The sequence below is a fragment of the Pseudofrankia coriaricola genome (genome assembly GCF_001854805.1).
GTDB lineage: Bacteria > Actinomycetota > Actinomycetes > Frankiales > Frankiaceae > Pseudofrankia.
In genome coordinates, this window is the sequence record NZ_MBLO01000039.1 from 1 (window position 1) to 49,836 (window position 49,836).

Here is a 49,836-nt window from a genome sequence, read left to right on the forward strand (position 1 = left end):
CAAGGCTCCGGCACGTTTGAAGTTTGACCGGCCTGTCGGGGATTGTCCGTTTGTGGTCTGGCTGGCTTGTCATGGGAAGCCGTGGAGGTCGAGTGCGGCGGTGGCGGTCTTGTGAGCGCGGCGGCCGGACGGTATGTAGCGGAAGCCGGCGCGGCGGATCGCGTTGATGACGGCACCTCGGAAGATCGCCAGGGTTGCCGGGGCGCGGCCGGTTCGGCTGGTACTGGCGTCTTCGCCGAAGGTCACGTCCCGGACGTAGTGCTGTTTGACCTCGATGTGCCAATGAGCGCGGGCGAGGTCGGCGAGCACAGCGGGTCCGGCCTGCTCACGGGTGGCGTCGGTGATCGCGTAGATGGTCTCGCGGGTCGGGGCTCTGCCCTTCTCCCTGCGCCGGCGTTGGATCCTGATCGCCTGGTCGGCGTACGGGAAGTCGAGATGGGCGACCGTGGCGACCTTGAGGGTCCGGGTCTCGTCCCGGCCGTGGCCGTGGTCCCGGGTGGTGTCGCTGGTCGGGATGTCGGCCCAGGGCAGGGCGGCCAGGAAGTCCTTCAGCGTCGGCTGGTTGCCCTTGATCACTGCAAGGTAGTGGGCGTTCTTCTCGGTGACCAGCCAGTCGAGATTGGCCCGCACCGTGTGCATCGCGTCGAACGTCAGGATCTTCCCCGCCAGGTCCAGGCCTTCGAGCAGAGGACGGAACGCGGTCGTCTCGTTGCTCTTGTTGTCGACCTCGCGCTGGCCGACGAGCAGGCCGTCGCCGTGGGTGGCGACCCCGAGCAGGTGGACCCGCCCGCCGTCCGCGCGTCTCGCGCCCCGGCTGGTCTTCCCGTCGAGCGCGTACGCCCCGGCCAGCGCCGGGCTGGCCGGGGTGGGCGGACCCACCGGGACGGCCGGCGCGGCCGGCTCCTCGACGACCGCCGCCGGGGCGGCGGGCGGGTCCAGCAGCGCCACGGCCAGGGCCTGGTCGTCGACCCCGGACAGGAACCGGCGGATCGTCGCCTCGTCCGGGAGCAGATGGCCGTCACGCGGGTTCCACGGCAGCCGGAGCCGTTCCCGCTCCTCATAGCTGGTGCCGCGCAGCCACTCGGCCACCGCGGCGATACGGTCATGCCCGGCCGCGGTCAGCGCGCACAACCAGATCGCGGCCAGGGTCGCCAACGGGTAGACCCGCCCTCGGGCGCAGCGATGGTCCGGCACCGCCGCCAGCCGCTCCCAGACTCCCTCGCGCGACACCCGGGCCAGCGCCGACTCCGGCAGGTAGATCTTCCCTGGTCTGGCCGTCCGCGTGCGCCCGGCGCTGCGATGCGGCAGGCGGATGGCGTCTAGGTCGAAGTAGTACCGCCGCGCCCGAACGAAGCAGTAGATCACCTCGTACGTCGTGCCCAGGCGGTCCCGCACGCTCGTCGGTAGCGGGTTGGTCTTGGCCCAGATGACCTTGTTGCGCAGCCGCCAGCCGTCGCCGACCAGGCCGAGCGCCACCCGTTCCGGCCCAAGCAGCAGGCTCTTGGTCGGCGTCCCGTCCCGGGGATGACGGGCGTACCCGTCGCCGAGGTTGAGCCACAGCACGCAGGTGGGCTTGAGTACCCTGGCTAGCTGGTTCATGATCGCGCGTAGTTCGGCGACCCAGCCAAGCACGCTTGACTCCAGGCCCAGCTGGCCTGGCATGCCGTAGTCACGGAGGCCGTAGTACGGCGGGCTGGTGATCACGCAGTCGATCGAGTCGTCCGGCAGCTCGGCGAGCCGCTGGCGTACGTCACCGACCAGGATGGCGCCGCGCCATGGTTCGAGCTGGTTTTGAAGATCCTTTCTGTGGGGGTCTGCGGTGCGGTTCATAGAGCTTGGTTCCTTGCCTATATGTAGTTGTGAGAGCGGCCAGGCGGTCGGAAGATCGGGAGTGCCCGGCTGGGGGAGTGGTGCCGCTAGCGGCTCTGGCCGATCGGTCGCGCTGGCCCCGCCGGGCGCGGCGTGTGCCGCCCGGCACCGGGCGGACGAATCACCCAAAGTGCGCGTTCCCGTACGAACGGATGAACATCATCACCGAGGGGTTCAACTTGTGTCCCCTCTGGGCCACCAGAGTCGTCAAGTTCGAACCGTGAGCTTGACGACTTGTGGATTCGGAAGTCGTTACGCCGCTCGGGTGAAGCCCGGGTGGCGTTTTGCTGTGCCCGTAAAAGCGCCCGGTGGTGTCGTGGGCGAGGTCGGTGATGGTTCTTTTCTGTCTGGTGGCGCTGGTGGCGCTGTCGCGCCGATCAAAATTGTCCCGCGTCTGTTAGGCCGACGCAGGAGGTCCGAGCCCCGCGTTCCGGCCGGAGGGACTCTTCCTGCCTTGGAAGGTCGATCTCGATGGTCCGCCGTCCGCGTTTCGTGTTAGCGATTCGCGAATCCCGGCCCTCTGGAGGTCTGCATCCTGGATCGCGCTGTCCCGCCGGCACGTTTTCGGGCGGGGAAGGGTGGATGGCGCGGTGTGTGGTGGGATGATCGCCGTATGGCCGACGGGGCGGGGAGGCCTTTTCTTTTTCAGGGCTGGGCCGCCGGGTCGCCCGCCGGCAGGCACCCATGGATCAGGCGATGGACTTTAGCCAGGTGTCCACGAGCACGTTGAACTCGGCGGGGCGTTCCTGGTGCAGCCAGTGGCCACATCCTTCCCAGGAGACGGCCTTGGAGCTGGCATCGGCGAACAGCGTCGTCTCCACGGACACACGGGAGGGGTCGGCGTAGAACGACAACACTGGACAGCGTCGCCGTCGCAGGTAGCGCTCCCCACTGGAGCGCATCGACGACACCTCGGACCCGGCAAACATGCCGGTGAATGTGTCGCGGAGAACGTGGCTGGGCATGCCGGCGACCCGGCGAAGGTGCCAGGCGCGAAGCGCGGGAACTGACGCCGGGGTATCGCTGGTACCCAACAGGCCTTGGACGAATGGCACAGGATCGCTGGCATCCATGATGGCCCTGAGGGCGGGGATGCCTTCGACGATTGCGTCAGCGACGAGATAGCCGGGATCGACGGCGACCAGCGCCTGGACCATCTCCGGATGTTCGACGGCGAGGGCGCTGACCACGAGAGCGCCCATCGAGTGGCCCACGGCGACAACCGGCGAGCATCCGAGATGCTTGAGGAGGCGAGCCACATCGTCCGCGAAGACCCGTGGCTCATAGCCGCCCTCGGGTGTGCTGGAGTGCCCATGCCCTCGGAGATCCAGGGCGATCACCCGATGCCTGGCCGCGAAGTGCGGCAGTTGCCAGGTCCAGTCGTGCGAATCACAGGTGTACCCGTGCACGAAGAGCATCGGCGGGCCGCCGGTCCCCTCGTCGGTGAAGAACAGCCGCACATCACCGAGGTCGGCGAATGCCACATCCACTCCTGTCCTCGAAGCTCGCGTCGACGCCGGCTCCCGTGCCGCGCGCCGGCGCGGTTCCTTCCGCACGTCAGCCAGGACGACCTTCACCCCGGGCGCTCCGAAGGTGTCGACCATGCCGAGGCCGTTGCCGCTCGCGGCGCGAGTCATGACCGCGACGCGCCCGCCGAGCTTCTCCATCGGTACCTGCCACCGACGTCAGCGCCGGTTCAGCATCCGCACGAGTCTCCAGTAAACGTATCCAATATGCAATAGTGGGAGGCCTGGAGAGCGGCTCGATCCGGCCATGGGCAGCCAGTCCCGCTCCTGCCCGGCTAACGGCCCAGGGGCTCGGCAGCCTCGTCGTCCCCTCGGGCGTGGGCGAGGTCGCCCAGGTTGTGGTTGATGCTCCGCTATCTCGGGCGTCTCCACCAGAAAGTCTCGCGCGGCGACATGTGGTCTTGAGGCGCAGACTGTGATAGGTGCCGCCAGCGCTGGAGTCTGATCGTGCCGGAGGGAGCGGATGGGCGTCGATGACGGAACGTCACGGACTTCGGCGCAGTCTGTCCAGGTTGTGCGTATTCATGACAGCGCCCGCACACGGGTCAGTCGGTTGTCGGGGCCGGGCGGCGGCTTCATCCTGAAGGAGCCGGTGGGGCCGGGTGCTGGGCAGCGGCTACGGCAGGAGTCAGCGATCCTCGACCGCTTGTCCGGCGTCGACGGTGTCGTGCAGCTGGCGCGGGAGGTGCACTACCCGGGGTCGATCCCGCTGACGGACGTCGGCGGCGTCGCGCTCGCGGACATCCCGACGCCCTTGGACCCCACGGAGCTGATCCGACTCGCGTTGCCGCTGGCCCGCGCGGTGGATGGCATGCACGGCCGCGGCGTCGTGCACCGGGACATCAACCCCGCCAACATCCTGGTCACAGGTTCCGAGCGTGCGCCGTATCTGATCGATTTCGCGTTGGCGACGACGTTCGCGGAGATCCGCACGGAATTCACGCATCACAGGGAAGTCGTCGGGACGCTTCCCTATCTGGCGCCGGAGCAGTCTGGTCGTACCGCCCGCCTGGTCGACCAGCGGGCCGACCTGTACGCGCTAGGCGCCACCCTGTACCACTTGGCCACCGGCGCGCCGCCCTTCGGCTCCGGGGATCCGCTCCGCCTCATCCACGACCACCTGGCCCGGGTACCGGCGGCGCCGGCCGAGGTCAACCCCGCCGTGCCGGCAGCGCTCTCGGCCATCATCATGCACCTGCTGGAGAAGGAGCCCGACGATCGGTACCAGACGGCCGCGGGGCTCAGCTATGACCTGAGGCGGCTGCGGGACGGCACGGTAGAGCCGTTCTCGGTTGGTACCCGCGATTTCCCCCCGCGGCTGCTGGCGCCGTCGCGACTGTTCGGCCGGGACGAGGAGATCGCCGCACTGCACTCCACGTTCACGCTCGCGCTGTCCAGGCGGTGCCGCGGTCTGCTGGTCACCGGGGCGCCCGGGGTGGGCAAGACCTCGCTTGTAGACGAGCTGCGCTCGATCGTGACGGGGAGCGACGGCTGGTTCGTCTCGGGCAAGTTCGACCAGTACCGTCGCGACCCCGACTCCGACGGCGTGTACCGGGCGTTCCGAGCGCTCGGGCGGCTCCTGCTGGCCGAACCCGAGAAGGAACTGGCTGACCTACGGGAGCGGATCCTGCGGGTGATCGGCCCCAATGCTGGCCTGGCGAGCGAGGTCGTGCCGGAGTTGGCGGCGCTGCTCGAACTTCCCCCAGACGTCGGCGACCCGCAGACGGTGCAGGCCCGGGCACAGCGGAACGCGGTGGACATCCTGCGAGTCATTGCGTCCCGCAAACGGCCGGTGGTGTTCGTCGTTGACGACCTGCAGTGGGCCCCCCGCGCACCGCTGGGCTTCGTCGACGAGGTGTTCAGCGACGACGAGCCCGCGGAGGGCCTGCTGTTGGTCGCTGTGTACCGGGAAGGCGACGTGGACACGACCCATCCGCTCGCTCCGATGCTGGCCCGGTGGCGGCGGCAGGAGGGAGTGGACTTCCTGCGACTGGACAATCTGCCCACGACGAGCCTCGCCGGCATGGTCGGCGAGATGCTGCACCTGGATCCGCCCAGGGCGGCCGAGCTGGCCGGACTCATCGCGCCGCGGACGGGGGGCAACGCGTACGAGACCGTCGAGCTGCTCAATGCGCTGCGGGTCGATGGCGCGCTGACTCTGACGGATCACGGGTGGTCGTGGGACGGCGCGGCGCTGCGCCAGCTCGACCAGGCGGATGTCGCCGGGCTTCTCACCGAGCGCGCCGAGGCGATGCCTGCGCCGACCCGGGCTCTTCTGGAGGCGATGGCATGTCTGGGAGGGTGGGTCGAGATCGATCTGCTGCGCGAGGCGACCGGCCGGTCCACGGGCGAGTTGGAGGAACTGTGCCTGCCCGCGCTGGACGGCGGGCTCCTGGTCGCGGAACCGGGTCCGTACGGCCACCACGCGCTGTGTTTCCGTCACGACCGGAACCGTGAGGACCTGCTGCGTCGCGTGAAGCCGGGGCGGCTGGACGAGCTCCGGTTGCGGTTGGCTCGGCGGCTCGCCGCGCGCCCGGAGCTGCGCGTGATCGCCGCCGAGCAGTACCTGCCGGTGATCGACGCGGTACGCGACCCAGTCGAGCGCCGCGGCGTGGTCGACCTGCTCCGCGGCGCCGCCGAGCGGGCGGGGCTGGTGAGCAACCACGCTCTGGTGGAGCGGCTTCTCGGCGCGGCGGTACGGCTGACCGATCCGGACGATACCGACTCGCTGATCGAGCTGTACACCGGCCGGCAGGCGGCGCTCTACAACCTGGGACGGCTGGACGAGGCGGACGAGGTCTACCAGGCCATCGACCGGCTCTGCACGGAACCGGCGCAGCGGATCGCCCCGACGCTCGTCCAGGTGAGCAGTCTGACCAACCAGCCCCGCCCCCGGGAGGCGGTCGCCCTCGGCGTCGGCCTGCTACGGCAGCTGGGCATCGCCGTGCCGACGGCGGAGACGATCGACGCGGACGTCGACCGCCGCCTGGACGAGCTGTGCCGATGGCTCGAGCGGGAATCCATCGCGGAACAGGTAAACCGCCAGGACATCACCGACCCGACGCTGCTGGGCGCCATGAAGCTGATCAACCGGCTGATGCCGGCCGCGTTCACCTGCGATCGTGCCACGATGGCCTGGCTGGTCCTGGAAGCGGTGCGGATGTGGGTCCAGCACGGCCCCGTCCGTAGCCTGCTCGAGCCCATCAGCGACCTCGTCTTCGTCACGGCCACGCTGCGCGGCGACTATGGCACCGGAGCCAGGGTGCTGGGGCAGGTCCTGGCGGCAAGCGCGACGCGCGACCACGAACCGGAGGCGTCACAGGCTGGCTTCGTTTACGCGCTCGCCGCGGGACCCTGGTTCGCACCGCTCGAGGACACGGTGCGCCGCGCCCAGACCGCCCGGGAGGGGCTGATCCGGGGCGGCGACCTACAGCACGCCTGCTACACCTACGTCGCGGTGGTCCAGCAGCTCTTCGAGTTCGCGCCGCAACTGGACACCGTGGTCGAGGAGATCGAGTCCGGCCTTGCGTTCGCCGTGCGCACCGGCAACGAGATCGTCCTCGGGATTCTCTCGGCCTACCGGTGGCTGATCCATCAGCTGCGGGGCGAGGGCGGGACGGACGCCCAGGCAACGCTTCTCGTGGAGGCAACCAGCAACGTCCCGCCGAACGCGGCGCAGACGCACATCATCCGTGCGCTGGCCGCGGCCGTGTTCGATGATCAGCTGGAACTGGAGCGGCGGAGCCAGGCGGCGACCGAGGCGCTTGCCTCCATCGAGGGGATGTATCCGACGGCGCTCGCTCATCTGCTACGCGGTATGGCGCTGGCCGGTCAGGCTCGGGCAGCCGCGCCGGACCAGCGTGGCGGCCCGCTGGCCGCGTTGGACGCGGAGGCCGACTGGTTGCGGCTACGCGCCGCGGACGCCCCGGCGAACTTCCGCCACCTGTTGCGCCTGGTCGAAGCCGAGCGGGCCTGGAGCGCCGGGGACCACCTGACCGCGGCCCGCGCTTTCGACGCGGCCCGGCGTGAGGTGTCCGCACGGCGCCGCCCCTGGCATCAGGCGTTCATCCTCGAACGCGCCGCCCGGTTCCACCTGGCCTACGGCATCGAACAGGCGGGGTGCGAGCTGCTCGTCCAGGCCCGCGACGCCTACCAGGCCTGGGGCGCGACCGCGAAAGTGAGCCAACTCGACTGGGCCTACCCGGCCCGGCGGTCCGCCTCCGCGGCGCCGCCCAACCTTGGGGACGTCCCGGTCGCCGCCGACGCGGGCACCCGCCGATCCAGCATCCCGACCGGCGCCCTCGACCTGCTCGGCATCCTCGCCGCCTCCCAGGCACTCAGCTCCGAGACCAGCATCGACGGCTTACGTACCCGCGTCGCCGACGTGCTGTCCGCCATGACCGGAGCCACCGACGTCCACCTGTTGCTGTGGAATGCGGAGCGGCGGCAGTGGTCGCCTTCCGCGCGCGCGACCCGTTCCGGGGCGGTGGGCGGCGACGAAGAGATGATCGCGCTGGGCGAGCCCTGCCTGCGGCGCCTGGTACCGCTGTCCGTCGTCCGCTACGTCGAACGTACCCACGAATCCCTTGTGGTCACCGACGCCACCCACGACGACCGGTTCGCCCGTGACCCGTACCTCGCCGACCTCAGCTGCTGCTCCCTGCTGGCGGTACCCATCTTCAACCGCGGGGCACTGCGTGCCCTCCTGCTCCTGGAGAACCGGCTCCTGTACGACGCGTTCTCCACCGATCGCCTCGACGGCGTCATGCTCATCGCCGGGCAGCTGGCTGTCTCCCTCGACAACTCACTGGTCTACGCGTCCCTGGAACACAAGGTCGCCGAACGCACCCGCCAACTGGCCATCGCCAACCGGCGCCTGAAGCAACTGTCCGTCACGGACCCGTTGACCGGGCTGGCCAACCGCCGCCAGCTCGAAGAGATCCTCACCAGCGAGTGGCAGCGCGCGCAGCGCTCCGGGCGGCCGCTCGCGATCGCGATGGTCGACGTGGACCACTTCAAGCTCTACAACGACCACTACGGACATGCCGCCGGCGACAAGTGCCTCCGGCGCGTCGCCGGCACGCTCGCTGACCAGACTCGCACCACCGACCTCGCCGCCCGCTACGGAGGGGAAGAGTTCGCGATCGTCATGCCCGACACCGACACGACGACAGCACACCACATCGCCGAACGACTCCGCGCCGCCATCGCCGCGTTCGCCGAACCACACCCGCTGGCGACCAACCACATCGTCACGGTCAGCGTCGGCGTGGCCGCGGCAGTGCCGCCGCCGAACAGCTTCGCCCAAAGCCTCGTCGAGACCGCCGACGCGGAGCTCTACCGCGCGAAACGCGCCGGCCGCAACCGGGTCCAGGCGACCGGTCCCACCTGCCCACCGAGCCGAGCCGGACATCCTTCCGGCGAGTAGCCCGGTCGGACGGGATCGATCGACCGCCGCCCCCGCCCCCACCACGGCCACGCATTGCACGATCATGTCCGACTGGACGCACCAGCCGTGGCCCAGGGCGTCGGTGCCCGACCACCTGTCCTCGGGACGGACTTGTATGTAATATCCGATCTCGCCACGGCCCTGGGTGCACCGGGGCGTCGACTGGAGGGTGGGACGCATATGACCGACCACGCGGCTGACGGGGTGCGGGTTGTCGTCATCACAGGGGCGGGGTCGGGGCTTGGCGCGGCGATGGCTGGTGTGTTCGCCGCGGCCGGAGATGCCGTCGCCTGCCTGGACATCGACGCCGATGGTGCCGAGGCGACCGCCAAGGCGGTCCGGGAGCTGGGTGGCGAGGCCATGTCGGGTCGGGTCGACCTCGCCGACCCGGCATCCCTGCAGGCTGCCGCGGAGGCGGTCCAGCGTCGTTTCGGCGGCTGCGACGTGTTGTGCGCCAACGTCGGCGTCCAGCAGTTCGGCGCGATCGACCATCTCAGCGCGCAGGACTGGCAATGGGTGCTGTCGGTGAACGTGCTGGGCACGGTCGCGACCGTGACCAGTTTCCTGCCGCTGCTGCGCGCCCGCTCCGGGCGTCGCCACATCGTCCTCACCGCTTCCTCCAGCGTGCTCAACCCCGGCGTCCGCCTCGGCGCCTATACCACCAGCAAGTACGCGGTGGTCGGCTTCGGCGAGACGCTGCGGATGGAACTCGAGCAGGAGGGGATCGGGGTGTCGATCCTGTTTCCGGCCGGCATGTCCACCCGTCACCTGGAAAGCAGCAGGCTGGCCCGACCAGCACAGCTGGGACCGTCCCTGCTGCGGAACGAGGACGTCGCGGCGATGCTCGCCAGCCGCGACATGGACGACAAGACGAACGTCGTCACGCCGGAGTTCGCGGTCCGCAACCTGCTGGACGATCTCGCGCGCAACGAGCCGTACATCGTGACACACGGTGGCTACCGGGATGCGTTGGTCCGGCGCCAGGAGGCGTTCGTCGCCGCGTATGACCGGATGGCCGGCTCGAACGATGTGACGGCGCCGGCCCGGTGAGCCAGGAGGAGTTACAGGAGGAGTTAGCTGTGGACGTCGGCACCCTCGTCGAGATCGAGAAGATCAAGCAGCTCAAGGCCCGTTACTTCCGGCTGCTGGACACCAAGAAGTGGGACGACTGGGCCGACGTCTTCACCCCGGACCTCAACCTCTGGGTCCAGGACGTTCCGGATGTCACCTACACCAGCCGGGATGAGTTCCTCGCCGCGATCGTCCCGATGCTCACCGACGCGGTCACCACCCATCACGGCCACATGCCGGAGATCGACGTCACCGGGTCGGACACCGCCCGCGGCATCTGGGCCATGTTCGACTACGTCCAGCTCGGCAGCCCGGACCGGCCGATCCGGCTCAAGGGCTACGGCCACTATCACGAGGAATACCGCAAGGGTTCGGACGGCCAGTGGCGGATCAGTTCGCTGCGGCTGCACCGGCTTCGTGTCGACTACAGCTGACGCGTGCGCCAAGGTCCGCGTGCCCGCGGCTTATCGGTCGCTGCCTTCGACCGACGTGCCAGTAGATGGTCGGGGCGCTCACGACAGCCGTGACGGCCGGGCTTCATCCATCCGCCGCGCTGTGGTCGAAGCGTTGCCGATTGTTGCGCTTGGAGCTGATCCGCCATTGCCCGTCCGGGCATTTCCGGTACGTCTCGATGTAGTGGCCGTAGCCTTTGATGCTCAGTCTGCCCTGAGGTCCGTCCAGCTGGACGTAGTCGAACATTGACCAGACGCCTTCGGCCTCGGTGTCGCCGAGCAACGTGATCTCTGGCATGTGGCCGTGATGGGTCGTCACGCCGTTGTCCAGCATGGGGATAGTGGATTCGAAGTACTCCTCGTTGAGCTGGAAGCGCTTCTCCCCTTCGATCGGGAGGTAGTGCTTGCAGTCCGCGGTGAACAGGTCGCGGAACGCGTCCCAGTCCTTCAGGTCAAGGTAGCGGAAGTACCGTGCCTTGAGCTGCTTGATCTGTTCGATGTCCCACAGCGCCTGCACGGAGGGTGGAACAGGCCGCTGGCCGACATCCGCGGCGGTCGCCAGAAGCCCGAGCTGCGTGCCCGCGGCGGCGGCGAGGGCCTTGGCGGTCGCGACGTCCTTGGTGATGTAACGGCCGGCCGCTTCCTGGAGGCGAGCCGACGAGCCGAGGGCGCGCACCGTGCCGAGGGCGTAGCTGTTTCCGCTGCAGTGGCTGATCGCGTCGAGAGCTCTGGCCGGGTCGAGCCCGAGTTCCCGAGCCACCCGTTCCGCCTCCGCCACCAGGCCGACGTTCGCCCCGAACAGCGCGTTGTTGACCAGCTTCACCCGTTGGCCGTCACCGAGTCCTCCGATGTGCAGGATCGGGCTGGCATAGGCGGCCAACACCGGCCGGACCGCCTCCAGAACGCGGGGCTCACCGCCGACCAGCAGCGTCACCCTGCTCGCCGCGGCGTCCGCCGGACCGCCGCTGAAGGCCGCGTCGAGGATCCGGATATCACGGGATCGCCCGGCTTCCGCGAGCGCGGGCGCGGTGTCGGGGCTACAGGTCGTGTGGATCACTATGACGGAGCCGGGACGCATCGAGGTGAGCAGCCCCTCGTCGCCGCCGCACACCTCACGTACCTGCTGGTCGGAGAAGACGCACACAACGACCACGTCGCTGGTGGCCGCCAGCGCGGCAATCGTCGGTACGCTGATCACCCCCGACGTCTCGATCTCGCGCGCCACCTCGGGCCGGCGGGCGTAGAACGACGCCTGGAAGCCTGCCTTGACAACTTGCTCCAGCATGGGCCGGCCCATGCTTCCGACGCCTAAGAATCCGATCTTCATGCGGTGCTCCCGGGTCCGTCACCGGCGGCCGCCCATGCGTTCCGGTCGAGACCGAAACCGCCGTCAGTGGCTGCTGTGATCGTCCGTGCCAGTTCTGCTGTCATATCCAACCAATCGTCGGGCGACTGTCCTGTCGAACAAGAGCGCACTCAATGGGAGGCGCCGGCGGGTCCACGGTGGTCGCCGCGGACGATCTGGCGCGCGGCCGTCGTCGGCCGAACCTCCCAGGACATTCTGCGGCGCGGCCCTGCGGTGATACGGACGCGGGCACGCCCTCTTGGTCAGAGCCGGGTAATCCAGCCGCCGTCGACCAGGACGGTCTGGCCGGTGATCCAGTCGCCGGCCTTCGAGCACAGCAGGAGAAGGGTGCCGATCAGGTCCTCGGGCGGGCCGGACTTCTTGCCGGGGATGCCCGAGTAGAGAGCCTTCCGGAGGGGTGAGTCCTTCGGAAGGCTGACGTACCCGCTCTCGTTGTCGACGAGCCCGGGCGCGATCGCGTTGACGTTGATCCCACGCGAGCCGAGCTCGGAGGCGAGGTTCACGGTGAGGCCGTGCAGCGCGTACTTCGTGACGCTGTAGATCCCGCCGGCTATGAAGGCACCGGCGGACAGGCCGTTGACGATCCGGCCCCCGCCGCGGACTGTCATCGATTCGAGCACCGCCTGGGTACACAGAAGCGGTCCTCGCAGGTTGACGTCCACGACGCGGTCCCACTCGGGGACCGGCATGTTCGACAGGCCGTACGGGGGCAGGTCGGTCATGATCGCGGCGTTGTTGATGAGGATGTCGATCCCGCCGAAGGCCTCGACCGCGGCTGTCGCCATCGCCTGAGCCGACTGCGCCGAGGTGACGTCGACGTGCGCGGCGGCGACGCGGAATCCGCTGTCGGTCAGGGCCTTCGCGGTCGACGTGGCCGCGTCGAGGTCGAGGTCCGCGACGACGACGGACGCGCCGGCCTCACAGAGCGCGCGGGCATAGACGACGCCGATGCCGCCGGCGCCCCCGGTGATGATCGCGACCTTGCCCGTCAGGTCGAACAGCTCGGTGGGAGTCATGCCATCGACTAACGCATGCGCATCAGGGTTAAGTCAACTAGTGTCATCTCAAATGCACATGCGTTAGACAGGCAGGAGGAGGTCGGCATGACGATCGATCGCGCGGTCCCAGCGGTGCACCTGCACATCGGAGAGGAAGCGCGCCCGCACGGCACGGGTGGGGTGCATGATCACGTCTTCCCGGCGACGGGCGAGGTCCAGGGGCCGGTCCCGCTCGCGGGGCGCGACGACGTCGAGGCCGCGGTCGGCGCCGCGCGGGACGCGCTCGGCGCGTGGCGGGCCTGGAAGCCCGCGGACCGGGCAGCCGTCCTGCTGCGGCTCGCGGAGCTGATGAGGCGCGATGGTGACGAGCTGGCCCGGCTCGCGGTGCTCGACAACGCCATGACGCTCGGATCCGGCCAGCTCGCCGCCAGTGTCATGGCGCAGTACACCGCCTACTACGCGGGCTGGGCGGACAAGATCGAGGGTCGGGTGACCTCGGTCCCTGGACAGTCGCGTGAGCTCGCGTACACCGTCCCCGAGCCTTATGGCGTGGTTGCGATCATCATGACGTGGAACAGTCCGCTGTTCTCGGTCGGCATGAAGCTTGCGCCCGCGCTGGCCGCCGGGAACACGGTGGTCCTCAAGCCGTCGGAGCTCACGCCGTACGCATGCGAGCGGCTCATGGCACTGATCCGGGAGGCGGGCATCCCCGCGGGTGTCGTCAACCTGGTGCTCGGTGGCGCCGAGACAGGCGACGCGCTGGTCCGCCACCCGCTCGTGCAGAAGGTCAGTTTCACCGGCGGTCCGGCCACGGCCCGGAAGATCCTCGCGGCCTGCGCGGAATCGCTCAAGCCGGCCGTCCTTGAGCTCGGCGGCAAGTCCGCCAACATCGTCTTCCCGGACGCCGACCTCGACGCCGCCGCGATGATCAACAGCTACAGCGTCCACGGCACGCTCGCCGGCCAGGGCTGCGCGATCGCAACCCGCATGCTCGTGCACGAGGACATCTACGACCAGGTCGTCGACAAGGTCGTCGCGCTGGTGAGCGGGATGCGGTGCGGCGACCCGTTCGACCCAACGACGACGATCAGCCCCGTGATCACGAAGGCCGCGCAGGAACGCATCGTGGGGATGATCGAGCGCGCCCGGTCGGGGGGCGCGGGCAAGCTCCTGCTCGGCGGGGGTGTCCCGGGAGGCGACCTTGCTGGCGGCTTCTTCGTCGAGCCGACCGTCTTCGGTGAGGTGGATCCGGCCAGCGAGCTCGGTCAGGTCGAGGTCTTCGGTCCTGTGCTCTCCCTGATGCGCTTCGCCACGGAGGACCAGGCGGTCGCGATCGCGAACGCGACCGACTACGGACTCGCCTCCTACGTGTACACCCAGGACGTCGGCCGGATCAGCCGCCTGACGACGCAACTGCGTGCCGGGGGCGTCTACGTCAACGGTGCGCAGCCAGTCCTGGGATGCGAGCTGCCGTTCGGTGGGGTGGGCATCTCCGGCTACGGCCGCGAGGGTGGCATCGAGGGCCTGCTCGAGTTCGTCCGCACCAAAGCGGTGGCCATCGCATGACGATTCCGCTGAAGTTGGCCGGCGCAACCGCCGTCCTCACCGGAGCCGGCAGCGGCATCGGCCGCGCGAGTGCGCTGGAGTTCGCCCGCCGTGGTGCCCGTGTCGCCATCAGCGACCTCGATGCCGACCGCGCGGAGGCCGTCGCCGCCGAGGTCGAGGGCGCCGGCGGCGAGGCCGTCGCCATCCGTGCCGACGTCACCAGCGAGGACGATCTCGTCAGACTGCGCGAGACCGCGCTGACGTGGTTCGGGCGGGTCGACCTCGTCATGAACAACGCCGGGGTGCTCTCCATGGGCGCGCCGGAGTCCCTACCCGACGAGGCCTGGGAGCGTGTGCTCGACGTCAACCTGATGAGCATCGCCCGCGGTAACCGGGTGTTCCTGCCCCTGCTGATCGAGCAGGGCCGCGGCCACGTGGTGAACACCGCGTCGGCGTCGGGCCTGCTCGCCTATGGCTTCGACCGGCTGCCGTACGTCGCGAGCAAGCACGCGGTCGTCGGCGTGTCGGAGGCTCTCGCGTTGTATCTCGGTCCGCGGGGGGTGGGTGTCACCTGCCTCTGCCCATCAGGGGTGATCACCAACATGCCCGAGCAGTTCCGGGTCTACGGGGAGACCTCCACCAGGCCCCGCGCTCCTGAGCACGAGATCGTGACGGCGGAGCGGGTCGCCGGGCTGACCGCGGACGCGGTCACGCTGGGCCGGTTCCTCGTCACCACCGTGCCGGACGTCGAGGCCGAGCTCGTCGAGCGGGCGGGGGACATCGAGGCCTACCTGCGGGCGCGCATCACCGAGCAGACCGCATGACAGTCTCGACACGTGGCGGCCTCGTCGGCCCCGCCCGGCTTCTCACGAACGACGCCACCGTTCCCACCCGCCTGGTCACCCCCACCACGCCTGGTCTGTTCCAGGTGGCCGACGCCGCTCGCGCCGGCGCGAACGTCGTTCGTACCGACCGAGAGGACCGACCATGAGTCCCGACGAGCTCTACCGCACCGTCATGACCGTCGAGCCGCCGGCGGTCGAGACGCCGTTCGAGGCCGCGAGCCGGGAGTTCCTCTTCGGGCGCGTCTGGAACCGTCCCGGCCTGAGCATCCGCGACCGCAGGCTGGTGTCCCTTGCCTGCGTCGCGGCGGCGGACGCGCCCAAGCCGATCGACGACCATGTCTACGCGGCACTTCGCAGCGGCGACCTCACGATCGAGCAGATGAACGAGGTGACCCTGCACTTCGCGGTCTACTGCGGATGGCCGAAGGCCTCGCACCTGGAGATGACGGTCCGCACGCAGTGGCACCGGATCCACGCGGAGCGCGGCGAGCAGACGCCGCCGTGGCCGACGCGAACGCCGGAAGATCTCGGTCCCGCCGATCCCGGGCAACGGATTCTGGACGGTCAACAGGAGTTCGCCGACGTCAACGTCGTGCCGGCACCCCCGTCGGACTCCCCGTACTTCTATGCCGGCATCCTCAACTTCGTCTTCGGGCACGTGTGGCGCCGGCCCGATCTGTCACGCAGAGACCGGCGGCTTGTGACGATCCCGTGTGTCGGGCTGTCCGACTCGCCCGCGCCGATCCTCTCGCACGTGGGCTCCGCTCTAGAGTCTGGCGACGTGACCTACGACGAGATGCAGGAGATCTGCCTGCAGTTCAGCGCGTACTACGGCTTCGCCAAGGGCGAGGCGCTCCAGGACGCCGCTGAACGCTGGCGCATGGGCAAGGCGTGACCGGCCCATCCACCACCCCGCTCAGCGCGACGGCGCTGCAGCTCCTGACCACCGCCGAGCGGCTGTTCGCCGAGAACGGCATCGCCGGCGTGTCCCTGCGACAGATCGGCACCGCGGCGGGGTCGGCGAACAGCTCCGCCGTCAACTACCACTTCGGCACCAAGGACCGGCTGATAGAGGCAATCTTCGCCTACCGCCTCCCGCACCTTCTCGAACGACGCGCGCTGTTGAAGGAACGCGTCGACCCGGATGACCTGCGCGCCCGCCTCGAAGCCCACCTGCTGCCCGTCCTCGAACTCGCGGAATCACCAGGCAACTCCTACGTCTCCTTCGTCGAACAGCTACAGCGAGGCGCGGACTCCTGGCAGCTCTTCGCCACTCAGCCCGACATCCGCCAATCGCGGGAAGAGTTCCTCGCCGACGTCCGGCGGCTACTACCGGATGTCGGCGAACCAGCGCTGACAATCCGAGTCGGACAGGTGCAGAATCTCAGCCTCAACGCCGCGGCCGAACGGGAACGCGCCATCGACAGACGACAGAAAGTGATCCCGTTCGGCCTGTTCGTCACCACAACTCTCGACGGTTTCACCGGCTTCCTGACCGCACCGGTTTCCACCGAAACTCGACGATTCCTCGCCCGGCCACCCACAACGGTTGCTCCGGAACCCGCGCAGCAGACGACGCCTCACTAGACGACGTCAGGGTCGCGCCGCCCCGGTGTTCCCAGCTCCGCCGGAGCTGAGCGCGGTGCCCGCGCGTACAGCAGGATCACGGCGGAGCAAGGGGAATCCTGCTCACCTGACATCCCGGCAATCCGTTCTGGCCGATCTCGCCACGCAGTGGAACCGCCGGCGGCCCGGCCGCGTCCAAGCGCGCATGACACGAGCGTTTCGTTACGGCCGCCGTCCGTGCGGTCCACGACGGTCGATTTTCGCCACGATCACGCTGGTGGCGGTGGTGTCGGGAGTGGCGAGCTGCGGTGACAGTCCCAGCGGCGCGATTCGGTATCCCATGGGGCGGTCGGACCTCGTGCTCACCTGGGAGGAGGCCAATGGGCTCGCACCGGCCGGTTACAGCGGCGCCGGGGTGACGTCCACCTCGTTCCTCCAGTTGCCGTTGCTGCTCGTTTACGGGGACGGGACGGTCATTGGCTTCCGGAACGCACCGGCGGCCGGAACGCCGCCCATGTTGCCCCCTCTCTTCGTCCGCCAGCTGGATGCCGCGGGTATGCGGGAGCTGTTGGTCACGGCCGACCAGGATCGGCTGTTGCGGCGGCGGTCCTACCGGTCTGCGACCGCCGAGCAGACACCCGACGCGGGGCTGACCACCCTGACAATCTCGGCGAACGGACAGACGTACGTGCACCGGGCGTACGGCCGCACCATCGACTCGTCCGGCGCCCGCCGACAGCTCAACCGCTTCATCGAGCGGCTCACCGACCTCGATGCCCTGGCCAGCCCGGGTCACGTCACTCCGGCTGAGCTGTACCGGCCCAACTCCTACGCCGTCCGCGCGCAGCCAGTGGACGAGCGGGTGGGTGCCGACGACGGCACGGGGGAGGCCGCTGGGGGCGAATCCACGAATGTCGTCGTCTGGCCGACCGGCGCGGGTTCGCTCGCCGACGCCCAGCGGTGCCTTGTGGTTCGCGGCCCGGAGGTGGATCGGGTCCTCGCCGCCGCGACCTCCCGCACCCGGTTCCGGGATGGCGCGACCGTGTACCAGGCGACCGTCCGAGTCCTGCTGCCGGGCCTGAGCGGCTGCTGACCCGAACCGCCAGCACGCTGCGCGTCGTGGTCCAGCCAGTCAGCCCTCGGGCGCCGGCGCACCGTCGTCGGGCGCGCCGTCACTAGTCGGAATCTTCCTGCCCGGACGATGAATACGGCCAACATGACCAGGCAGCGAAGATCATAACGACGCTCGAGTGGCAAGGGTCGGCGCTAGCCTGCCCACGTTCCGGTCCTTTTCGATCAGGCCCGTCGCGGGGTTTGGTGTGGGACGGTGGCCAGCCGGTTCGTCTCGCCGGCGAGGATGTCGGCGAGCGCGGGCACCGCCGTCACGAACGGGGAGTGCGCGGTGTCCAGGGTGTGGACGGCATCGACCCGCGCGGCCTGGTGCATCCGGCGCTGGCATGCAATCGGGAGCGCGAGATCCCGCGTGGTCTCGACGTAGACCTTGCGGATCTGTCCCCATCGCTCGTCGGTGAGTGCTACGGGCTCGGCGGCCACGAGGGGCGATTCGGGTACCAGCAGTGCGCCGAGGCGGCCGTAGTCGGTCTCCGGGACGTCGGTGTAGAACGTCTCGCGGCCGAGCTCGACCGGTACATAACTGACGCGTCTTTCCTCGTCGAACCGCTGGCTGGTGATGACCAGCGAGTCGGCGAAGTCCTGGTGGCCGCCGATGTCGATCAGCGACTGGCCGTCTGCCGGGACGAACGCGGCCAGGTACACCAGGCAGCCGACCAGGTCGGGCACGATCTCGGCCGCCTGGGTGATGGTGACGCCGCCCATGCTGTGCCCGACCAGGATGACCGGCCCGCGGGCGGCGTGGATCCGTTCGACGACGGTCTCGACGAAGTCGGCGAGGGTCGCGGTGGCGGCCACGGCGGGATCGTCGCGGCCGGGGAGGTCGACGGCGTCCACCGCGTATCCACGTCGCCGTAGTTCCGCTGTCAGCGGCTGCCAGCTGGCGCCTCGGTGAAATGCGCCGTGTACCAGGAGTAAGCGGCCATCCGTGGCCTCTGAGCTCATCGTCGGCCTTTCGTCGTTCTCGCTGGTTCTTGCCGCTGCTGTTCGGCGTTGAGCGGTGTTCGGATGACGCCCGGCGGTCGATCAACGCCCCGTGCCCTGCCCGGCGCCGGTCACGGTCGGACGTCTTCTTCGTGGCGCCGCTGCCCGCGGGCGGCGGCGCCACGAACATTCGATATGACCCAGCGCCGGTGGGGCCTACGGCGCCTTTGCGATGACGCCGCAGGTCTCGGGAGGCGCGGTCCAGGTCTTGTCCACCAGGTGGGCGAGGGTTCCGCAGGGCGAGGACGCGATGTGGTTGAGCGGCCAGCGCGTTTCGGGCAGCGCTCCTGGGACGTAGTTGGTGTAGTTGTCGTTGAGTACTTTCAGGAAGCTGTCGACGGTGAGGTTACGCCCGACCTTCCGCAGCGCGCTGATGACCAGGTCCGCTGACCAGTAGCCGGCCATGACGGGCGTGCTGAGCGCGACCCCGGGGGCGTAGGTGGCGAAGTCCTTGACCATCTGCGCGATGGCGGGGACGTCGGTGGAGATACCGGGCTGCCACCCCACGATGGCGTAGGTGCCGTCAAGCTCGGCCACGCCGGCGAGGCGGGGGTCGTAGATCGGGGTGATGAGAAGGCCCTTGTAACCGGCCGCCTTGAGCGCGGAGACCATTTTGACGGAGTCGGCGAACTGGAGGACGGTGAACACGGCGGCCGGCGGCTTTCCCCCGTCCGCCGTCATGATCGCACTGACGATGGGGGTCGGATCGGTGAGGCCGGACAGGGGTATCGGTGTCTTCTGGTAGACGACCCTGAATCCGGCGGACTCGAAGCCCTGGCCGATGGTGATGTTGCCCTGGCGGGCGGCCTCGATGTCATTCCCGACCACGGCGATGGTCTTCGCGGCGCCGGCGGGCAGCAGCTTCGCGACGCCGACGGGTGAGCCGGTGTTGACCGTGCGCTGGGCTTTCGGCGCCGGTGTCTGGCAGCCAGTGATGCCGAAGCCGATGACGTTGCCGCAGAAGGCGGTGTTCGTTCCCCAGCCGAAGAACGGGACGACCTGCTTGCAGAACGTGTCCAGGAAGTTCGGCGCCGAGACGGCTACCGGGGCCACGGCGAACACCTGCTCCTGCTCGACGAGGGCACGCGCCTGTTCGCCGTCCCGAGCCGCGTCGGAGCCGTCGTCGCGGACTCCGACGAAGTCGATCTGGCGGCCCGCGACACCGCCTTCCGCGTTCGCCCGCGCGAAACGCGCCTTCGCGCCCGCGTCAATGTCGCCGAACGCCGCGCCAGCCGGGCTGGTCAAGGACGCCAGTCCGCCGATCTTGATTGAGGTGTCCGTGACACCACGGCTCGGGTTCGGCGCCGCCCCCTGGCAGGCGAGCGTCTTCGGATCGAGCGCCACGTTCGTCTGGCTCCAGCCGTGGTCGGGCCCCTCCTTGCTGAAAGCGGGGTCCGCCGAGACCACCCCGGAGCCACCAGATCCTCCGTCCACCCCACCACCACCGCCGCCACAGCCGGCGATCCCGACCAAGGAGACGATGGATAAGACAAGGGCCGTTCGAATTCCACGCTGCATGAGCTTCTCCTTCGAGACTTGATCCGCTCCATCCGGACGCGGCCGGAAAACCCGCGACTGGGCCGGGCGGAGACAGTTGTTGGTCGATCCGCCCTGGTCTCGGCCGTCCTCGTGACCAGGACGGCTCAGGAGACCTCCTTCAGGTACTCGTCACGCAGCTGGCCCTTGGCCAGCTTGCCGGTCGCCATCCGGGGCAGCTCGTCGCGGAAGCTGAACACCCGCGGGACCTTGTAGTGGGCGAGGTTGTCGCGCGCGTAGCGGTGCAGCTCGTCCGCGAGTTCCTCGTTCGCCTCGACGCCGGGCGCCGGCGCGACGACGGCCTGCACGAACTCGCCCATCTCGGCGTCGGGTAGGCCGAAGACGGCTACGTCGGCGACCTTCGGGTGCATCACGAGGCAGGCCTCGACCTCGGCCGGGTAGATGTTGACGCCACCGGAGATGATCATGAAGCTCTTGCGGTCGGTGAGATAGAGGTAGCCCTCGTCGTCGAGGCGGCCGATGTCGCCGACCGCCGTCCAGTTCGGGTGGTCGGGATGCCTGCTCGCCGCGGTCTTCTCGGGATCGCCGTGGTAGCTGAACGGGGCGTCGGGCTGCTCGAAGTAGAGCAGGCCGGGCTGGCCGGCGGGCAGCTCGGCGCCCTCGTCGTCGCAGACGTGGGCGATGCCGTTCAGCATTTGCCCGACCGAGCCGGGGTGCTTCAACCAGTCCGCCGCGCTGATGTAGGAGATTCCCGCGCCCTCGGTGCTGGCGTAGTACTCGTCGACGATGGGTCCGAGCCAGTCGATCACCTGGCGCTTGACGTCGGGCGGGCACGGCCCCGCCGAATGGATCAGTCGCCGCAGGCTCGACAGGTCGTGGCGCAGCCGTCGTTCCCCAGGCAGCTTGAGGACCCGGACCAGCATCGTGGGCACGACCTGCGTGTGGGTCACCCTTTCCCGCTCGATGACCTCGAGCAGACCCTCGGCGTCGAATTTCTCCATGAGCACGAGGGTGGCGCCGAGCTCGTGGACACCGGTCGACCACTGGATGCCTGCCGAGTGGTAAAGCGGCGTGGGACACAGGTAGATCGAGGTCTCGTCCATCCCGAACAGGTGCCGGGCCAGGATCGACGTGCCGACGTCCTTCGGGTCGTCGACGGTCCGGCCGCTCAGGGGCCGACGCACCCCCTTGGGCCGACCCGTCGTACCGGACGAGTAGAGCATCAGGCCGCCGCGCGGCTGCTCGTCGAGTGGCGTCGCGGGCTGGGCCGCCACCGCGTCGTCGTAGGGCTCGAAGCCGTCGGCGGCGCCGTCGACCACGAACCGGTGGACGCAGCCGGGCGCGGCGGCCACCGCGGCGACGGCCGTGGGCGCCAGGGCCCCGGTGGTAACGATCGCCTTGGCGCCGGCGTCGTTGAGGATGTATGCCGCCTCGGCCGGTGACAGGTGTCGGTTGATCGCCGTCAGGTACAGTCCGGACCGCCTCGCCGCCCAGACCACCTCCATGAAGCGCAGGTGGTTCTCCGCCAGCAGAGCCACGGCGTCGCCGGGCCGCAGACCGCGTTCCCGTAACAGCCGTGCCAGCCGGGTCGACCCGGCGTCGAGTTCGGCGTAGGTCATCCGGGCTCCAGAGCCCGCCATGATGACGGCCGGCTTGTCCGGTGAGGTGCGCGCGTGCGCACCGGGATAAACCATGTCAGCCCTCCAGCAGAGGCAAGTGGCGTTCCTTCGCGGTCGCGCCGCGCAGGACGGTGTGCGTTCGGCGGCGAGCCCGCGGCCGGCACCGCGCGAGCGCCGCCGGCCTCGGTGAGGCGGTCAGCGACACCGAGGCCGACCAGGCTGAGCCCGGTTACGCCCGCGTGGACAGGCCGCCGGCGCCGACGTCCGCGAGTGCTCAGCCAAGGTGCGTGACGCCGTGGTGACTGTGCCCGCCCGAGGCGGCGGACATGAACGCTTCGAGTTCGTCGATGACGTCCGGGGCCGCGGGGGCGTAGACGATCTCGGTGATGCCTGATTCGCCCGCTTCGTGGATGCGGGTGGCTACCGTCGCGGCGTCGCCGGTCCAACCGGTGCTGAGGATGGCGGGGCCGGCCGCGGCGACGGCGGGGTGGTCCCGCTCGGTGATGACCGTGATGTGGCCCTCGTGGACGGCGAGGTGGCGCTGCTCCGGCGGGCGTGCGGCCAGCATCGCGTCACGCCAGACCGTGCCCCCCGGAACCTGCTCGATCAGATCAGGAGACATGTCCCAGAGCCCGTGGAACGAGAGCGTCGCGAACCACGGGCCCGCGGCGCCGACCAGGCGTGGGGTGGTGTGGTCCTCGCCCGGGCGGACGATCGTCCCATGGGTCAGCAGTGCCGTCGGTCTCCCGGCGCGCTGATGTGGCTCCGGCACCATGGGGACGATGACGCCGGCGACGTCCAGCTCCTGGGCTGTCACGTGGCCTTTGGGCCCGCTGGGGGCCAGCCACAGGGGGGTGGTGATGGGGCGCGGCGGCGCCCAGCCGGCCGCGTGCATCATCTGGCAGGGCACGTCCTCGATCTCGACGACCTCGCCGGCCAGCAGGCCGCGCAGCTGGCGGACGTACGTTGCCACGTCCGCCCACTTCATCGCGGGCTTGCCCATCGCCTTGCGGCCGGTGAAGCCGGTGCCGAAGGCGGCGACCAGCCGGCCGGGCGCAAGGTCCTCGACGGATGCGATCGCCGACGCGGTCACCAGGGGATGACGCAGGCTCGGGATCGCGACACCTGTGCCGACGCCGATGCGCTGGGTGGCTTCGGCGATGCGCGCGAGCGCGATCCAGATGTCGCCGTAGAGCGCCGGCGAGTCATACACCCACACGCGGTGGTATCCCAGTTGTTCCGCCGCCCGCGCGTACTCGACGATTCTCGTGCTCGGAGGTAAGGCGAGGGAGATTTCCGGTCGAACCATGGCTGTCTCGACGTGCCTTTCTCGTTGGCTGGACCGGCCGGCGTGGACCGCTCGGTGATCCTGAGAACAACGGCCGCCGGGCATGCGAAGGAAGATCATTTTTGCATGCCCTTTGGCCCGTTAGGGCCGGCCCGCTCCTGGCACTTCCACCCGCAGTTGGACGATCGATCCGGTCGGCTCGGCCCGTCGGTCGCGCTTGAAGGTCACCGTGTTCATGCAGACGAACAGAGTCCGCCGGTCGTCGCCGCCGAGCACGCAGGCGAGCGGAATGTCCTCGAAGGGAATCTGCTGGTCGACGCCGCCCGGGCCGACGCGCAGGACGCGCCGGCCCCAGGGGTCGGCGACCCACACGTCGCCCCGCTCGTCCAGGCAGATCCCGTCGGGGGCCACCAGTGCGTCGCCGCTTTTCGGCGTCAAGGGGACGTGGGTCCGGTCGACGAGCTCGCCGTTTTTGACCGAGAACCGGGACAGCCGGCGGCCGGCGGACTCGGCCACGACCAGGGTGTCGCCGGTCGCGGTGACGGCCGCCCCGTTGGGGCACAGCATCTGGTCGGCGGCGACCGACACCTCGCCGTCCGGGGAGACACGGACCAGGACCGTGGGCTGCCCGGTCGGGGTGCCGCCTATCGGGAATCCCATCTGGGTGACGTAGGCCGTCCCGTCCGTGGCGACGATCATGTCGTTGATCCCGTGCGGGGCGAGGTGGGAGACGTCCGCGTGCGGGTGGGCGGTGCCGTCCTCGATCCGGTAGACGACGCTGTGTTCCATTCCGGCGACCAGCATGCGGCCGTCGGGCAGCCAGCCGATGCCGCCAGGGTCCTCGTCGTCGGGGAAACGGTGCACGGCGGTACGGCCGCCGGCGTTGTCGAACCGATAGACGGTGTGTGCCCACATGTCGGATAACCACAGCGCGCCGTCGTGCCAGCGAGGGCACTCGACAAACTCGAGGTCACGGGCAAAGAGCTCCATCTGGGACTCCCATTCAGGCTCCGGGCGCGGTGGGCGCGCGCTATGACAGCGGCACTAGGACAGACAGCGGCACTAGGACAGCAGGGGGTCTCGGGGCAGGCCGAGAATCCGTTCCGCGATCTGGTTCCGGGCGATCTCGGACGTGCCGCCAGCGATGGTGAGCGCACGGGTCGCCAACAGCGACCTTCCGGCGGTCCCACCGAAGCCGTCGTCGAGGGCGACGTCCTGGCCGGCGAACTCGGTCAGCAGGGTCGCGGCGCGCTGCCCGTTCTCGGCCGTGACGAGCTTGGTGACGTTGCCCTCGGGGCTGGGTCCGCTCCCGTCCAGGGCGCGGACCACTCGCCGCAGGTCAAGCAGCCGCGCGGCGATCGCCTCGGCGACGTGTTCACCCAACCGGGTCTCGGCTCCTGGCACCCGGTGCCCGTGCTGCCGGTACAGGGCGAACATCTGGTCGGCGGTGGTGCCACCGAGGTTACCGCTGAGGGTGATCCGTTCGTTGCCGAGCGTGGCGCGGGCGACGTTCCAGCCCTTGCCCGGTTCCCCCACCACGTCCGCGTCGGGGACGAACACGTCGGTGAGGACCACCTCGTTGAAGTAGTGGTCGCCGGTGAGATGGCGCAGCGGGCGCACCTGCACACCCTCGGCGGCCATGTCGACGGCCATCGTGGTGATACCGGCGTGCTTGCTCGCCGACGGGTCGGTACGCACGGTGGCAAGGCCGTACCGGCACCGGTGGGCGTCACTGGTCCAGACCTTCTGGCCGCTCAGCACCCAGCCGCCCTGGACCTGCTCGGCTCTGGTCCGCACGGCCGCGGCGTCGGACCCGGCGCCGGGCTCGCTGAACAACTGGCACCATTGCTCCTCGCCGTAGAGCGCGGGCCGGACCCAGCGCGCGACCTGGTCCTGGGTGCCGTGCTGAACAAGGGTCAGAACCACCCAACCGGTGATCATCAGGTTGGGGACCTTGAGGCCCGCGGCCCGGAACTCCTGCTCGATGACGAGCTGGAGGCCCGCGGAGGCGCCGAGCCCCCACGGACGCGGCCAGTGCGGCTGCAGGTAGCCGGTGTCGGCCAGCCGGCGGCGCCGCTCGTCATCGGGGAGCGCCGCCAGCTCGGCGGCGAGCGCCCGGATCTCGGGCCGCGCCGCCTCGGCCTGCGCGGGCAGGTCGAACGCGGGTGCCGTCCGGGAGACGCCCGCGCCGCCCAGACGGGTCACGTCCGCGGCGGCGGTCCCCGGCGGCACGATGGCCTTGCTGGTGATCGCCCGCCGGTAGAGCAGGTGGGCGTCGTGCTCCCAGGTGTAGCCAATTCCGCCGTGTACCTGGATGTTGAGTTCCGCGTTCCTGACGAAGGCCGGTACCGCGAGGGTGGCCGCCACGGCCGCGGACAGCTCGAACTCCTCGGCTGGTCCCGCCGCGGCGCGTGCCGCGTCCCACACCGCCGCGGTCGCGAGCTCGGCGGCGACCAGCATGTTCGCGAGGTGGTGCTTCACGGCCTGGAACGACCCGATGGTCCTGCCGAACTGTTCGCGCACCTTCGCGTAAGCCGCGGCGACCTCGACGCATTCGTGCGCGCCGCCGCTCGCCTCGGCCGCGACGAGTGTCCGCATGATCGCCTGGGCGTAGGCCAGTGCTCCCGGCAGCACGTCGCCTGGCGCCACCCGCGCCTCGGTGAGGCGGAGCCGGGCGGAGCGCCGCGACCGGTCCAACGATCCGAGGGCCTCGTCCGTCACGCCGGGGTCGGCCGTCGACACCACCACGAGGTCCTCGCCGACCGCGAGGAGCACGACGTCGGCGAGCGCGCCACCCGGGACGACACCGGACCGACCCGACATCCGTCCGTCGCCGTCCAGGCGCAGGTCCCCGCCGAGACCGACGGCGCCGACGGCCGTGCCCGCGGCGAGTCCTGGCAGCAGGCGGGCACGCGCCTCCGGTCCTCCCCTGGCCGCGATCACCGCCGACGCCAGGACCGTCGGGAGAATGGGCCCAGGCGCGACCGCCCTACCGGTCTCCTCGAGGATCACCACAAGCTCCGGCAGCCCGAAACCGCCGCCCCCGAACTCCTCCGGCAGATGCACCCCGAGCAGACCGAGATCGGCGAACTCCTTCCAGAAGCCCGGCAGATGTTCCTCGTCGGCGTCCAACAGGGCCCGGCCGGCCGCGCGTGCCTCGCGCGAGGACAGCAGTGATCGGGTAGTCCGGGCGAGCGCCCGGTGTTCCTCGCCGATTGCTATCCCCATGTCTCCTCCATCCGCTGACGGGCCAGTTCCGTGGGCAGGGGGGTCGGTCAGGCACGCGGCGGGCAACGCCGCCTGAGGTCGGCCCGCCGGCAAGGGTCCTGGGAGCTGCGCGCCCCGGCGCCAGGGAGCGGGATGGCCGGCCGCGTCGTCAACCTGTCGCCAGAGCCTGCGGCCGATGTTGACAGATCTCACCAAATGGCACAAGGTCCCAATTGGTACGTCGGTCCGGCAGGTGGGAGATGGTGGTGCTGGCCAACAGCGATCTGTACCTTCGGAGCACGCCGGAGGCGGGGCGGACCGTCCTGGCCGACACCCCTGCCCCGGGCGTCCGGTTGCTGACGCTCAACCGGCCGGAACGCCTCAACGCGATGTCCGGTGAGCTGGTCCGGGACCTGCACGCGGCGCTCGACGAGGTGGCGGCGGACGACGAGTGCCGCGTCGTCGTGCTGACCGGTGCTGGCCGGGGATTTTGCGCGGGGCTCGACCTGCACGAGCCGCCGAAGCCGAGCAAGGCAGGTTCCGGCCCGCAGACGGGGATGCGGGTCCAGCAGGCCATAGCGTCCCTGGTTCCCAAGCTGCGCAACCTGCGCCAGCCCGTGATCGCGGCGATCAACGGCCCGGCGTCCGGCGGTGGCTTCGCGCTGGCCCTCGCCAGCGACGTGCGGGTCGCCGCCACGTCGGCGAGGTTCAACGCCGCCTTTGTGCGCGTCGGGCTGTCGGGCTGCGACATCGGCGTCAGCTGGCTGCTCCCCCGGCTGATTGGGGCCAGCCGTTCCCACGAGCTGCTGCTCACCGGCCGTCTCGTCGACGCCGACGAGGCGCTCCGTATCGGTCTGGTCAACCGCGTCGTCGACGACGGCAAGGTGGTGGACGCGGCGCTGGAGACGGCCGCGCTGATCTGCGCCAACAGCCCCATGGGCGTATGGATGACCAAGGAGGTCAGCTGGAGCCAGCTGGAGGTCGGCAGCCTGCAGGCCGGCATTGACCTGGAGAACCGCACCCAGGTCCTCACGTCCTACACCCAGGACCGGCAGGAACAGGTCAGCGCGTTCCTGGGGCGACGTTCCCCGAACTACACCGATTCATGACGGCCGGGCCGACGTGACGCCCGATGTGAGAGTCTCCGGACCGATGGACGCGCCAAAAAGATCGCTTCGCGATCGGAAGAAGGAACGCACCTTCGAGCAGGTCGCCCGGACCGCGGTCAGGCTCGCCATGGAGCACGGTCTCGCGGCGGTCCGGGTCGAGGACATCTGCGAGCGAGCCGAGATCGGCCGGTCGACCTTCTTCCGCTATTTCGACTCGAAGGAGAGCTGCTTCGTCGCCGGCGTGCATCAGGGGCACCTCGAGACGGTCCTGGCCGCCATCGAGGCCCGCCCGGCGGACGAGGGACCGCTCACGGCGTTGTGCAACGCCTTCCTGGCGATCCAGGAGGACTGGCGCAGGCAGCGCGACGTCCTGATCCTCGACGCGCGGCTGCGGGCCGAGGTCCCGGCGGTGCGGGCGCACGCCAGCGCCAAACACCTGGACTGGGAAACCTCGATCGCGGCGGCGATCGCGCCGCGGTTCGCCACCCCGGACGTCGATCTCTTCCAGGCGCGCGTCATGGCCGGAAGCGTGCTGTGCGCCGTTCGGCTGGGGACGGAGAAGTGGCTCGCCGGGGAGGCGAACTATTCCCCGGCCGTGGAAATCGCGGCGGCCTTCACCGTTCTCCGCTCGTACGTGGCCGTCGAGGCCCCAGAGGCGGGCGAAACCGGAGAGGCGGGCGAGGCCGGCGGCGGTGAGCCGGGGAGTTCCGGCCACCGTTAGCTCTCTCGCCACGCTGGCCAGGAAAGCCTGACGCCTGAAGGAAGACAACATGAAGGTTGACGCGATCGTTCATGACGATCTGGCGTTGGTGGGGGAGCGGGCCCGGTTGGCGGAGGAGCTCGGGTTCGACGGGATGAACGTCGCCGAGGTCGCGCACGACCCATTCCCGCCACTGACGCTGGCCGCCGTGGCGACAGAGCGGATCAGGCTGGGTACCGGGATCGCCGTGGCGTTCGCGCGCAGCCCGATGACGCTCGCCGTGCTTGCCTCCGATCTGCAGCGGCTCTCGCGCGGCAGGTTCGTGCTGGGCATCGGCAGCCAGATCAAGCCGCACATCACCCGACGGTTCTCGATGCCATGGTCGCGTCCGGCGGCACGGATGCGGGAGTATGTCGCGGCCATGCGGGCGATCTGGGCGTCCTGGGCCATCGGCGAACCGCTGCGTTTCGAAGGCGAGTTCTACCAGCACACCCTGATGACGCCGATGTTCAGTCATGGCCCGTCCGAGTACGGGGACCCGGCGGTGTTCGTCGCCGCGGTCGGGCCGGCGATGACCGCGGTGGCCGGCGAGGTGGCCGACGGCCTGCTGGCGCATGCCTTCACCACCTCCGACTATCTGCGGGAGGTGACCCTGCGCCACCTGGAGCGGGGGCTGGCGGCCGCCGGCCGGACCCGGGCCGACCTCCAGGTCTCCGTCCCGGTTTTCGCGGTCACGGGCCGGGACGAGGCGGAGCTGGCGGCGAACCTGGGCGCGGTGCGCCATCAGCTCGCCTTCTACGGGTCCACCCCGGCCTACCGGCCCGTGCTGGAACACCACGGCTGGGGCGAGCTCGGCGACGAGCTGCATCTGCTGTCCAAACGGGGCGAGTGGGCGCGGATGGCGCAGGCAGTGCCCCGCGAGGTGGTGGAGGCGTTCGCGGTCGTCGCCGAGCCCGCCGCGCTCGCCGGCGAGATCGCCCGCCGCTGGAGCGGCCTGGTCGACCGGGTACAGATCGGTCTGCCAGACAACGACCCGGAGCGGATGGTGGCCAGCGCGGCCATGATCAAGGAGCTGGCCCAGAGGTAGCTCGTGCCCCTCGTGCCACCGACATTGCCCACGGGAGGACCATCATGACCACCGTCGAAGGCCGGCCATCAGTGCACCTGCCAGCGCGCGACATTCCCATCCCGTCGTCGGTCAGCCCCGAGGCGCGGGCAATCCTCGCCGCGCCACGGCAGGCGGAGGCCGGCTACCCGCCGCTCGGTGACGTGGCTGCCTGGAAGAAGATGATCGCCGGCCGGGATGAATCGCTGGCCGCGATGGTGGGCAGTCGGCCGGTCGACGCCGCGGTGACCGTCGAAGATGCCGACGTCGACGGCGTGCCGGTCTATGTGGTCACGCCTTCCGGCGCGCCCGACGGCCGGGTCTACCTGGACGTCCACGGCGGCGCGCTGATCGTCGGCGGTGGGGCGGTCTGCCGGGAGATGGCCGTGCGCACCGCGGCCCGGCTGGGCACGCGGGTCTGGGCGGTCGACTACCGGATGCCGCCCGACCACCCGTACCCGAGGCCGCTGGACGACTGCGTTTCCGTTTACCGGGCGCTGCTGGGGGACTACCGTCCCGAGCAGATCATCGTCGGTGGCGCGTCCGCCGGCGGCAACCTGGCGGCGGCGCTGCTGCTGCGGGCACGCGACGAGGGGCTGCCGCTGCCGGCCGCCGCGGTGCTGAACACCCCGGAGGTCGACCTCACCGAATCCGGCGACTCCTTCCAGACGAACCTGGGCCTCGACCCAGTGCTGCCGGGGAGCCTCATGCCGGTGAACCAGCTCTACGCCGCTGGCCACGACCTGGCCGCCCCCTACCTCTCCCCGCTGTTCGGCGACTTCGCCAAGGGCTTCCCGCCCACCCTGCTCACGACCGGCACCAGGGACCTGTTCCTGTCGAACACGGTGCGGATGCACCGCGCGCTGCGCGCCGCCGGTATCTCCGCCGAGTTGCACGTCATGGAGGCGGCCGGCCACGCCGGCTTCCTCGGCATGGCCCCGGAGGATGCCGATCTAAACCGTGAGGTCCGCCGCTTCGTCGACGCCCACTGGCCCGGCTGACGGCTCCCGGCCTCGGCTGAGCTGGCGCCGCGCGGTCGCACGGCGAGGTCAGCAGTACCCACCACGCCGACGCCGGACTTGCCGGCGAGACCGGTCCGCGCGGGATCGGGTAGCGGTTCGCATTGTGGTCACCCAAGTCCACAAGATTAAGTATATTCAAACCCCGCTACGGGAGCGGCGGGGGTTGTCGTCAGGGCGAGGTCGTACGCCGCCTTCCGACATTTCATGACTGGTCGCTCCGTCCGGAGCCGGTAATTGGGCAGGGTCGGCGTAAGCTCAGGTCGCTGGGAAGCAGCCGGCCTGCCGCGCGTCAGCGTCGTGGCTCTACGAGCCTCAGGCTCAGCCCGGGCACGTCGGTGATCTCCCTTGGAGAGGCACCCTATGTCCGCTGAGAATGGTTCCGCCTCCACGCCGTCCACGTCCGCGGGCGTGCTAGGTAGCCGGTACGGCACGTGCGATGGCAAGTCCGCGTTCGCCAGGGAGACCAGCCCTGGTAGCTGGCAGGTCAAGGTGCACGATCCCACCAGTCCGCGCGCGGGCCACGACGGTTGGGTGATGATCGGCTCCGGCTGGCCGACGTTGGCCGAGGCGGCCGCCGCTACCGGCCTGTCCTGAGCCCGCGCCGTGCCGCCCAACGACGGTGGCGGCGCGACGGTAGTGGGCGTGGCGGTCGGCCTATGACGCGTCTGGCTGTTCTGTCGGATATCCACGTCTGTCGGATATCCACGGCAACACCCGGGCGTTGGAGACCGTGCTGGCCGAGGTTGCCGACGTCGATCTGGTCCTCAATCTCGGGGACATTCTGTCCGGCGCGGTCGATCCTCGCGGGACGCTCGACCTGCTCGCGGACCGGCCGGACATTCTGACTATCCGCGGCAACCACGAACGTCAGATCCTCACGTTCTCGGCGGAGCGGATGAGTACCTCTGACCGTCATGCGGCGGATGTGCTCACCACGGCGGACCGGGCCTGGCTGGCGGGCTTGCCGGAGACGGTCGAGCCGGCGCCCGGGGTGTTCGCCTTCCACGCGAGCCCCGGTGAAGATCTGCGCTATCTCAACGAGACGGTCACCGCGGCTGGCCTGCGCCCGGCGACCGTCGCGGAGATCGTGGAACGTCTCGGCGACGCCTGACGATGACCCGCCTCGCCCGGCGTCGGTCATCCGGATCCGGATGACCGACCCTCCCGTTGGTCAACCAGATCCCCCGACGCTGACCGTCCAGCCCGCGGGCCTGATCGGGGCCGGGACCGTTGCCCGGCGGCTCGGTTGGAGCCCTCGGTACGAGATCCCGATACCGGCCGCGCGCCCAGACCTCGACGCCACTAGTTGCGAAGATATCGCAACAACGACATAGTGGCATGGTGACTGTGCTGGCAGGGCTTCGAAGTCCTCCCGCTAGTGATCCTGGGGACAACGGCCGCCGGGTGTGCGAAGGAAGATCATTTTCGCACACCCTTTGGCCCGCTAGCCGGAGGTATCCCGCCCGGCCCGCTCGGTGACCGCGGGTGCCTGGCCGCCAACAAGCTCCAGCAAGATCAGAAGACCGTCTCGCGGACAGGTCCCAGCGGGGCCGGGTTCTTCGCCGGTCCGCTCCTGAGAGCCGCGCACCCGCGCCTGCTCCCCGTAGCAAGGAGACACCACGTGGCTCAAGCAGCTCCCAGCGCCAGCGAGCCCTCCCTGTCGGCACGGCTGACACAGTTCCGGCAGAGCCTCAGCAGTGCGGACAAACGGTCCCTGGCCGGGATGACCGCCTTCATCGTCCTGCTCCACGTGCTGGGCTTCGTCGTGCTGCTCACCCTGGTCACCCCGCGCGACTACCACCTCGGTGGCGATCACCCGATCTTCACCGCCGGCGTCGGCGTCCTCGCCTACACCTTCGGGCTGCGGCACGCCTTCGACGCCGACCACATCGCCGCCGTCGACAACGCCACCCGCAAGCTCATCGCCGACAACGTCGCCAAGGAAGCCGCCGGCGCCGGCCGCCAGCGCAGGCCCCTCTCCGTCGGGTTCTGGTTCTCCCTCGGCCACTCGACCATCGTCTTCGTGCTCGCCTTCCTGCTCTCCGTCGGCGTCAAGTCCCTCGTCGGCCCCGTCGAGGACGACTCCTCAAGGCTGCACACCATCACAAGCGTCATCGGCCCGTCCGTCTCAGGCGTCTTCCTCTGGGTCCTCGGAATCCTCAACCTCGCCGCCCTGATCGGCATCATCAAGGTCTTCCGCGAGATGCGGAACGGGCGGTACGACGAACAGGAACTTGAGCGCCGCCTCGACTCTCGCGGCTTCATGAACCGTTTCCTCGGCGGGCTGACCAAGGCCGTCACCAAGCCCTGGAAAATCTACCCGATCGGCGTCCTGTTCGGACTCGGCTTCGACACCGCCACCGAGGTCGGCCTCCTCGTCCTCGCCGGCGGCTCCGCCGCGTTCAACCTGCCCTTCTACTCGATCCTGGTCCTGCCGATCCTGTTCGCCGCCGGCATGTGCCTCATGGACACCATCGACGGCGTCTTCATGAACGCCGCCTACGGCTGGGCGTTCGCCCGCCCCGTCCGCAAGGTCTTCTACAACCTGACGATCACCACGATCTCCGTGATCGTCGCCCTCGTCATCGGCACCATCGAACTCGTCGGCGTCCTCGCCGACCGGTTCACGATCGAGTCCGGACCGCTCGCCTGGATCGCCGGCATCAATCTCGACTACACCGGCTACGCCATCGTCGGGCTCTTCTTCGTCGCCTGGGGCGTAGCCCTGGCCATCTGGTATTTCGGCCGCGTCGAGGAACGCTGGTCCGCCAACCTGACCTCCGAGCCCGCCCCCTCGACCGAATCGGTCTGACCGCACCGCCGGGCCGTCGTGAGGAGGATCTCGCCTGCTCGCCTGACGGACGGCCTCGCCTGGCCAGGCCTGGCCGCCTGACGAACGGGCTGGCCTGGTCCGGCCCGCGAACACGTGGATGGCGGCCGGCCGCGGCGGGGCTCCGGGCTCCGGCGTGTCGGGGATCTGACCAGTTGATGCTGTCGGTGTCGCAGTTCATGATCTGGTGGGATTTTGGGAGCTATTGCTCCGGGGATTCCACCAGATCATGAGCGGTTCGCGCGTTTGAGTCCAAGGTGCGCGGCGCGGCGCAGACATCCGGCCGGTCGTACCGCATCAGGTGTGTGCTGACAGACTCCAGGTATGGAGTGGTCCTGGCTCACGGGCTCGTACCATGATCAGTTTGTCAGGACTGGCCGTCAGCCGTTGCTGCTTCTTCTCGTGGGTCTGGTCGGCGGGTTCCTGTTCATCAGAACCTCCGCCCGCCTCATCCGGGCGAATGTACGATGGTGGCCGGGAAACATCTCGGCCGGCGGAGTGCACGTGCACCATGAGTTCTTCGGTGTTCTCATGATGCTCACGGCCGGCACGATCAGCTTCGCTACCGGGGACGTCGACCCGTGGCGCGACATCCTTGCTCTCATCTTCGGGATCGGTGCCGGCCTCGTTCTCGATGAATTCGCTCTCCTGCTTCATCTGAAGGACGTCTACTGGACCAAGGAGGGCAGGTCCTCCGTTGATGCCGTGATCGTGGCCACGGCTCTGACCGGACTCCTCCTGGTACGTGCCGCACCCTTCGGCCTGGATGACATCAGTGACGACGAACGCTCCGCCCGCTGGACACTTGTGGCGGTTGTGCTGTTCAACCTCTCCCTTACCGTGCTGACCGCGATCAAGGGTAAACCCTGGGTGGCGATGGTCAGCGTCTTCGTGACCGTCGTCGGGATCTGGGGCGTCCTGCGGCTCGGCGCCCCCGGCAGCCCATGGGCGCGGCGCCGCTACGACCAGCGGAAGATGGCGCGAGCCAGGGAACGGGCCGCGCTCTGGGGCAGACGACGCGAGCGCGCGTTCTCGCTCATCGCCGGCGCCGACACCCGTGACTCCTCCTCGTAGCCAGGAACAGTCGCCGTAGCCAGGAACAGTCGCCCGGGCCCGGCGTCGACATCCGCCCGCGCTCGGCGGTGTGCCTCCCCCGCGGAGCCATGGCGGGCTAGTTTGGTCGTATGTCCACGAACCAGGGCATTCGGCCGGCTCGCAGCGGAGAACAGGCAACGACGCCGCCGGCCGGGAGGCGTCCGCGGCTGCCGGGCCGGGTGCGCGACGACGCCCGGTCGACCGTGTACTGGGGCGCGGCCCATGGGCTTCCCCGTGTCGCCGTGCGGACCGCGGCGCGGCGGGGGGACCTGCAGGGCAGACTGATCGTCGCGGGTGCCGGTGGGGGAGAGGTCTGGGACGCGGTCGAGCAGGTGCGCGCCGCCGGGCCGCTCTACCGCGGCCGGTTCGCGTTCCTGACCGTGGACCATGCCGTCACGCGGGAGGTTCTCGCCAGCGGTGACTTCCGGGCCGGCAGCCCGGTCAGGACCGGTGGCCTGCTCGGTGGCCTGATGGCCCGGACCGCGCCCGACCTGCTGCACCCCATGGAGCCGCCGTCGCTGCTGGTCACGGAACCACCCATGCATACCCGGCACCGCCAGCTGGTCAGCCGGGTGTTCACCGCGCGGGCGGTCCAGAACCTGCGGGCGCGCACCGAACAGATAGCGTCCGAGCTCCTCGACGGCCTCGTCACCGCCGAGCCCGTGGACCTTGTCGCCGCGTACTGCGCCCTGTTGCCGGTCACCGTGATTTCCGAGATTCTCGGGGTCCCGCCCGGTGAGCGGCCTCGAGTGCTGGCGCTGGGATCCGCCGTCGCGCCGAGCCTCGACTTCGGGCTGGGCTTCCGGCAGTTCCGGTCCGTCACCGCCGCCCTGCGTGACTTCGAGTCGTGGCTGACCGGGCACCTTGCCCGGCTGCGGCGTGAGCCGGGCGATGACCTGCTCAGCCAGCTCATCGTGGCCCGCGACCAGGACGGCGGGCTCGACGAGGGCGAGCTGAAGTCGATCGCCGGCCTGGTGCTCGCGGCCGGCTTCGAGACCACGGTGAACCTGCTCGGCAACGGCATCGCCCTGCTGAGCCGGTTCCCGGAGCAGCTCGGGCGGCTGCGCGGCCAGCCGGAGCTGTGGCCGGGCGCGGTCGAGGAGATCCTCCGGATCGATCCTCCGGTGCTCCTCACAGGGCGCATCAGCATCCGCGACCTCGACGTTCGCGGCGTCGCCGTTCCGGCGGGGTCCTACGTCGTGACCGTCCTCGCCGGCGCGAACCGGGACCCGAAGGTGTTCGCCGAGCCGGAGACGTTCGACGTCGCCCGCGCCAACGCCCGTGACCACGTCTCCTTCTCCGCCGGCCGGCACTTCTGCCTGGGAGCCTCGCTCGCCCGGATGGAGGGCGAGGTCGGTCTGCGCGCGTTTTTCGACCGGTACCCGGACGTGACGATGCTCCCGGGCGCCCGTCGCCGCGCCAACCGCGTCCTGCGCGGCTGGAGCCGCCTGCCCGCCCGCCTGTCCTGATCTCTCGCCCCCGGCGACCACCGCACTGGTCGAACGGTTCCTGGCCAGCTCCGCAGCCCATCTCGACGACGCGCAGGCAGGTGCCCTGGCAGCGCCGGTCACCCCCGCCGGCAACGACTTCGGACTAGCGGCGTCGGGCCGGGCTGGCCATGCCGGTGACCAGGTCCTGGCCGGGGATCCGGCCGCGGGCCCGGCGGTCCCGCCGGAAACACCGTCTACGGAACAGTCCGGCCTATGCCGACCCGGCGATCGCCACCCGCCGCGGTTTCGTGACCCGTCAGGCCGGCGGCCATTGGTCGACCGGGTTCGTCCGACTTGACACAATGTCGGTCCGTGTGCCCGATTCGGTCTGGGTGCTCGACTCGGTACGCCCGGTGCGGCATGGAGGTCCACGCATGAAGGTGCTGGCCAGCGGCCTACGGTTCCCCGAAGGGCCGATCGCGCTTGACGACGGCTCGGTGCTCGTGGTCGAGATCGAAGGCGGTGCGCTGACCCGCGTCGAGGCGGACGGCACGGTGTCGCCCATCCACTGCGGCGGCGGTCCCAACGGCGCGGCGCTCGGGCCCGACGGAGCCGTCTACGTCTGCAACAACGGCGGGCTGGCGTTCAAGACGGAGGACGGGATCCGGTTTCCCTACTGGATGGCCGAGGGCAACGAGGGCGGATACGTCCAGCGGGTCGACCTGTCCACGGGAGGCGTCGACGTCGTGTTCACGCACGTCGACGGCACGCCCATCGGCAATCTCAACGACGTCGTGTTCGACGAGCAGGGCTCGTGCTACATCGTCGACACCACCCGTGGCGTGCTGTACTACGCCGACCCCGTGGCGGGAACGATCGGGATCGCTGAAGAAGGGCTTGAGTATCCCAACGGGATGGGACTGTCGCCGGACGGCACGAAGCTCTACGCCTCGGAGACCTACTCGGGGCGGGTGCTCGCCTGGGATGTGAAGGCGCCCGGCACCCTCGGCGCCAGGACCGAGCTGTACTCCACCGGCGGCGAGCATCACTGGGACGGCTTGGCGGTCGACGGGGCCGGCAACGTCTGCGTCGCGAACCTGGAGAAGTCGGGGATCACGGCGATCAGCCCGAATGGAGAGGTTCTCCAGGAGTTTGTGACGTCTGAGCACGACCCGTACGTCACCAACATCTGCTTCGGCGGCCCGGATGGCGACACCGCGTTCATCTGCTCGGCAGGACGCGGCATTCTCTACTCGCTTCAGTGGCCCTGGCCAGGCCTTCGGCTCAACTTCGCGCGCTAGAGGGCCAAAGGGTGTGCGAAAATGATCTTCCTTCGCACACCCGGCGGCCGTTGTCCCCAGGATCACTGAGCGGCCGAACGACTGAGTGGCTGAGCGGCTGGGCGATGGAGCCCGGCGAGGCGGTCAGACGACGCCGTGCTCGCGGAGGCTGCGGGCACAGTCGAGGACGGCGTCGGCCGCCGGGCGCGGCTGCCAGCCCAGGAGCTCGTGAGCCTTGGCGGTGCTGTGCCGGCCGCGGCGGCCGAGCGCCGGGGCGATCTCGCGCAGCGCCGGGTCGCTGCGGGCCGCCAGCCGGACGGCGAAGTCGGGAACACCCTTGGTCGACACCCGCGCGGCCACGGGGCCGAGGTTGGAACGCAACAGCTCCGCCATCTCGCGCATCCAGATGAACTCTCCGGTTCCGAGGAAGCGCTGCCCGGCCGCCGCCGGGCGCTCCAGGGCGCGCAGGTGCAGGTCGACGAGGTCGCGGACGTCGACGACCTCGAGACCGATCCTGGGGACGCGGGGCATCGCGCCGCTGAGCATGCGGGCGATGATCCCGACCGAGCCGATCGTCGCGGGGGACAGGATCGGGCCGAAGACGGCGCCGGGCAGGACCGTGACGAGCTCCGGAGCCGTGGCCCGCGAGGCGGTGAAGCCCCAGGCCGCCTTCTCCGCGAGCGTCTTGGCGCGCCGGTAGGGGATCAGGGTGGGGTCGTCGGGGTCGGTCCACAGCGTCTCGTCGGTGACGCCCTCGGTCGTGTAGGACGACGGGCTGGCCGCGTTCGCCGCCGAGGTCATCACCACTCGGCGCACGCCGGCGTCCGCGGCGGCGCGCAGGACCCGCAGGGTGCCGCCGACCGCCGGGCGGATGAGCGACTCGGGGCCCGCGTCCGAGCTGATCCCCATCGGGGACGCGACGTGCAGGACGCGCTCGGCCCCGGCCATCGCCTCGGCCCAGCCGGCGTCCGCGGACAGATCGGCCGTGGCGAAGGTGAGGCGGCCGGCCGAGCCGGTGGCGGGGGCCGTGGCCTTGGCGACCTCGGCCGCCCGGCCGGGGTCACGCAGGGTCGCGCGGACGTCGTGGCCGCGGCGCAGAAGCTCGGCGATGACCCAGCCGCCGATGTAGCCGCTGCCGCCGGTGACGAGGACAGGTCCAGTCATGTTCGGTTCCTTCGAAGTGATCTGGCGAGGTGGTGTGACAAGATAAGTGGAGGGGTCTCCGCTGACAGCTCGACTGTAGTGGAGGGCACTCCACTTTGTCAGGTCTGGAATTCGCCCTGCCTCGAAGGACCTCGCATGAGCTCGCAGCCGACCCGCGCCGACGCCCGCCACAACCGGGAGCTGATCCTGACCGCCGCGCGGGCGGCGCTCAGCGAGGACGGCTCGGCCTCGCTGAGCGCGATCGCCCGGCGCGCGGGCGTGGGGATCGCGACCCTGTACCGGCGCTTCCCGACCCGGGAGGCGCTGGTGATGGAGCTCTACCGCAACGACATCGGCGAGCTCATCGACCTGGCGCCCGCGCTGCTGGCGGAGCATCCGCCGCTGGAGGCGCTCGGGCGCTGGTTCGACGAGGTCGCCCGCTATGCCCGGCTCAAGTTCGGCGTCTCCGAGGTCGTCCACGCCGCCACGAACGGCGGGCTCGACGACCCGGCGTACGAGCCGTTCGTCGCCGCCATCGCGACCCTGCTGACGGCGGGCGAGAAGGCCGGCGCCCTCAAGCCCGGCCTCGACCCCGAGGATGTGCTCCTGCAGCTCAGCGTGCTGTGGCGGATCGACCCGAAGAGCGGTGACGCGCGCATCGACCGGATCCTGGCGCTCATCCTCGACGGTCTCCGCGCGCGATGACGACCGCCTGAGGAGCGACAAACCTGACGGACGACACCCCGAGGGGGCGATACCCGAGGCCGGCCCGCCCGCTTCGGTGACCAGGGCTCGGGCCGGCCTTCCACCGGTGCCCTCGTGGGTGTGTATATGCACGGTCATTTGGCCGGTAAGCGGCCTCCTGGCCGGCTCCGCCTATTGGTTGTCCGGGACGAGACACCGGTCGTATTCTTCCGGCACGGGTCGTCGACCAGCTTCAGGAAATGGGGGAACTCCTGGTCGCCACGCTCGTCGAGATCCCGTCGGTGGGTGGCCTGGGGGGTTGTTGAGGAGAGCAACAATGGCATCTGAGCCGTCTGACTGTGCCGAGGCTGACGAGTTTCTCGCCAAGGTGACGTCCCGGTTGAGGGAGCGTTTCGACGCCGATATCGCCCTTGCCGGGCGCGTCCATCCCCGCACCAGGATGCTGACCATACGATGCGCCGACGGTGCACGAACGGACCAATATCTGGGGGCGACCGCGGCGCCGGATCAGGGTATTGGCGGTCGGGTCGTCGCCCTGGGCCGGCACGTGGTGACCGCGAGCAGAGACGGGCGCGCACATGCCGATGCCGCCGGTCAGAGCCTGGCGGACTGCCACGAGGGCATCCGTTCCGTGCTCGCTGTTCCGCTGCGGTTGGACGGCCGCTTGATGTTTGTCTTCTACCTGGCCTGGCGCGCAGGCAGGCCAATGGAAGCTGTGGCGACGAACGCCGCTTTGTCGTTCGCGCGGCAGGTGGAGTCCTTCGCCGCCCAGGCCGCCAGGACGCACGGGATCGACGTCCCGCAGCGGTGGAACGTGGACTCGCGGGTGCTGCTCCAGATCGACAGCGAGCTGGAACGACTGACCCTCGAGGTCTCAGCCCCGCCCGCCCGAGCAAGGATCGCCGCTATCCGGAACCTGCTCGAGGACAGCGTCCTGGAGTCGATGGCTGGGGCGGAGGAGGCGACGGTCGCGCTTACCCGGCGCGAGCTGGACGTCCTGGGGCTGGTGGCCGAAGGGCTGTCCAACGCCGAGACCGCGGAGCGGCTGGTGGTGAGCCCGGAGACGGTCAAGGCCTACCTGCGCACCATCCGGAGCAAGCTCGGAGTGCGTAACCGGACCGCGGCCGTGGCCGTGGCCCGAAGGTCCGGCCTGTTGCAGTGACACGGCGCCGCCGCGCCGCCGCGCCGTCGTCGCCGTTCCCGCGCCCCGGTCGCCTGTTTGCCTGGCGTCTGGGCGGCGGTGGCCTTATGAAGGTGGAAAGGGCATCGTCCCCGCCCCGGGGGCTCATCAAGACCGGACGGGCGGCGAGCCGTCCTGGGCGACCTGATGGCGGTGAGCTGACATGACTGCGCGGCCCGATCCCGATCCCGATCTCTTAGCAACGGCCGAGGCGCCGGCTGGCCGTCCACTGGCCGGCCTTCGCGTGGCCGAATGGTCCCGCTCCATCGCCGGCGGTTATGCCGGCCGGACGCTCCACGATGCCGGCGCGCACGTGACCCGCCTCGGTGACCCGGGCGCGTCGTCGCTCAGGCCGGCGCTCAGCGGCTACCTGCATCTCGGCAAGGTCGACCAGCCCGGCACCCTGGCCGACGTCGCCGCGCTCGCCGCCGACATCGTCATCCTGGAGCTTCCCGACGCGCCCGACGAGGAGTTCCTCGCGGGATTCGGCGACGCGGCCGTCGTAGTGATCACCCCCTGGGGCCTGCGCGGGCCGTGGGCCGGTACCGGCCGGCCGTGGAGCGAACTGACGATCCAGGCCGAGTCCGGCTCGCTGTCCATGCGCGGGCTGCCGGGCCGGCCCCCGCTCATGACCGGCAGCTCCGAGGGCCTCTGGGTCACGGGCACGATGGCCGCGGCGGCCGCCGTCGCCGCCGTCCAGGGCGGCCGCGCCCACCGGCTGGTCGACGCCCCGCTGCTGGAGGTCACCGCATACGCCACCAACCTCTTCCAGGACGTCGGCGCCGCTATCACGGGTGCCTCGCCGGCGGCACCGCCGTACCGCAACCGGCTGAACCCCTCGGTGGAGCCGGCCTCGGACGGCTGGGTCGGCTTCAACCTGGCCTCCGCCCAGAACCACGAGGACTTCGTCGTCCTGATCGAGCGCGCCGACTGGCTCGGCGACCCGCAGATGACGACGCACTTCGGCCGTTACGAGCGGTATGAGGAGTTCACCGCCGCGGTGCGGGCCTGGACCACGCGGCACACCGTCGCCGAGGTGGTCGAGCAGGCATCCGCCTTCCGGATCCCGTGCGCGCCGGTGCACAACGGCCGGACGATCCTGGCGGACCCGCACGTCATCGACCGCGGCTTCTACCAGCCGAACGCGCACGACCCCGGCTTCCTGGAGCCGGCACCGCCGTTCCTGTTCGACGGCGTCCGGCCGCGGCGCGACAAGGAGTCACCGCCCGAGGCGCGGGTGGCGACGAAGACGGGGGCGGGGGCCGGCGTGCCGGACGACGCCCTCCCGTTCGCCGGCCTGCGCGTGCTCGACCTCGGCACCTGGTGGGTCGGTGGCTTCGTCGGTACCGCGCTCGGCGCGCTCGGCGCGGACGTGCTCAAGGTGGAGAGCACGCGGCGCGTCGACGGCGCCCGCCTGGTCGGCCCCGCCCCCGCGACCCAGGACCACTGGTGGGAGCAGGGCGCCTTCTACCTGGGCGGGAACAGCGACAAGCGCGGCATCACCGTCGACTTCTCCGTGCCCGCCGGCCGGGAGCTGCTGGCGCGGCTGATCGCCGGGGCCGACGTGCTGATCGAGAACTACTCGCCGCGGGTGCTCGAGTCGGCTGGGCTCGGCTGGGACGCCGTCCACGAGCTCAACCCGCGGCTGGTCATGCTCCGGATGCCCGCGTTCGGGCTGACGGGGCCGCGCCGGTCGATGATCGGCTACGCGCAGACCGTCGAACAGTTCTCCGGTCTGTGCTGGCGGACCGGCTACCCGGACGCCGCCCCGCACAACCCCAGCGGCCCCGCCGACCCGATGGCCGCGGCCAACTCGCTTCTCGCGCTCTCGTCGGCGCTGTTCACCGCCCGTCGGACGGGCAGGGGAACGCTCGTCGAGTCACCGTTGGCCGAGGCCGCGCTGGTGATGGCCAGCGAGCAGGTCCTCGCGTGGACCTCCGAGGGCGTTCTGCTGGAACGGCTCGGCAACCGGGACGCCGTCGCGGCCCCGCAGGGCGTGTTCCCGACGGCCGAACCCGACCGGTGGGTTGCCCTCACTGTCGCGGATGACGAGCAGTGGCAGGCGCTCGCCGGGCTGATGGACCCCGGCCGCCGGGCCACCGGGGACCCGGAGCTCGCGACCGCCGACGGGCGGCGGGCGCGGGCCGACGAGCTCGAGAAGCGGATCGCCGCGTGGACTGCCGGGCAGGAACGCGGGGCACTCGTCGAGCGGCTGCTCGCGGCGGGCATCCCGGCGGGCGAGGTCCGGGACGGCCGGTTCGTCCACGACCACCCGCACCTGGCGGCACGCGGCTTCTACCGGTTGGTCGAGCTGCCGTGGGCGGGAAGCATCCCGCTGCCGCTGCTGCCGGTCCGCGCCTTCTCCGGCGGCTGGGCGCACCGCCGCAGGCCGCCGACGCTCGGCGAGCACAACGCCGAGGTGCTCGGCACCGAGCTGGGCCTCGACGAGGCGCGGCTCGCTGAACTCGCGGCGGACGGCATCATCGGAACGGTGCCTCTAGGCGTCTGAGGCGGTCCGGTGACGGACGCTTCGCGCCCGCCACCGGGCACCGCCTGTCGGGCGCTGAGCCTAACCTCCCAGATCGCTTCGCGATCCGGCAGGAACCCTGCTCCTCGCGTGGTTCCGGGCTGAGGCATATGACGGTGGCCCAACCGGTGTCGGGCCGACGAAGTGGTTGCGTCGACACTGCGCCGAAGCGCCGTCACTATCGGTGGTCGGGTTGCGAGGATAGCTCGCGCAGCTCGCCGCCAGTGAGCGCAGGACGGTGGTCAGTGCTGTGGCGCCGGCTTCGCAGTCGGTTGGCTCGGCGTACTCCACCGGTGAGTGGGAGACACCGGTCGGGTTGCGCACGAACAGCATCCGCTCATCGGACCTGGCCTATCGCATCTCGCCGGCGCCCACGTACGGGTACTGGCTCGTCAGCGGGTTCCCTTCGGCGAAGCGCTCGAGGCGGAAGTCGGCCGCCGGGATGTCCCGGTCGTGGCTGTCACCGTCGAGGACCAGGTCGGCCATCAGGGTGCCGACCGCCGGGCTGATCTTGAAGCCGTGGCCGGAGAAGCCGGCCGCGAGGAACAGCCCGTCCGCGCCGGCCGGCGCGATGACCGGGTTCCAGTCGGGTGTGACGTCGTAGCAGCCGGCGTACGTATGGGCCACGGCCGGCTCTGGGAACTTGTCGAAGCGGTGCAGCACCTTCTCGGCCGCCCGCTCCAGCCCGGCCTCGCCGGCCTGGTTGGAGTAGTCGTCCGGGTCGGCGAACGTCGGCTGGCTGTGGTCGCTGTTGCCGACCAGCAGCTCGCCCGAGCCCTCGATGCGCGCGTACTGCAGGCTGACCAGGTCGGAGAGCACCGGCAGGTCCCGCAGCGGCTCGCCGGCGTCGACGACCAGCAGCTCCGAGCGCAGCGACTGGACGGGCAGGTCGACACCGACGCCGGCCATCAGCGTTCTCGACCACCAGCCCGCGGCCACGACGACGACGTCGGCGTCGACCACCTCGCCGACGGCGAGCTCGACGCCGGTCACCCTGTCCCTGCGGGTCAGGATGCGCGTCACGGGCGTGCCCTGCCGGATGCGGGCGCCGCCGTCGCGGGCCTCGAGGCCGAAATGGTTCGCGAGCTGCGAGGCGTCGGCGTACCCGCCGCGGGGCTCGTAGGCGAAGGCCGCGAGGTCGTCGAGGCGCAGGTACGGCCACAGCCCGGCCGCCCGGTCGTGGGAGATCATCTCCGCGTTGATCCCGAGCCCCTGGTGGGTCTCGGTGTTGGCGCGTAGCGGTTCCACGTTCTCGGTGCCCACGGCGACCAGGTAGCCGACCTGCCGGAACCCGACGGCCTCGCCGAGCTCCTCGAACACCGGCAGGCTGCGCCAGGCCATCGCGGCGATGGACGGCACGCCGTAGTGGCACCGCACGATGCCGCTGGACTTGCCGGTCCCGCCGCTGGCCAGCGTCGCCCGTTCGAGTACGAGCACGTCGCGCACCCCGCGCGCGATCAGGGCACGGGCGATCGCGAGACCGATCAGCCCCCCACCGACGATCACGATACGCCCGCCGGCCACGACACCCTCCGATCCACCGGGCCGCGAGGCCCGCCACGTCGACGCTAGCCAGTGGCATCCGGAGAGCCTGTGGCCGGTAGCGGAAGAGGGCCGAGGATCACGGGGCCGGTGCCCATTGCCGGCGTCGATGCGGTCCGCGCCGGCCGCCAGGTCCGCTGATCGGCACCGGCGGTGTCCACCGTCGTCCCGCCTGGTCCGCCGGCCCGGCCCACGCCCGGACACGTCACCGTGAGTGCCATCGGATTGCGGTGTCCGGATGGGCGGGGCTGGTGGTGAGGCGTTCCCGGCGTCACTATGTGAAATCCTGACCGCCCGGATCTGGATGACCTTGATGGTGCGGCGGCCCGGCGGGGCGGAGGGCGACTGTGCCGAAGCGGTTCTCGCCCACGCGTTCTGCGCCCCAGGCCGCTCGCCGCGCGACTCGTCAGCTGCCGGCCGATTCCGGCGGGGGCGGAGCGCATCGCGGTGACCGGCGGTTTCCAGGCGACGCTGACCGGCCTTCTCGCCCGCCGGGGCCGAGGCCGGGGGAGAGGAACGAGAATGCTGCTGCGGAACAAGACCACTGTTGTCACCGGGGTAGGGAGTGGTCTGGGCCGGGAGATGGCCACGGCCATGCTCGCCGCCGGCGCGAACGTGGTCGTCGCCGCCCGGTCGGCCGACGGCTTACGCCAGACCGCGAAGGAGCTCGACCCGACGGGTGAGCGGATTCTCGCGCACCCGGCGGATATCTGCGACGAGGAGAGCTGCCAGTCGCTCGTCGCCGCGGCCGTGGACCGCTTCGGCTCGGTCGACGGCGTGGTCCAGGTCGCCGCCTTCGAGGACGCGTTCGGCGGGCTGTTCGACGCGGACCTCACCAAATGGAGCAGGGCCTTCGACACGAATGTCCTCGGCAGTCTCCGGCTGCTGCGAGCCGCCGTCCCGGTCATGAAGGAGCGGGGCGGCGGCTCGGTCGTCCTGGTCGGCAGCCAGTCGGCGTTCAAGGTGGCGATGCCCCAGGCGGGCTATGCGGCGTCGAAGGGCGCCCTGCTGTCGGCGATGTACTACCTCGCCGACGAGCTCGGCCCCGACGGGATCCGCGTGAACACCGTCGTGCCCAGCTGGATGTGGGGGCCCAACGTCCAGCTGTACGTCGACTTCCGTGCCCAGACGGAGGGGAAGACGACCGAGGAGATCCTCGCGGAGATCACCGGCCGTTTCCCCCTGCGCCGCATGACGGAGGACCGCGAGGTGGCCGACACCGCGGTGTTCTTCTGCTCGGACCTCTCCAGGGCTGTCACCGGCCAGTACCTCCTGGTCAACAGCGGCGAGCTGATGCGTTAGTGCCGTCTCCGGCCACGTTTACCCGCCCGGGGCACGGAAGATCGCCGGGACTGTATCCGGATCCGAACTCCAGGCCCTCGCCGGTTCGGATCCGGCTACAGAACCGCTGATCAGGCTCACGGCGTGGGCGATGCCGCGGGCCAGGAGGAGCTGGACAGCACCGCCGGACAGAGCCGCCGAACCGGCCGGGTGAGAGGCGGGCTGGGACGTGCCGGCGACGGCGGTCGGGTGGTGAGAGTGCGTAGGGTGGTGGCCAGGGCCGGTTCGGAGGGGTTCTGTAAGGTCTTGGCTACCTTGCGAGTAGGAGTGCCCCATGCGCCGGTTATTCGCGATGACGACATGTGCCCTGGTGGTGGCGAACGGGGTTCGGCTGCGAGGACGGCTGAAGGAGCTTGCCAGGGCCGCCGAGAGCAACGACCCGGTCGACGCGGCGCACGCCTTTCTCGTCGTGGACGGCGTCGGGCTGCCGGAGGACGCTCGCCGGGCCGCGAGCGCGCACGCGCGGCGCCACGGGCTCGACGTGCTTGACCTCGTGCCGGAGGACCTGGTGTCAGAGCGGGTGCTCGACCTTGCCCGGCTGGTGGACACGTCCCGGTACCGCGCGAACCGCTTCGCGCCCGGCAGGGGAGCAGGCCAGGCGCTTCTCGTCGACCGGGAGGTTCTCGCCCGCGCGAACGTCGAGGAGCGAGACGACTACTCCGCGCTCGAGCTGGCGAAGCTGACGCGCCGGCTCAAGCAGTACGCGCCGTCGACGACCGATCTGGCGGTCGTGCCGGGCCTGACGGCCGCCCCTGACGGTGGCGCGGCGGAACGGGTCCAGCTGCGCGTAGCTGCCTGCCACCACCCCTACCAGGCGATGGCGGTCCTGCCAGCGGCACGCACCGCCGCGGTGGCGGCCTCGTGCCTGGCGAGCCCGGCGTGGGGCCTCGCGGCGCTGGTGGCGACCACCGCGCAGCCGGCCGCGGTCGCCGCCGGGCGGTTCTCCCCGGCGGCTGGCGACATGGTCGCCGTCTCGGCCCGCAGGCTCGCCGGATGGCCGGTGTTCGCCGTCCACACTGCGCGCGCGGCGGCCCAGAAGGCGGCCCTCGCGCGTCGGGAAGGAACGGTGCCCGACTCCGAGGAGCGCCGCCGCCGGGCGCTCTACCAGGAGGAGATCGCCACCGGAGTGGCGACGATGCTCGAGGAACGGCGCGAGTCCTGCCCGTGGTGCGGATCGGTGGCGCTCGTGTCGCGTGCCGAGACCGCCGATATCACCCTGCGCAAGCCCGGCCGCTTCCGGTACGACCAGTGCCGCGACTGCCAGCACGTCTTCCTGAACCCGCGGCTCGCGCCGGCCGGTCTCGACTTCTACTACCGGGACTTCTACGACGGGCTGCAGACGGAACAGATCGAGGGCATGTTCGCCGCGTCCGACCTCGGCTACCGGGCGCGGGCCAAGCTGCTGCCGCCGGAGGCCAAACCGGCCAGCTGGCTCGACGTGGGCGCCGGGTACGGGCACTTCTGCCTCGTCGCGGCCGGGCTGCTGCCCGGCGTCACGTTCGACGCGGTCGACATGGGCCACGGGATCGACGAGGCGGAACGGCGCGGCTGGGTGGGCCGCGCGTACCGGAAGATGTTTCCCGACCTCCTCGACGAGATCGCCGACCGCTACGACGTGATCAGCATGTTCCACTACCTGGAGCACACGCCCGACCCGCGCGCCGAGCTCGACACGGCGGCCGCGGCCCTGCCCGCCGGCGGGCACCTGATCATCGAGGTCCCGCACGCGCAGGGGCCGTCGTTCCGCCTTTTCCGCGGTTTCTGGGTCGGCCTGTGCCCGCCCCAGCACCTGCACCTCATCCCGCCCGACGAGCTCGTCAGGGCGCTCGCCGAACGCGGCCTGCGGACGGTGAAGGTCGATTTCGGCCCGGCGCACATGTTCGGCGACGCCGTCGGAGCGGTCTTCTACCTGGCCCAGAAGCTGCAGCCGGACCCCACCCTGCCCTGGCTGCCCTACGAGGCCACCGCCTGGCGGCGTGCCCGCCGGCTCGCCGCCCAGACGGTCACCGTGCCGCTCTTTCCCCTCGCCGCCGTCGTGGACGCGGTGATGCTGCCGTTCCTGCTGACCGGCCGGCGATCGAACGTCTACCGCGTCGTCGCCCGCAAGGAGCCCGCCGCCCAGCCAGCCGCGCGCGACAAGGCCGCCTGACCGACGCGAACCCGTCAACGCCGGCCTGCGCTGTAACGTCTGGCCGGTAGCGGCTGGCGGGCGGCACCCTTCACGGGTGGGTCGGCGCGGGTCGTGGGCGGCGGTAGTCACCCGGAGGGCCGTATGGCTGACCACGTAGTGATCGGCAAGTCGGGACGGGTGACGGGGAAAATCGCGCCGGGCATAGTCGGTGAGGTCATGCTGCCGGTGCGGGGCGGCTCGGAGGCCTTCCACGCCTATGCCGAGAACGGCGAGGCCACGATCACGGTCGGTTCGCGGGTGCTCGTCGTCGAGTATTTCCCGCCGAGGACCGTGGTGGTCGTACGGCTGTGACAGCCCGCCCCCGGTCTCGGGTTGGCGGCTGAAGACCCTTGTTTTCCGGCGGACATATGTAACAATTCCGCTCCGGAAGCGCCCGCGCGGCTCCTGGTCGGAAACGTCGGTAAGGCTCCGCCCAGTCAGTCCAGAAAGCACTTCCGTGTAGAAGAGGAAACCGGGCGGGCAGGCCGGCCGGCGAGCCCGGACTCGGCCGGCACGCGGGAAACCTGGAGGGGTCGTGCTGCTCATCACCATCGTTGCGGTCGCGGTTGGCGTCCTGTTGGCGGTGGGACTGTTCAAACTGATGTGGCGGGTCGCCGAGCCGAACGAGGCGCTGATTATCTCCGGCCTGCGTGCGCGCAGAGGCCCGGCCGACGCCGTGGCCGAAAGTCTCGGATTCAAGATCGTGACTGGTAAGGGTGTGCTCGTCCTGCCCGGGGTCCAGACGGTCCGCAAGATGTCCCTCGACCTGCGGGCCGCCCAGCTCGGCATCGACTGCGTCACCCAGCAGGGCATTCCGGTCGGCATCCGGGGCGTCGTCATCTTCAAGGTCGGCGACGACTACGTCTCGATCGCGAACGCGGCCCGTCGTTTCCTAGACCAGCAGGACAAGATGGACACCCGGGTGCACAACGTTTTCGCCGGCCACCTGCGGGCCATCGTCGGCCAGCTCACCATCGAGGACCTCATCCGCGACCGCGAGAAGCTGACCCAGCTGACCCGGGCGAGCTCAGGCACCGAGATGGAGAAGCTGGGACTGATCGTCGACTCGCTGCAGATCCAGGAGATCGACGACCCGACGGGCTACATCCACAACCTCGGCCGCCCGCATGTCGCGGCCGTGGCCGCCCAGGCCAGGATCGCCGAGGCCGAGGCCGACCGGCAGGCCGCCGAGCAGGAGCAGATCGCCCTCGCGCTCAAGGCGGAGGCGAGCCGGAACAGCTCGATCAAGCGGTCCGGCTTCCAGGCCGAGGTCGACGAGGCCGCCGCCCGGGCCACCCAGGCCGGCCCGCTGGCCGAAGCCGTCGCCAACCAGCAGGTTGTCGTCGAGCAGACCAAGGTCGCCGAGCTGGAGGCGAACAGGGAGGAGCAGCGGCTGCAGGCCATCGTCCGCAAGCCGGCCGACGCCCGCGCGTACGAGAAGGCCACCCTGGCCCGCGCCGACCGCGACGCCAAGATCAGCTCGGCCGAGGGGGACGCCCGCCAGATCCAGCTGGCCGCCGAGGCCAACGCGACGAGGGTCCGCGCCGAAGCGGGCGCGAAGGCGCAGCAGATCCAGGTTCTGGCGACGGCCGAGGCCGAGTCGACCCGTAAGGCCGGCGAGGCGAGTGCCCACGCCAAGCGGTCAGTCGGCGTGGCCGAGGCGGACGCGCTGCGCGCCCATGGCCTGGCCGAGGCGGAGGCGATCAAGGCGCGCGCCGACGCGCTCGCCGTCAACCAGGACGCCGTCATCGGCCAGGAGCTCGCCCAGCAGTGGCCGGCCATCGTGGAGGCCGCGGCCAAGCCGTTCGGCGCGATCGACCAGCTGATCGTGCTGAACGGGGCGACCGGCCTCTCCGACGCCCTGGCCCAGGCGCTCTCCCAGGGCACGAGTGCCTTCCAGATGGCCCGCACCATGCTCGGCGGCGGCGGCACGCCAGGCCACGCCAGGCCCACCCCGCCGGACAGCGCCGCCCCGCCCCCGCCCGGCAAGCTGAACGGCACACCCGCCACCGGCGAACGCGACCAGTGACCCTACGCCGCTCCGGGTGAGCTTCCCGGGACCGGTGGCCGTCCGGGTTCCTTTGAAGCGTTCCCGATTTAGTAGACAGACGAATTATGCTGCTTCTGTGGCCTTCGTGTCAAATTGCGCCTCGAACTCGGTGGGGGTCAGATAGCCGATGGTCGAATGTAGCCTCCTGCGGTTGTAGTACGTCTCTATGTAGTCGAATACGCCGGCGCGGAGCT

General features: G+C 70.3%; 39 protein-coding genes. 26 read left to right on the plus strand and 13 right to left on the minus strand.

The window, feature by feature from the left end:
* Positions 1-69 precede the first annotated feature (69 nt).
* Positions 70-1,830, minus strand: a complete 1,761-nt coding sequence (locus BCD48_RS08235) for an ISAs1 family transposase (RefSeq protein WP_198543150.1) — start codon at positions 1,828-1,830, stop codon at positions 70-72.
* Between the two features lie 728 nt (positions 1,831-2,558).
* Positions 2,559-3,536, minus strand: coding sequence for an alpha/beta fold hydrolase (locus BCD48_RS08240; RefSeq protein WP_241841590.1), 978 nt, complete (start codon positions 3,534-3,536; stop codon positions 2,559-2,561).
* A gap of 451 nt (positions 3,537-3,987) precedes the next feature.
* On the opposite strand from BCD48_RS08240, the gene BCD48_RS08245 reads away from it, so the two are divergent.
* The 3 genes from BCD48_RS08245 to BCD48_RS08255 all read left to right on the plus strand — a co-directional run bounded on the left by BCD48_RS08245 (position 3,988) and on the right by BCD48_RS08255 (position 10,349).
* Positions 3,988-8,823, plus strand: a complete 4,836-nt coding sequence (locus BCD48_RS08245; RefSeq protein ID WP_491677122.1) for a diguanylate cyclase — start codon at positions 3,988-3,990, stop codon at positions 8,821-8,823.
* Positions 8,824-9,024: 201 nt separating this feature from the next.
* Positions 9,025-9,894: an SDR family NAD(P)-dependent oxidoreductase gene (locus BCD48_RS08250; RefSeq protein ID WP_071047725.1), complete on the plus strand. Its 870-nt coding sequence runs from the start codon at positions 9,025-9,027 to the stop codon at positions 9,892-9,894.
* 29 nt (positions 9,895-9,923) lie between these two features.
* Positions 9,924-10,349 carry a nuclear transport factor 2 family protein gene (locus BCD48_RS08255; protein WP_071047726.1) on the plus strand — a complete coding sequence of 142 codons (426 nt, stop codon included), beginning with the start codon at positions 9,924-9,926 and terminating at the stop codon, positions 10,347-10,349.
* A gap of 103 nt (positions 10,350-10,452) precedes the next feature.
* Here BCD48_RS08255 and BCD48_RS08260 read toward each other — a convergent pair whose 3' ends face one another.
* The gene (locus tag BCD48_RS08260; RefSeq protein WP_071047727.1) at positions 10,453-11,694 is read right to left on the minus strand and encodes an NAD(P)-binding domain-containing protein; all 1,242 of its coding nucleotides are present in this window, start codon (positions 11,692-11,694) and stop codon (positions 10,453-10,455) included.
* A 281-nt stretch (positions 11,695-11,975) separates the two neighbouring features.
* Positions 11,976-12,749: an SDR family oxidoreductase gene (locus BCD48_RS08265; RefSeq protein ID WP_071047728.1), complete on the minus strand. Its 774-nt coding sequence runs from the start codon at positions 12,747-12,749 to the stop codon at positions 11,976-11,978.
* Positions 12,750-12,836: 87 nt separating this feature from the next.
* On the opposite strand from BCD48_RS08265, the gene BCD48_RS08270 reads away from it, so the two are divergent.
* From BCD48_RS08270 to BCD48_RS08290, 6 genes are all read left to right on the plus strand, one after another.
* Positions 12,837-14,297 carry an aldehyde dehydrogenase family protein gene (locus BCD48_RS08270; protein ID WP_071047729.1) on the plus strand — a complete coding sequence of 487 codons (1,461 nt, stop codon included), beginning with the start codon at positions 12,837-12,839 and terminating at the stop codon, positions 14,295-14,297.
* Positions 14,294-15,100, plus strand: a complete 807-nt coding sequence (locus BCD48_RS08275; RefSeq protein WP_071047730.1) for an SDR family oxidoreductase — start codon at positions 14,294-14,296, stop codon at positions 15,098-15,100. Before BCD48_RS08270 ends, BCD48_RS08275 begins: the two co-directional genes overlap by 4 nt.
* Positions 15,097-15,267 (plus strand): hypothetical protein, encoded by a 171-nt coding sequence (locus BCD48_RS51105; RefSeq protein WP_157910449.1) that lies wholly within the window; start codon positions 15,097-15,099, stop codon positions 15,265-15,267. The genes BCD48_RS08275 and BCD48_RS51105 overlap by 4 nt, the downstream gene beginning before the upstream one ends.
* Entirely contained in the window at positions 15,264-16,016 is a 753-nt protein-coding gene (locus BCD48_RS08280) for a carboxymuconolactone decarboxylase family protein (RefSeq protein ID WP_071047731.1), read from the plus strand. Before BCD48_RS51105 ends, BCD48_RS08280 begins: the two co-directional genes overlap by 4 nt.
* Positions 16,013-16,708, plus strand: a complete 696-nt coding sequence (locus BCD48_RS08285) for a TetR/AcrR family transcriptional regulator (protein ID WP_071047732.1) — start codon at positions 16,013-16,015, stop codon at positions 16,706-16,708. The genes BCD48_RS08280 and BCD48_RS08285 overlap by 4 nt, the downstream gene beginning before the upstream one ends.
* Positions 16,709-17,027: 319 nt before the next feature.
* Entirely contained in the window at positions 17,028-17,780 is a 753-nt protein-coding gene (locus tag BCD48_RS08290; protein WP_071047733.1) for a hypothetical protein, read from the plus strand.
* 203 nt (positions 17,781-17,983) lie between these two features.
* Here the strand turns inward: BCD48_RS08290 and BCD48_RS08295 are convergent, their stop codons facing one another.
* The 6 genes from BCD48_RS08295 to BCD48_RS08320 all read right to left on the minus strand — a co-directional run bounded on the left by BCD48_RS08295 (position 17,984) and on the right by BCD48_RS08320 (position 26,434).
* Positions 17,984-18,763, minus strand: a complete 780-nt coding sequence (locus BCD48_RS08295; protein WP_083418325.1) for an alpha/beta fold hydrolase — start codon at positions 18,761-18,763, stop codon at positions 17,984-17,986.
* 195 nt (positions 18,764-18,958) lie between these two features.
* Positions 18,959-20,320, minus strand: coding sequence for an ABC transporter substrate-binding protein (locus BCD48_RS08300; protein ID WP_071047735.1), 1,362 nt, complete (start codon positions 20,318-20,320; stop codon positions 18,959-18,961).
* 125 nt (positions 20,321-20,445) lie between these two features.
* Positions 20,446-21,993 (minus strand): acyl-CoA synthetase, encoded by a 1,548-nt coding sequence (locus BCD48_RS08305; protein WP_071047736.1) that lies wholly within the window; start codon positions 21,991-21,993, stop codon positions 20,446-20,448.
* Positions 21,994-22,192: 199 nt separating this feature from the next.
* Positions 22,193-23,227, minus strand: coding sequence for an LLM class flavin-dependent oxidoreductase (locus BCD48_RS08310; RefSeq protein ID WP_083418326.1), 1,035 nt, complete (start codon positions 23,225-23,227; stop codon positions 22,193-22,195).
* 120 nt (positions 23,228-23,347) lie between these two features.
* Positions 23,348-24,196: an SMP-30/gluconolactonase/LRE family protein gene (locus BCD48_RS08315; protein ID WP_071047737.1), complete on the minus strand. Its 849-nt coding sequence runs from the start codon at positions 24,194-24,196 to the stop codon at positions 23,348-23,350.
* A gap of 72 nt (positions 24,197-24,268) precedes the next feature.
* Entirely contained in the window at positions 24,269-26,434 is a 2,166-nt protein-coding gene (locus BCD48_RS08320) for an acyl-CoA dehydrogenase family protein (RefSeq protein WP_071047738.1), read from the minus strand.
* Between the two features lie 245 nt (positions 26,435-26,679).
* On the opposite strand from BCD48_RS08320, the gene BCD48_RS08325 reads away from it, so the two are divergent.
* The 10 genes from BCD48_RS08325 (at position 26,680) to BCD48_RS08370 (ending at position 37,005) form a co-directional block, all read left to right on the plus strand.
* The gene (locus tag BCD48_RS08325; protein WP_083418331.1) at positions 26,680-27,522 is read left to right on the plus strand and encodes an enoyl-CoA hydratase/isomerase family protein; all 843 of its coding nucleotides are present in this window, start codon (positions 26,680-26,682) and stop codon (positions 27,520-27,522) included.
* Between the two features lie 25 nt (positions 27,523-27,547).
* Positions 27,548-28,243, plus strand: coding sequence for a TetR family transcriptional regulator (locus tag BCD48_RS08330; RefSeq protein ID WP_241841591.1), 696 nt, complete (start codon positions 27,548-27,550; stop codon positions 28,241-28,243).
* Positions 28,244-28,292: 49 nt separating this feature from the next.
* Positions 28,293-29,309: a TIGR03617 family F420-dependent LLM class oxidoreductase gene (locus tag BCD48_RS08335; protein ID WP_071047740.1), complete on the plus strand. Its 1,017-nt coding sequence runs from the start codon at positions 28,293-28,295 to the stop codon at positions 29,307-29,309.
* Positions 29,310-29,353: 44 nt separating this feature from the next.
* The gene (locus tag BCD48_RS08340; protein ID WP_071047741.1) at positions 29,354-30,328 is read left to right on the plus strand and encodes an alpha/beta hydrolase; all 975 of its coding nucleotides are present in this window, start codon (positions 29,354-29,356) and stop codon (positions 30,326-30,328) included.
* A 381-nt stretch (positions 30,329-30,709) separates the two neighbouring features.
* Entirely contained in the window at positions 30,710-30,943 is a 234-nt protein-coding gene (locus BCD48_RS08345) for a hypothetical protein (protein ID WP_071047742.1), read from the plus strand.
* 106 nt (positions 30,944-31,049) lie between these two features.
* Positions 31,050-31,460, plus strand: coding sequence for a metallophosphoesterase family protein (locus BCD48_RS08350; RefSeq protein WP_274536504.1), 411 nt, complete (start codon positions 31,050-31,052; stop codon positions 31,458-31,460).
* Between the two features lie 510 nt (positions 31,461-31,970).
* Positions 31,971-33,161, plus strand: coding sequence for a Nickel transporter NicT (nicT, locus tag BCD48_RS08355; RefSeq protein ID WP_071047744.1), 1,191 nt, complete (start codon positions 31,971-31,973; stop codon positions 33,159-33,161).
* Positions 33,162-33,683: 522 nt separating this feature from the next.
* Positions 33,684-34,253: a hypothetical protein gene (locus BCD48_RS08360; RefSeq protein ID WP_241841592.1), complete on the plus strand. Its 570-nt coding sequence runs from the start codon at positions 33,684-33,686 to the stop codon at positions 34,251-34,253.
* 110 nt (positions 34,254-34,363) lie between these two features.
* Positions 34,364-35,743, plus strand: a complete 1,380-nt coding sequence (locus BCD48_RS08365) for a cytochrome P450 (protein WP_116271455.1) — start codon at positions 34,364-34,366, stop codon at positions 35,741-35,743.
* Positions 35,744-36,138: 395 nt separating this feature from the next.
* On the plus strand, positions 36,139-37,005 hold the full coding sequence (locus BCD48_RS08370; protein WP_071047758.1) for an SMP-30/gluconolactonase/LRE family protein: 867 nt from the start codon (positions 36,139-36,141) through the stop codon (positions 37,003-37,005).
* Between the two features lie 123 nt (positions 37,006-37,128).
* Here the strand turns inward: BCD48_RS08370 and BCD48_RS08375 are convergent, their stop codons facing one another.
* Entirely contained in the window at positions 37,129-38,148 is a 1,020-nt protein-coding gene (locus BCD48_RS08375) for an NAD-dependent epimerase/dehydratase family protein (RefSeq protein WP_071047746.1), read from the minus strand.
* A gap of 135 nt (positions 38,149-38,283) precedes the next feature.
* On the opposite strand from BCD48_RS08375, the gene BCD48_RS08380 reads away from it, so the two are divergent.
* The 3 genes from BCD48_RS08380 (at position 38,284) to BCD48_RS08390 (ending at position 42,521) form a co-directional block, all read left to right on the plus strand.
* Positions 38,284-38,832, plus strand: a complete 549-nt coding sequence (locus tag BCD48_RS08380) for a TetR/AcrR family transcriptional regulator (RefSeq protein ID WP_071047747.1) — start codon at positions 38,284-38,286, stop codon at positions 38,830-38,832.
* Positions 38,833-39,148: 316 nt separating this feature from the next.
* Positions 39,149-39,994 (plus strand): LuxR C-terminal-related transcriptional regulator, encoded by an 846-nt coding sequence (locus tag BCD48_RS08385; RefSeq protein WP_071047748.1) that lies wholly within the window; start codon positions 39,149-39,151, stop codon positions 39,992-39,994.
* A 181-nt stretch (positions 39,995-40,175) separates the two neighbouring features.
* Positions 40,176-42,521 carry a CoA transferase gene (locus tag BCD48_RS08390; protein WP_083418328.1) on the plus strand — a complete coding sequence of 782 codons (2,346 nt, stop codon included), beginning with the start codon at positions 40,176-40,178 and terminating at the stop codon, positions 42,519-42,521.
* 369 nt (positions 42,522-42,890) lie between these two features.
* Here BCD48_RS08390 and BCD48_RS08395 read toward each other — a convergent pair whose 3' ends face one another.
* The gene (locus BCD48_RS08395; RefSeq protein ID WP_071047749.1) at positions 42,891-44,063 is read right to left on the minus strand and encodes an NAD(P)/FAD-dependent oxidoreductase; all 1,173 of its coding nucleotides are present in this window, start codon (positions 44,061-44,063) and stop codon (positions 42,891-42,893) included.
* Between the two features lie 540 nt (positions 44,064-44,603).
* Between BCD48_RS08395 and BCD48_RS08400 the strand changes: the two genes are divergently transcribed.
* The 4 genes from BCD48_RS08400 to BCD48_RS08415 all read left to right on the plus strand — a co-directional run bounded on the left by BCD48_RS08400 (position 44,604) and on the right by BCD48_RS08415 (position 49,621).
* Positions 44,604-45,383, plus strand: a complete 780-nt coding sequence (locus tag BCD48_RS08400; protein ID WP_071047750.1) for an SDR family oxidoreductase — start codon at positions 44,604-44,606, stop codon at positions 45,381-45,383.
* A 313-nt stretch (positions 45,384-45,696) separates the two neighbouring features.
* Positions 45,697-47,571: a class I SAM-dependent methyltransferase gene (locus tag BCD48_RS08405; protein WP_071047751.1), complete on the plus strand. Its 1,875-nt coding sequence runs from the start codon at positions 45,697-45,699 to the stop codon at positions 47,569-47,571.
* A gap of 123 nt (positions 47,572-47,694) precedes the next feature.
* The gene (locus BCD48_RS08410) at positions 47,695-47,904 is read left to right on the plus strand and encodes an NfeD C-terminal domain-containing protein (RefSeq protein WP_083418330.1); all 210 of its coding nucleotides are present in this window, start codon (positions 47,695-47,697) and stop codon (positions 47,902-47,904) included.
* 223 nt (positions 47,905-48,127) lie between these two features.
* Entirely contained in the window at positions 48,128-49,621 is a 1,494-nt protein-coding gene (locus tag BCD48_RS08415) for an SPFH domain-containing protein (RefSeq protein ID WP_116271456.1), read from the plus strand.
* Positions 49,622-49,705: 84 nt separating this feature from the next.
* On the opposite strand, the gene BCD48_RS45710 is transcribed toward BCD48_RS08415, so the two are convergent.
* The coding region (locus BCD48_RS45710; RefSeq protein ID WP_157910451.1) for an IS3 family transposase at positions 49,706-49,836 on the minus strand (131 nt) is incomplete at its 5' end.

Coding starts and splice junctions, on each gene's coding strand:
- BCD48_RS08310 (WP_083418326.1), bottom strand. CDS start 23,227: ATGGTTCGACCGGAAATCTCCCTCGCCTTACCTCCGAGCACGAGAATC.
- BCD48_RS08365 (WP_116271455.1), top strand. CDS start 34,364: ATGTCCACGAACCAGGGCATTCGGCCGGCTCGCAGCGGAGAACAGGCA.
- BCD48_RS08315 (WP_071047737.1), bottom strand. CDS start 24,196: ATGGAGCTCTTTGCCCGTGACCTCGAGTTTGTCGAGTGCCCTCGCTGG.
- BCD48_RS08280 (WP_071047731.1), top strand. CDS start 15,264: ATGAGTCCCGACGAGCTCTACCGCACCGTCATGACCGTCGAGCCGCCG.
- BCD48_RS08370 (WP_071047758.1), top strand. CDS start 36,139: ATGAAGGTGCTGGCCAGCGGCCTACGGTTCCCCGAAGGGCCGATCGCG.
- BCD48_RS08335 (WP_071047740.1), top strand. CDS start 28,293: ATGAAGGTTGACGCGATCGTTCATGACGATCTGGCGTTGGTGGGGGAG.
- BCD48_RS08305 (WP_071047736.1), bottom strand. CDS start 21,993: ATGGTTTATCCCGGTGCGCACGCGCGCACCTCACCGGACAAGCCGGCC.
- BCD48_RS08340 (WP_071047741.1), top strand. CDS start 29,354: ATGACCACCGTCGAAGGCCGGCCATCAGTGCACCTGCCAGCGCGCGAC.
- BCD48_RS08385 (WP_071047748.1), top strand. CDS start 39,149: ATGGCATCTGAGCCGTCTGACTGTGCCGAGGCTGACGAGTTTCTCGCC.
- BCD48_RS08300 (WP_071047735.1), bottom strand. CDS start 20,320: ATGCAGCGTGGAATTCGAACGGCCCTTGTCTTATCCATCGTCTCCTTG.
- BCD48_RS08295 (WP_083418325.1), bottom strand. CDS start 18,763: ATGAGCTCAGAGGCCACGGATGGCCGCTTACTCCTGGTACACGGCGCA.
- BCD48_RS08250 (WP_071047725.1), top strand. CDS start 9,025: ATGACCGACCACGCGGCTGACGGGGTGCGGGTTGTCGTCATCACAGGG.
- BCD48_RS08405 (WP_071047751.1), top strand. CDS start 45,697: ATGCGCCGGTTATTCGCGATGACGACATGTGCCCTGGTGGTGGCGAAC.
- BCD48_RS08235 (WP_198543150.1), bottom strand. CDS start 1,830: ATGAACCGCACCGCAGACCCCCACAGAAAGGATCTTCAAAACCAGCTC.
- BCD48_RS08380 (WP_071047747.1), top strand. CDS start 38,284: ATGAGCTCGCAGCCGACCCGCGCCGACGCCCGCCACAACCGGGAGCTG.
- BCD48_RS08345 (WP_071047742.1), top strand. CDS start 30,710: ATGTCCGCTGAGAATGGTTCCGCCTCCACGCCGTCCACGTCCGCGGGC.
- BCD48_RS08265 (WP_071047728.1), bottom strand. CDS start 12,749: ATGACTCCCACCGAGCTGTTCGACCTGACGGGCAAGGTCGCGATCATC.
- BCD48_RS08410 (WP_083418330.1), top strand. CDS start 47,695: ATGGCTGACCACGTAGTGATCGGCAAGTCGGGACGGGTGACGGGGAAA.
- BCD48_RS08390 (WP_083418328.1), top strand. CDS start 40,176: ATGACTGCGCGGCCCGATCCCGATCCCGATCTCTTAGCAACGGCCGAG.
- BCD48_RS08275 (WP_071047730.1), top strand. CDS start 14,294: ATGACGATTCCGCTGAAGTTGGCCGGCGCAACCGCCGTCCTCACCGGA.
- BCD48_RS08400 (WP_071047750.1), top strand. CDS start 44,604: ATGCTGCTGCGGAACAAGACCACTGTTGTCACCGGGGTAGGGAGTGGT.
- BCD48_RS08375 (WP_071047746.1), bottom strand. CDS start 38,148: ATGACTGGACCTGTCCTCGTCACCGGCGGCAGCGGCTACATCGGCGGC.
- BCD48_RS51105 (WP_157910449.1), top strand. CDS start 15,097: ATGACAGTCTCGACACGTGGCGGCCTCGTCGGCCCCGCCCGGCTTCTC.
- BCD48_RS08290 (WP_071047733.1), top strand. CDS start 17,028: ATGGGGCGGTCGGACCTCGTGCTCACCTGGGAGGAGGCCAATGGGCTC.
- BCD48_RS08260 (WP_071047727.1), bottom strand. CDS start 11,694: ATGAAGATCGGATTCTTAGGCGTCGGAAGCATGGGCCGGCCCATGCTG.
- BCD48_RS08270 (WP_071047729.1), top strand. CDS start 12,837: ATGACGATCGATCGCGCGGTCCCAGCGGTGCACCTGCACATCGGAGAG.
- BCD48_RS08320 (WP_071047738.1), bottom strand. CDS start 26,434: ATGGGGATAGCAATCGGCGAGGAACACCGGGCGCTCGCCCGGACTACC.
- BCD48_RS08240 (WP_241841590.1), bottom strand. CDS start 3,536: ATGGAGAAGCTCGGCGGGCGCGTCGCGGTCATGACTCGCGCCGCGAGC.